This window comes from Mediterraneibacter hominis (assembly GCF_014287475.1).
GTDB classification, from domain to species: domain Bacteria; phylum Bacillota; class Clostridia; order Lachnospirales; family Lachnospiraceae; genus Mediterraneibacter; species Mediterraneibacter hominis.
On sequence record NZ_JACOPF010000004.1, the window covers coordinates 115,344 to 173,014 of the forward strand.

Sequence of the window (57,671 nt, forward strand, 5' to 3'; positions counted from 1 at the left end):
AACGCCCGGCACAAAAAAATTCACCGCCAGATACTGCCCTGATCCTGCATACACCATCACGCTCATCAGTACTGCCCACAAAGCTGAATAGCCTTTTTCCGCATACATAACGCCAAACGCAATCCCAATAAACAAATATCCTGTCAACACTGGAATTGTATAAGGAAATGCCCTTCGAAATGCCTTTTTATATCCTCTCATTCTCCTGCCCCTTTCCCCTGGCACATGCTTTTTTCCTTGTTTAAGGAGTCTCTCTTTTACAGGCATAAAAAATACACGTCTGGGCGGGATCGAACCGCCGCACATGCCTCCGGAGGGCATTGCTCTATCCACTGAGCTACAGACGTATAAATTCAGGCCCCGCCGAAATACGATTTTCTATCTTCTTTCCAACGGAGTAACCTTAATTATCCTAGCATAATTCCAGCAGATTGTAAAGAGCAACCTTTTAGCTTTTTCTTTGTACGCTCGTAAATGTATGCGTGATTGCTTAATACTTCTTCATCCAAAACCTGTGTTTCATTAATTTCTTTTACCATTCTGTTCATTTCTTCTGGAACCAGGCCTTTAGATACAGGTACAATTATCACTTCATGTATGCTGCTTGGCAATATGTAATAATCCTCCTGCAAAATATCTCCTACCATCTCCAGTATTTGGGGATATATAATGCACGCAGCTCCCAGATTTCTTATCGTATTTGACAGTACATACATCGAATCATATTCTATATATCCACCCTGCAGCAGGTTCTTCTCCTCTCTGTCTCCCATACAAATTTCATCCGCCGTATCCGTTTCCAGGATGCTGCGCATAGTATAAAACTGCGCTGGAAGCAGCTGCATTACATTCCTCTGTGCATCTTTCCATATACGCTCCATGTTTACATTCCATCTGGTAAGATGCTCATTATATATGAGCATTGTTGCACTGCCGTCCCTGGTAACTCCTAAGAGCACATAAAATACAAGCGACAAATCCAATATGTCAATATGAGGTACTAGCGACAAAAGTTCTCTATTTTTTTCTGTGTTAATCAGTTTAAATACAACTTTTCTTCCTATGCTCGCATAGTTTTCAATCTCCTTTGGATTCCAAGGCTTTTTACATTTTACTTTTTCATAAAAGTTTACTATCTCTATAATAATTTCCTTCAAGGGTTTCCCTGTTCTATACGCTTCATAAAATTCCTCCAGATAAATTGTCGGAGAAATGTTTATTCCCGATGTCTCTATAATAATCCCCTGTTTTTCTTTTCCATTATTTTTTACCGCTTTATAAATGCTTGCTTTTGCCCCTCCTCTTAGTTCTCTATTCATTTCTTCCTTCACTACGCGCACAAACTCCTGATATAGCATACTACTCCTTTCTATTTTGCGCGTTCATCTTTCCATGAGAAAACCGGCACGATCTGTGCCATCTGATAAATATGATATGTATTTATTGAATTGAATCTATTTGGGTAACTTTGATTATAGAAGAATATGACCCAAAACACAATCCCGTACCAGGCAATATTTTGTTGCTTTTATATCCTTTCTTAATATTATAAAAACGCCTTACAGACTTTCATCTATAAGACGTTCTTGTTCCTACTCCTACGTATGTTATACTCTGGACAAGTATTCTCCTGTACGCGTATCAATCTTCAGTATATCACCTGTCTCACAGAACAGCGGAACCATAACGGTTGCTCCTGTTTCCACTACAGCCGGCTTGGTAGCTCCCTGTGCTGTATCTCCTTTAAATCCTGGCTCCGTCTCTGTAATTGCCAGTTCTACAAACAATGGCGGTTCTACAGAGATTACATTTCCATTATGCGAACAAATTTTTACTGTTTCATTTTCCTTTACGAATTTCAGTGCATCTCCTACTACTTCTGAGTTCAGTGCAATCTGATCATAGGTCTCAACGTCCATGAAATTATACAGATCACCATCACTATATAAATACTGCATATCTTTTCTATCAATATGCGCTTTCGGGAATTTTTCTGTTGGTCTGAATGTCTTCTCAACAACTCCGCCACTGATAATATTTTTTAATTTTGTTCTAACAAATGCTGCACCTTTGCCAGGTTTTACATGCTGGAATTCCAAAATCTGATAAATATTTCCGTCTATCTCAACGGTTACACCATTCTTAAATTCTCCTGCTGCAATCATTCGTAATCCTCCTTCAACCACGTATTATACGTGTTTTCCTAATATCGACTGTTTATAATTTTATAATAGTTTGCTTCTTTTTTCAAGCCTTTTTTATCTCCTAAGCATTCTTCTTATTATAAAAATGCAACACTAATTTTTCAAGATACCTTTTTAAAACAATCTGTATCTCTTCCTTGGGATGAATTGGTTTTACCAGAATATTACGGATTCCCGCACGTTTCGCTCCCCATACATCGGTAAACAGTTGATCCCCGATAAATACTGTATTCGTCTGATCTGTTCCCATTATTCTCATCGCCTTTATATAATTCTTTACAGAAGGCTTGTGCGCATTGTAAATATAATTTGTTCCAATATCCTGGTTAAACAGCTTCACACGTGCCTCCTGATTATTCGATATCAGACAAGAGGAAAACCCTATCTGTTCCAAGCGCTTAAATAATACCTTGGCACGTTTGTCTGCAGGAGCCCCATGTGGAACCAGCGTATTGTCTATATCGAATATAACCCCTCTTACACCCTCTTCATACAATTTTTCAAATGGGATGACATATGTAGACTCCATATATGCATCCGGAAAAAAACGTTCAAACATTATTTTCCATTCAACTCCATCAATTTTGTAATTAACTCTTCACATATCTGCAATACTGTTTTATGATCTGTCTGAATTACCACATCTGCGGCCGCCTCATATTTTTCCCGCCGTTTTTCCATCATCTCTGCAATGACTTCTACATTATTGCGTCCATCCAGTATTGGACGGTCATCACAGTCTTTCACCCGTTCATACACCGTCTGAGGGCTTGCTGTGAGTAAAACTACACGCCCGTTTTTCTTCATCTCTTTTACATTCTCTTCCTTAAGAGCAGCCCCTCCGCCGCAGGAAATAACGCAATTATTTGTATTCTGCAGTTCTTTTAAAAGCTTTGTCTCCAAGCTGCGAAAATATTCTTCTCCATAAGTCGCAAATATATCCGAAATACTCATTTCTTCGCGCTCTTCTATTACCTGATCCATCTCTATGAGACGCATAGCAAACATCGTACTTAAATAATCGGATATGGTAGACTTCCCTGCTCCCATAAAACCAATTAATACAATGTTATAATGAAATAGCTTGCGTGCCTGGATCCTCTTGCTATTGCGCATAATTCTTTTAAAGACATCCTGTATCTCTTCCTGATATTTGTTTCCTGCAAGCTTTTCTTTTCTTCGCTTCTCCTGCTTTTCTTCCTGTGCCGGCTGTAGGACGGGCATCCCGTATGTTTCTTTATATGCCATAATTTTTTCAATCACAGCATTTCTTTCCATCAGAGCATCTATAATCTTGTCATCGCATATCGCAAGCTGCTCCCGGTACATCTCCAAATCGTTCATTTTCCTCTTCCTTTTCTATCACAGCAAATAAAAATATGCCTATTTCAAGCCATATTCGCCAGTGCTTCATAATCTAACATATTATAACAACTTTCCCGCGCGATAGCAAGAAAATATTCGACCGCTATTTTGCCTCCTCTTCTGACCTTTCCATAGCAGCTTTTACATCCCCTTTAAATAGTTCCCACTCCTTCTCATTTTCCACAAAATACTTGGGACAATCTTTTCCAGTCACATCATAGTGCCGAATCACTTCATTTTCTGTAAGTCCGAATTTCTCACACAGCCATGCCGTAAGCTGCACCAATGAACGATACGTCTTTTTTGTGAATTTTCCACTCTTGTCTGGATGGCAGCATTCAATAGACACCGTATCATAATTTCTTTCATTTGATGCATATGCCACCTCCCATGTAGGAACGCACTGGATAATCTCTCCTTCCAACCCGATTACAAAATTGCTGCTTACAGAAGTTTCTCCGCTATCCTTCAGTCCATTAAAGTAATCTCTATTCTCCTGTGCTGTTGACCCGGGATTTGCCGTATAGTGAATTACGATTCCCGTTATTCCATTCGTCTCTATGCCTGGCCTGGAATATTCATTGACCTCTAAAAGCTGCACGTCAATCTCTGGTTTTGACGCATCTACTCTGATGCCGGTATTCTCCCCATTCCTCTTGCACACACAAGAATAGAACAGAAAAACTATGGTCAGAATAAAAAGTATGGCAAATCCTATTTTAATATACAGACGCTTTTTTTCTGCTCTTCCTTTATATCTTTTTCTATTGTATTTTTTTCTCTTCATTTGTACGCTCCGCAGTCACTTAATCTCCCCTTATTTTAGCATACTTTACTGCCCGCAATTTATAAGAATTTCTTAAAATCACTTTGCTTTTACGAGGCGTATGATATGGTAAATCAACGAACCAAACACAACCACCAAAAAGACAGGGAGAAAAAAGCCTGGAAGATTTTTCCCATTGACAGAATAAATCGTAAGAAAGGAAAAGACACCTGCCATCTCAAGCTTCACTGTCCCCAATAAATCTTTTAAAATGCGATATACTCTTTCCTTATTTTCCTCCGTCACTTCTACCCCCGTATTCCAAATTTGAGGGAATTGTTCTATTACGGATATTCCAATATACAGCACCCATCCTACCAGCAGCAGCACAAACAAGGAGCCCTTTCCTGTCATACTATCTATTTCTCCGGCGGCATTATAATGTCCCGGTATTTCCTGCGGAATCTTTCCCCATTTAGCAAACAGAAAAAATGTTGTCCCCGCCAGACACACAATACTTAAAATATTTATCGCCTTGTCAAATTTACTCTTCGTCGGCTTCATCAATTATTCCTCCGTTGCTTCTGTTCAAATATACTTTACTTTATACCACAATTTTGCCTCAATTCCAAATCTGTTTTCATATGTGAGCTGTAGTAATTCAAATTTTCTTTATTCTGCCAACCTCATTTACGTAATACAGATCTCGTCAATATTATTTAATCGTATTTAATGTATGTATCAGTTCTTGTACTTCGATGAAAAATCGGGACAAATGGAAACCATCCGCTACCGCATGATGGATATTCATAGTTAAAGGCATGATATATTTCCCTTGTTCCATTTCATACTTCCCCCAAGTAATAACAGGAGCAAGAAAAACACCTTCATCAAATACATGAACATCAAAATGTTTGTATTTTATCCACGGAATGCAGGTAACATCGAAGGAATTTAAAGGTTGATTTTCTACAAAAGCACGTTTCAATTTATTTTTTTCTTTATCAGCCATAAAACGGCTGTGAAATTCAAATAAATCATCAGAAAACACCGTGACAAGTTTTGTAAAATTTTCATCTTCCTTGTGAAAATCAACATAAGATGGGGAAACAAAGTCCCATTTAATCAAGTTTTTCTCTTTATCCCAACTATATTTAAATTCATCATGTGCATTAACAATTTTTGATACAATCCATATCATAGTGGGATAAAATTTCAAACCATTATTTCTTGTAAATTCAATCAATTTTGTAACGTCAACGTCCACTGTCAGGCTCATAACAATACGCATATCGTCAATATAGTTTTTAAATAAATTTCCCCTGCTCCATTCGCTTAAATCAACTCTTATATAATTTTGTTTCATTCCCATCCTCCTTTACACTTGAAAATTTTATGTACTCCTCTAAAAATGTGATTTTCTGCATTTTGATTAAAAGGAGACACTCTGTAAACGTATATCGTTCACAGAATCTCTCCTTTTATAATCTTTCTTATCCTTTTATTCTACTCGTCTACGCTATAATTCGGAGCCTCTTTTGTAATGTGTATATCATGCGGATGGCTTTCTTTCAGTGATGCTGCTGAAATCTTTATAAAGCTTCCATTCTCTTTGAGTTCTTCAATGGTATGTGCTCCGCAATAGCCCATACCAGAACGAATCCCTCCCATAAGCTGGAACACCGTATCTTCTACAGTTCCTTTATATGCCACACGGCCTTCTACACCTTCTGGCACTAATTTCTTTGCATTCTCCTGGAAATAACGGTCTTTGCTTCCATTCTCCATTGCAGCAATGGAGCCCATTCCGCGGTATACTTTATACTTTCTTCCCTGGAAAAGTTCAAACGTTCCCGGACTTTCATCACAACCCGCGAAAATACTTCCCATCATGCAGACATTTGCCCCTGCGGCAATCGCCTTTGTCATGTCTCCTGAATATTTGATGCCCCCGTCTGCAATAATCGGTACTCCATATTCCTTCGCTGCTTCATAGCAAGTCATAACCGCTGTAATCTGTGGTACACCGATCCCTGCCACTACTCGGGTTGTACAAATAGAGCCAGGTCCGATTCCAACCTTCACTGCATCTGCTCCCGCCTCAATCAGCGCCCTCGTCGCTTCTCCTGTCGCCACATTTCCTGCGATCACCTGTAAATCTGGATATTTCTCTTTCACCATATGAACTGCGCGCAGTACATTTGCAGAATGTCCATGTGCAGAATCCATAACAACAACGTCCACCTTTGCCTTTACCAGCTCTCCTACACGTTCCAGGCAATTCGCAGTAATGCCAATCGCGGCACCACAGAACAAGCGCCCCTGAGAGTCTTTGGCGGACAGAGGATATTTTATTTGCTTCTCAATATCCTTTATAGTAATCAATCCTTTTAAATTTCCTTCTGCATCTACGATTGGAAGCTTTTCTTTCCTTGCCTTAGCCAGGATTTTTTTCGCCTCATCCAGAGTGATTCCTTCAGGCGCTGTAATCAGTCCTTCTGATGTCATAGATTCTTTGATTTTTTTAGAAAAATCTTCCTCAAATTTTAAATCGCGGTTTGTAATAATTCCGACTAGCTTTCTTCCTTCTGTAATCGGAACTCCAGAAATTCTGAATTTTGCCATTAAGTTGTTCGCATCTTCTAATGTATGTTCCGGAGAAAGGAAAAATGGGTCCGTAATAACACCGTTTTCCGAACGTTTTACTTTATCTACTTCTTCTGCCTGCTGCTCTATACTCATATTTTTATGGATAATCCCAATTCCTCCCTGCCGTGCCATCGCGATTGCCATGCGGTGCTCTGTAACTGTATCCATGCCGGCACTCATCATCGGGATATTTAATCTTATTTTTTTTGTCAGGTTCGTAGATAAATCTACCTCGTTTGGAATTACTTCTGAGTATGCCGGTACCAGGAGCACATCATCAAATGTAATACCTTCTCCGATAATTTTTCCCATGTTTTCAATTCCTCTCTTTCTCATATATGTATAGCGTCAGTGTACAAGGGGCAACACGCCTCAAACCGCGTAATTTCGGCGATTTTCAGCGTTATCCTCAATCGGCGTACGTCCAGTACGCCTCAATCGTCTGCCTTGAAAAGCGCCGAAATTTCTGCGGTTGAGGTCTGAGAGTCGTGAAGAGACAAATTTAAGCCTCTTTTAGGCACTTGAACGACGCGTACAAAGACGTACGCGGAGTGAAAGCAACGACAAAGCGGCTTAAATTTGTCCTTCATCGACCGTATTGCCCCTTGTACACTGACGCTACCAACGGTTATCTGATATGGTACAAAAATTCAAGGTAATTGTCAATAGATTGTACAGCCGTATCTGGATTTGATATTGATAATTTTTAAATTCTATTATGAAGCTCTGCTTATAGAACTCCAAGACAGACATCATCGACCAGATCTCTTTCATTCGGGAAAATCATTTTTTAACAGAACAAAGTTTCCTAAACAAGAACAAAGTGGGCAAGCCCACTTCAACTCTCCTGCCCCTCAGTCTTGAGGGGCTTGTCCACTTTGCATGCCGCCGCAATACCGCAAAGCGGTAAAATTTCCTTATTGCGGCGTGCGCAGTCTCCGCTGCCGCTTCGGTCGGTGCTAAACGCGTGCCACTGGCACGCAGCACCCCGCCCGGAGAGCTTTTTGTATAATAGGAAATTTATCGAATTTTCCTATTATATAAAAAGAGAAGCCCATCGGACTTCTCTTTCTGCTTCCTATCTTTTGCAAGAATATATTACATCATTCCCATTCCGCCTGCACCGCCAGCCGGCATAGCAGGTGTCTCTTCTTTAATATTAGAAACTACAGATTCTGTTGTCAACAGTGTAGACGCAACGCTTGTCGCATTCTGCAGTGCGCTTCTTGTAACCTTAGCAGGATCCAGGATTCCTTCTTTTACCATATCTACATATTCTTCTTTATATGCGTCGAATCCCATTCCCGGCTCTTCCTCTCTAACCTTGTTGATAATTACAGAGCCTTCCAGTCCTGCATTTGTAACAATGTGATACAGAGGAGCTTCCAGAGCTTTCAGAATGATATTTGCTCCTGTCTTTTCATCTCCTTCAAGTTCTTCTGCCAGCTTTGCAACTTCTTTTGCCGCATGGATATAAGCAGAACCGCCTCCTGCAATAATTCCTTCTTCCACTGCTGCTCTTGTCGCATTCAATGCGTCTTCCATACGCAGCTTTGCCTCTTTCATCTCTGTCTCAGTAGCCGCACCTACGCGGATAACCGCAACGCCGCCAGCCAGTTTCGCAAGTCTTTCCTGCAATTTTTCTTTATCAAAATCAGAAGTTGTCTCTTCGATTGCTTTTTTAATCTGTGCAACGCGATCTTCAATTGCCTGCTTGTCACCACATCCGTCTACAATTACGGTATTTTCTTTCTGTACCTTTACGGATTTTGCACGTCCAAGCTGATCCATTGTCGTCTCTTTCAAATCCAGTCCAAGCTCTTCTGAAATTACCTGTCCGCCTGTCAGGATTGCAATATCCTGCAGCATTTCTTTTCTTCTGTCTCCGTATCCAGGAGCTTTTACAGCTACTACGTTGAATGTTCCACGCAATTTATTTACGATCAGTGTAGTCAGTGCTTCTCCTTCGATATCCTCTGCAATAATCAGAAGTTTTGCACCAGATTGTACAACCTGCTCTAACAGTGGAAGCAGATCCTGGATGCTTGTAATCTTCTTATCTGTAATCAGGATATATGGATCTTCTAAGTTTGCTTCCATTTTTTCCATGTCTGTCGCCATATATGCGGAAATATATCCGCGATCGAACTGCATACCTTCTACCAGATCCAGCTCTGTATGCATTGTCTTAGACTCTTCAATTGTGATAACTCCATCGTTGGAAACCTTTTCCATCGCATCTGCTACCATCTGCCCTACAGAATCATCACCAGAAGAAACTGCCGCAACTCTTGCAATCTGTTCTTTATCTTTTACTTTGCTGCTCATTGCTGCGATTGCATCTACTGCTTTGTCAGTCGCTTTCTTCATACCTTTGCGCAGTACAATCGGATTGGCGCCTGCTGCCAGATTTTTCATTCCTTCATTCACCATAGCCTGTGCCAGCACAGTCGCTGTTGTTGTACCGTCTCCGGCTACATCATTTGTCTTAGAAGCAACTTCTCTGATTAATTGTGCTCCCATATTTTCAAAACCATCTTCCAGTTCAATTTCCTTTGCAATTGTTACACCGTCATTTGTGATAAGCGGTGCTCCAAAAGATTTGTCCAGTACAACATTTCTTCCTTTTGGTCCCAATGTTACTCTAACTGTATCTGCCAGCTGATTTACACCCTTTTCTAACGCTGCTCTGGCTTCAGCTCCATATTTAATTTCCTTTGCCATTTCTAAGCATCTCCTTTTTCCTATATTTTTTGATTATAATGTTTATTCATTTATTCTACAATTGCGAGAATATCATTCTGTTTTACAATGATATATTCTTCTCCTTCAAGCTCTACTTCTGTCCCTGCATATTTGGAATAAATTACTTTATCCCCTTCTTTTACCTGCATTTTCACTTCTTTTCCATCTATAATTCCACCAGGTCCAACCGCAATAACTTCTGCTTCCTGTGGCTTTTCTTTCGCCTGGCCAGGTAAAACAATGCCTGATTTTGTTGTTTCTTCTGCTTCTAACTGTTTTAACACAATTTTGTCACCCAATGGTACTAACTTCATGGTAATTCCTCCTTAATTTTAGCTTTATAACTTTTTATTAGCACTCATTTATCTCGAGTGCTAACCCCATGAATATAAAATAGCACTCTGCCGACTATTTGTCAACAGAGTTTCTAAATTTTATAATTAGTTTATATTCCATCAACTTATTCCTGTTTCCCGTACATTATAGAATCCGTTTTCAATCCTGAATTTTAGTATATTCCTGTCTTCAGACTGATACCTTTCTTTTATTACGCCTGTACAGTAAAGTAATTCTGTCCTTGTCGAAATATAACATCTGTATTTTGCATCTAATGAAATCTTGGTCAAATCTTTTTCCTTGAGCTCCAACATTACTTCATCTTCTTCCAAATCATACCGTAAAACTCTGCACTGGTGAGTTACCTCATCAAATATCCCGTCCGCCGATATGACTTTCTCCATCTTTAAATCCACCGGATTACCTTCGTACATCCTCGCTCCTCCTTCTGTCAGATAAGGGGCATCAGCTTACTGACACCCCTTCCTTCTCTTTATTACAAACGTTCTTTTTTAATTCTTTCTAATTCTGTAAATACATAATCATTGAGGACTTTTATATATGTTCCTTTCATCCCTGAGGACCGGGATTCTATCACCCCTGCACTCTCGAATTTACGCAGTGCATTGACAATTACAGAACGAGTAATTCCTACGCGGTCAGCAACCTTACTTGCAACCAAAATCCCTTCTGTTCCATCTAATTCTTCAAAAATGTGTATAATCGCTTCCAATTCAGAGAACGACAGGGTACTGATTGCAGACTGGACAATATGCTCTTTTCTCGTCTCCTCAGCACTTTCCTCGTTGACAGAGCGCAGCATCTCGAGTCCTACAACAGCAGTCCCATACTCACTTAAAATAATATCATCTATCGAATACATGTCTGTCTGCTTGTAAATAAACAGCGTTCCAAGACGCTCTCCGGCAATATCGATCGGAGTGACAATCGCCTGATATCCGGCAGATGCATCCGGGGAGAAGCCTAGTGTTTCCAGATTTACATTTTCCTTTGTGGAAAGGATGTTAAGCAGCCGTTCGTTGAGCATACTGTCTATATGCGCGCCGACCGTCTCTGTAATTAATTCGTGGATTCCGTCCACTGTGCTGCACTTGCTGACACCGAGTATCTTTCCTTTCTTACTCACTACAAGTACATTGGAATCCAAAATCTCTGTAAGGACAGCACATATATCATTAAATACGACCTTACTGGAATTATTGTTGTGCAGTAACTTATTAATTTTTCTCGTCTTATCTAATAACTGTACGCTCATCATTTCCTCCAAACTAATTGTATATACAAATCTCATCAATTCACCAGATAATTTTATGCTATCATATAGTTTCTGAATTTTCAACACAATTCATCAACTCTTTTTCAAATTTCGGACATATCCACATTTCTCATCTGAACAAACTAATTTATTTCCTTTTTCTACCATGTATTTCCCACATTCCGGGCACTTCTCTTTGGACGGCTTCTGCCATGACATGAATTCACATTCCGGGTTATTCTCGCAGCCAAAATATTTTCTTCCTTTCTTTGTCTTGCGGATAACCACTTCTTTCCCGCACACTGGGCACGGCACTCCGATTTTTTCGAGATATGGCTTTGTATTACGACATTCTGGAAAGCCGGGACATGCCAGGAATTTACCGTGAGGACCATATTTAATTACCATATTTCTTCCACATTCCTCACAGATAACGTTCGTCACTTCATCTTCAATTTTTACACTTTCCAACTCTTTTTCTGCCGTATTTACCGCTTCATTTAAATCTGGATAGAAATTGCGTATGACTTCTTTCCATGCCACCTTGCCTTCTTCCACCATGTCCAAAAGCCCTTCCATATTTGCCGTAAAGTTTACATCCACAATGCTCGGGAAGGAATGCTTCATAATGTTGTTTACAACTTCGCCAATTTCTGTAATATACAGATTCTTCGCTTCTTTTATGATATACCGTCTTCCCAAAATTGTAGAAATTGTCGGCGCATACGTACTCGGCCGTCCAATTCCAAGCTCCTCTAATGTTTTTACAAGCGTCGCCTCGGTATAATGTGCCGGCGGCTGTGTAAAATGCTGCCTGGAATCAAAGCTTTCTTTTTTAAGAAGCGAGTCTTCTTTTAATCCCCCTACCAACACATTGCTCTCTTCTTTTTCCTCGTCAGCTTCTGTATAAACCAGACGGAATCCCTGAAAGACAATTTTGGAAGTCGCCACTGTAAATATATATTTTCCGGCTCCGATTCGTACCGATGTTGTTTCATAACGCGCTGGCTGCATTCTGCTGGCCGCAAACCGCTTCCATATCAGCTGATACAGCCGAAGCTGATCTCTTGTAAGAGAATCTTTCAGGGAAGCCGGTGTCCTTGCAATATCTGTAGGACGAATTGCCTCATGGGCATCCTGAATCTTTTTCTCTATTTTTTTTGCTGACGTCTGTTCCGTTACATATTCTTTTCCATAGGTCTCTGCGATATATTCTCTTGCCGCTGCGTCTGCCTCTTCTGAAATTCTCGTAGAGTCTGTACGCAGGTACGTAATCACACCGACTGTTCCATTTCCTTTGATGTCGATTCCCTCATATAACTGCTGGGCAATCCGCATTGTCTTTTGCGTTCCAAAATTCAGTACCTTCGCTGCCTCCTGCTGCAATGTACTTGTGGTAAACGGAAGAGGTGCTTTTCTGATCCTTTCCCCTCTTTTAATATTTTTCACAGCAAATTTTTCTTTTTCTAACTGTGCAAGTATTTTATCCAGCTCTCCCTTCGAGCCGATCGTGATTTTCTCTTTTTCTGTCCCATAGAACTTTGCCGTCAGCGGACGTTTCTCTCCCTCTATCTTTAGAATTGCATCCAGGCTCCAATACTCTTCCGGTATAAAGGCATTGATTTCCTCCTCCCTGTCTGCAATCAGACGAAGCGCCACAGACTGAACTCTTCCGGCGCTTAAGCCTCTTTTTACCTTTGCCCAAAGCAGCGGGCTTATCCGGTATCCTACCATCCTGTCTAATACACGACGCGCCTGCTGTGCATCTACCAGATTCATATCAATGTCTCGCGGATGTTTCAAGGATGCTTTCACTGCATTTTTTGTAATTTCATTAAATGTAATTCTGCGCATTTTCTTGGAGTCTAACTTTAAAGCTGCCGCTAAATGCCACGAAATAGCCTCCCCTTCTCGATCAGGGTCAGTCGCCAGATATACTTTGTCTGCCTTCTTCGCTTCTTTCCTTAATTTTGCCAGAATATCTCCCTTTCCTCTTATCGTAATATACTTCGGTTCATAGTCCTGCTCCACATCCACACCCAACTGACTTTTTGGCAGATCGCGAACATGTCCCTGAGAAGCATCCACCGTGTAGCTTCCCCCTAAAAATTTTTTAATTGTTTTCACCTTCGCCGGCGACTCCACGATTACAAGATAATGTGCCATAAAACAATTTTCCTCCATCGGCAATTATGTCTACTTGATTTTTATATAATAATTCTTAGATATTTCTCTGATTAACCCCTGTAACTCCAAAGATACTAACCTCTGTAAAAGTTCTTCGCTCTCCAGTCTGGTTTCTTCCAGCAACTGACTGATACTCTTGGGATACAAACCGACACAACTATACACCATATTTTCGGGACTTTCAAGCATTTTTTTATTTTTGTCTGATTTTTTATTGCCTGCTACCACTTGAATCCCTATCTCTTCCAACAATATTTCCGGTGATAGTAAAACCCCTGCTCCCTGCCTGATAAGCTGGTTACACCCTTCGCTTAACCCACTGTTTACAGGACCTGGAAGAGCATAGATATCTCTGCCTTGTTCCAACGCCATATATGCAGTAATCAAGGAACCACTTCGCTTCCGTGCCTCTATCACAAGTACTGTGTCTGACATTCCACTGATGATCCGGTTACGCATAGGAAAATGAATGGACAGGGGTGGTGTACCCGGAGGCTGTTCCGACAAAATCCCGCCTCCCTGTTCCAGAATATCCACATACAGCCCCATATGTTCTTTCGGATAACAGACATCTACGCCTGACCCAAGCACAGCAAATGTTTTTCCCTTCCCCAGCAGTGCGCCTCTCTGTCCCATTCCGTCGATTCCCCTCGCAAGCCCGCTTATAATTTCTACTCCGTATTCAGCCAGCATTTTTCCAAATTCCAGGGCGTATTTCTCACCATATGGTGTACACCTCCTGGCCCCTACGATTGCCGCATGCTTCTTCGTTTCATCCGGCAGGCTCCCTTTCACATACAATGCATATGGAAAATCTGCTATTTCTTTCAATTTCGAAGGGTACGCATCCATAAAACAGGTTATAAAGTGAATCCCTTTTTCTTCCAGCTTTTCATAGGCAATTTTTATATCTTTCTCTTTTTGTGCCTGCATAATTGTATTTCGTTCCTTCTCATTTAAGAACGTCAGTTTTCTCATTTCTGTTTCTTCTATATAATAAACTCTCTCTGCGGATTTCATGTGTGTATGAAGAAGATATTTTTTCTGATTCGGCAAATGCCGGATGCGTGCCAGCCAAAATTCATATTCCTTTTTTGTCTCTGTCATTTTCATCACCTTCCCCAATATTTTTTATCCAGTGTCCTATAGCCTATTGCCTCTCTTAAATGTTTCGCATGGATATTCTCACTTTCATCCATGTCAGCGATCGTACGCGCAACTTTTAATATCTTGTGATAAGAGCGTGCTGTCAGCTTCATCGTCTCAAATGCCTGCTGTAAAATATTCTTTCCCTCATTGTCAAGGAGACAGAACGTCTCTGTCTCTTTAATTCCCATCATGCTATTTGTATAGATTTCCATACCACTTTCTAAAAATCTGTTTTTTTGTATCCTCCTTGTCCTTACAATTCTCTCTCTGATGTCTGCTGAACTTTCTGTTTTCTTTTTTGTTGTCAGTTCTTCATACGTCACTCTGGGAGCCTCCACACAAATATCTATGCGATCCAAAAAAGGCTGGCTGATTTTTCTAAGATAATTCTGAATCTGTACCGGAGAACACACACATCTCTCCATATCTGGATAGCAGCCGCAGGGGCATGGATTCATAGCAGCTACTAAAATAAAATTTGCCGGGAACGTATAATTGCCATGTACCCGATTAATCTCGATTTTCTTTTCCTCCAGCGGCTGTCTGAGCACTTCCAGTACTGTTTTCCGAAACTCCGGCAGTTCATCCAGAAACAAAACTCCGCTGTGCGCAAGACTGATTTCTCCCGGCGACGGAACCAGGCCGCCTCCTGTAAGAGCTGCTTTCGTCGCTGTATGGTGCACACTGCGAAACGGCCGCTTTTCGATCAATGGCCGTTTCGTGTCCACAAGTCCGGCTATACTGTATATTTTTGTCACCTCCATACTTTCTTCGAGTGACATGGGCGGAAGTATCGTCGCCATTCTCTTTGCCGTCATAGATTTCCCACTGCCGGGCGGCCCAACCAGCAGGAAATTATGGCCGCCTGATACGGCAATCTCTGCCGCGCGCTCCACTGCCTCCTGTCCCTGCATATCCGCAAAATCCAATGTTTCTTTCATTTGGTGCTTTTTTCTGTTTCCTCCGCTGCATAGAGATGTGCTGAATATACTTTCTCCATTTAGATACATGCATACCTCTTTTAAGCTTTCTGCACCGATAATTTCTATCCCGCCTGCCAGGGAGCCTTCCGCTGCATTTTCTTTCGGCATAATGCAGGTTTTCACCTGCATTTCTTTCGCTTCTATTACAATTGGCAGAATGCCCGGCACTTTCAATAGTCTCCCATCCAGCCCCAGCTCTCCGATAAAAAGCTTATCCTTTATTGTCTTCTTCGGTATTTTTCCAAGAGCAGTTAAGATTGCCACCGCAATGGGCAGATCAAAGGATGCTCCTTTCTTCTTAATAGTTGCAGGTGAAAGGTTTACAACGGTTCTCTTAGGAGGATATTCCAGCCCCGTATTCTTGATTGCGGTTCGTACCCGTTCAGCCGCTTCTTTTACTTCCGACGAAAGATATCCCACCATGTGAAATACCGGAAGACCATTGCTGATATCCGCTTCTACACAAATAAATTCTACTCCAATCCCACGAACTGCCGCCGTAAAAACTGTACTTGTACTCATAGACTGCTCCTCTTAGCAGAAAACCTGACACATCAAAACACCACAAAATAAAAAACATGAAAAACTGAAAATTGACCGAATCGGTCAGATACCTTGTAAAAAGGCAAGACTGCCGGAAAGGATTCTCTCCGGAAATGTATACCCAAAAGGGCATACCGTAATACATTCCCTTCGGGAGGGCGGGCTTCGCCCTATAAGGTATGTATATGATAGCTTATGCAGCCAGAAGCTGTCAAGTAAATGCTCTGATTTTGTCCTTCTTTTCGTTGGAAAAGCACAAATTCTGCCACTTCCTCATAAACTATATCAAATGCGCTTAGAGGTGCTTCTCTTGAAATCATTTCCCAATCCCCTCACTCCTTCCGAAGAAAAATATTACATCCAGAAATATACAGAAGGAGACCTTCAGGCAAAGCACATCTTAATCGAACGAAACTTGCGCCTCGTCGCACATGTCATAAAAAAATACCAGTATCTGGATGAAGACCCTGAAGATCTCATCTCTATCGGAACGATTGGTCTTATCAAAGCTGTGGTCACCTTCAATCCCGACAAAGGAAACCGTCTCGCTGCTTACGCCTCCCGCTGTGTGGAAAATGAAATTTTAATGTATCTGCGGGCAAAAAAGAAAACAAACAAAGAAATCTCCCTCTATGAACCTATAGGCACTGACCGAGAAGGGAATGAAATTAAACTATATGATATTATTGAGACCGGAGAATTTGATGTCCCTGAAAAAGTCTATCTCAAAGAAAATATCCAAAAGCTCTATGAGAAGGTAGAAAGTGAATTGTCAAATAGAGAAAAGCTTGTGTTAAAAATGAGATATGGTCTCTACAACGGAGAAGAATATACACAGCGGGAAATTGCCAGACAACTTGGCATTTCCCGTTCCTACGTTTCCAGAATCGAAAAAAGCGCAATCGAAAAACTCAGAAAATTCTTCACATAAAACAGAATCCTTCCAGTTATAAAAACAGAGTCCTACTTTTGTGTTCAATATATACAAAAAGGTTTATATATACTGCATAACACAAAAAGGAACTCTGTTTTTTCTGTCACTATTCTCTTTCAAGAGCCACTGCTGTTTTCGATACAGACAGGCTTTATTTCTCGGCTCTTCTTAAAATATCATACTTTTCTGCTTCCCCGTCTAATTCTACGAACAGCGTCTGTTTCGGATGGGGAGCGCTGTTTTGTTCTTCTCCGTCCACATTTATAATCCTCTTTACTGTCGTTTCTATGTTTCTCCCGTCAGGCTTCATAATTTCTATTTTTTCTCCGACAGAAAATTTGTTGCGCTGTTCAATCCGGACGCGGCCCTCTCTTATTTCTTCTACAATCCCCAGATACGTATATTCTTTTACATACGTATTGCTGTCATAAATCTGTGTATTTTCATCCGGCTTTCCAAAGAAAAAGCCTGTTGTAAACTGGCGGTACGTACAGTTTGAGATCTGTTCTAAATACCAGGGCATATTTTGCTCATACAGCTTTGGATCCCTCTGGTAATCGTCGATCGCCTTCCGGTATGTCCTCGCCACCGTCGCTACATACAAGGCTGTTTTCATCCTTCCTTCCACCTTCAGACTGTCAATGCCTGCACCAAGCAGTTCCGGAATATATTCTATCATACACAAATCTTTTGAATTAAAAATATACGTTCCCCGTTCATTTTCATAAACCGGCATGTATTCTCCCGGCCGCGTCTCCTCTACAACAGCATACTTCCAGCGGCACGGATGCGTGCAGGCGCCGCGGTTTGCATCTCTGCCAGTAAAATAATTACTCAAAAGACAGCGTCCGGAGTAGGATATGCACATCGCCCCATGTACAAATGCTTCTATCTCCAGATCCTCCGAGATATTTTCTCTCAATTCCTTTATCTCTTTTAATGACAGCTCCCGCGCCGCAACGACACGGCTTGCACCTTGTTTATGCCAGAACTGATATGTCCCGTAATTCGTATTATTTGCCTGTGTACTGACATGCCGTTCGATTTCAGGACAGACTTCTTTTGCAATCTCAAAAACGCCTGGATCCGCGATAATCAAACCATCTGGCTTTATCGCCTTTAACTCTTCAAAATATGCTTTTACTCCGGGCAAATCCTCATTGTGGGCCAAAATATTTGCTGTCACATATACCTTCACGTCATGTGCATGTGCAAAAGCAATTCCCTCCTGCATCTCTTGCATCGTGAAATTCTTTGCCTTTGCCCGAAGTCCAAATGCCTCCCCTCCGATATACACTGCATCTGCTCCAAATACTACCGCGGTCTTCAGCACTTCTAAACTGCTCGCGGGAATCAGTAATTCAGGATGTCTGCTCATACTTTTTTTCCTTTCTCTTTGATGTAACATCTCTTTAACAGAAGTAGGGCTTTTACTCAACCTATCCTGCCGGAATTTTTCACACTGACTGCCACACCGTCTCCTAGTGGAAGGATCGACGTAACCAGTTCTTTTGTATGTTTCAGTTCGTACAGATATTCTCTCATTCTGGCATGAATCGTACGGTTTCGGCGTTCTACCGCAAATCTGGACTCGATAACTTCCCCGTCCTGCATAACATTATCCGATACCAAAACCCCGCCCTTGTCAAGAAGGCGAAGTACCTCTGGAAGATAATGAATGTACTGCCCCTTAGCCGCATCCATAAAAATAAAATCATACGACCCGTTTAACTCCTTTAAAACCTGGGCAGCATCTCCCTCTATTAAAACAATATGTTCTTCCTTTCCGGCCCGCCGGAAATTTTCCCTTGCCAGAGGAATCCGTTTTTCATAGTTTTCAATCGTCGTTATCCGACAGTCTGCCGGAACACATTCACTCATCAGCAACGCAGAAAATCCTACCGCTGTCCCAACCTCTAAAATGTTCTCTGGTTCTTTCAGTGCCAGAAGCATTTTAAGGAAGCTCTGCATCTCCTTCCTTACGATTGGCACGTGAGACGCCAGAGCTTCCTTTTCTATTTTTTCTAATATTTCGCTATTCTGCGTTTCGAAAGAATTGATGAATGTAACGATACGTTCATCTACTATCATCTCTTACACATCCACATCCATAATAATCGGAATAACCATTGGTTTTCTCTTTGTCTTTTTCCAGATAAAGTCATTCATAGTATCCCGAATCACCAGTTTAATTTTATTCCAGTCTGTATTTCGTCCGGAAAGACATTTGTCCAGGGCATCTGATACGACATTTCTTGCCTCTTCCATAAGACCTTCTGACTCTCTTACATAGACAAAGCCTCTGGACACAATATCCGGTCCGGCCAAAAGACGATTCGTCCTGCGCTCCAGTGTCAGCACTACGATCATGATGCCGTCCTCCGCAAGGTGCTGTCTGTCACGCAGTACAATATTTCCTACATCTCCAACTCCAAGTCCGTCTACAAGAATTGCACCCGTATGCACCTTATCTACGACCTTCGCCTCTTCCTCACTGACCTCCAAAACATCTCCTGACTGTATAATAAACGTATTCTCTTTCGGAATTCCAAGTGACTTTGCAATCTCTGCATTTGCCTTTAAATGTCTGTATTCTCCATGCACCGGTATCGCATACTTAGGTTTTACAAGGGAATAAATCAATTTCAGCTCCTCCTGGCATGCATGCCCGGAGACATGCGCATCCTGGAAAATGACCTCCGCGCCTTTTGCTGACAGTTCATTGATCACGCGAGATACAGACTTTTCATTCCCTGGAATCGGATTGGAGCTAAAAATAATGGTGTCATTCGGCTGAATTGTCACCTTGCGGTGTACATCTGCCGCCATACGCGACAATGCTGCCATAGATTCTCCCTGGCTTCCCGTTGTGATAAGCACCATCTTCTCCGGCGGGTAATTCTTCATCTGATCGATCTCAATCAGTGTATTGTCCGGCACATTTAAGTACCCTAATTCTGACGCCGTAGAAATAATATTCACCATGCTGCGCCCTTCCACAACAACCTTCCGTCCATATTTATATGCGGAGTTAATAATCTGCTGTACACGATCTACATTGGATGCAAAAGTAGCAATAATCAGGCGTGTATTCTGATGCTCCGCAAAAATGTGGTCAAACGTAATCCCCACTGTCCTCTCGGACTGTGTAAATCCCTTGCGCTCCGCATTCGTACTGTCAGACATCAGCGCCAGCACACCCTTCTTGCCAAGCTCCGCGAAACGCTGTAAATCGATTGCGTCTCCAAATACCGGAGTATAGTCCACCTTAAAGTCTCCCGTATGCACTACAATGCCGGCAGGAGAATAAATTGCCAGAGCAGACGCATCCTGTATGCTGTGATTTGTCTTGATAAACTCAATCCTGAATTTCCCCAGATTAATCGACTGCCCGTGACGTACCACCTTACGCTTTGTCCCTCTTACCAGATTATGTTCTTTTAGTTTATTCTCAATAATTCCCATTGTCAGCTTTGTCGTATAAATCGGCAGATTGATCTCTTTTAATACATAAGGCAGCGCTCCTATATGGTCCTCATGTCCGTGAGTAATCACAAACCCTTTTACTTTCTCCGCATTATCCTTTAAATAGGTGACATCTGGTATTACCAAATCAATCCCCAGCATATCATCCTCCGGAAACGCAAGCCCGCAGTCTACCACAATGATGCTATCCTCAAATTCAAATGCCGTAATATTCATACCTATCTGCTCAAGACCGCCCAATGGTATAATACGCAATTTCCCTTTATTTTCTTTTTTCAAAAATTCAACACCTCCATCAGTTTTATGTAATCCCTTACATTTTCATAAAAAGGAGTGTCCATACTTTCTTGCACACGAAAAAAAACAGCAGTTTATGTAAGCTGCTCATAAGCTTCGGCGTACAGAAGGATTATTTTTCCTTTTTCAAACACTCTTTACACTGTCCGTAAAACTTCAGCTCATGGTCCAGTACATGAAATCCGGTTGCCTCTTCAATGTGACTCTCCAACTCATCTAGGAGGTCGTCTCCAAAAGGAATTACCTTCTTGCATGTCCGGCATATTAGATGATGGTGATTATGTTTCATCTCTCCTTCGAAGAGATGACCAATCTCATAACGCACACACCCATCATCCAGATTAATCCGATCCACCAGCTGCATATCCCACAGAAGCTGCAAAGCGCGGTAAACTGTTGCCAGTCCAATCTCCGGATAGTTTTCTGACACCAGCTCATAAATATCTTCCGCAGTCATATGTCTGCCACTGTTTTCTGCCAGCACTGACAAAACGAGCAGCCTCTGATGTGTTACCTTCAGTCCTTTTTCTTTTAATTTCGCTTTCAGCAGTTCCTGCACCTTTTTTTGTTCCATCAGTGATACTCCATTTTATGCTGTAAGTAAATCTATTGTAAATATCCAAAAAGGATTTTACATTTCAATGTTTACGTCTTCTAACAGCTCCTCAAAAACTTTGGATACTGCCAGAAGCTCTGTATCTTCTTCCACAATCTCATAGACGCTTTCCGCCGTCCTGCCTTCCGTTACTTCCTTTAAAATCAGACATTCGGCGTCGTCCTTTTGTGAATCCGTTACGAGTATGTAGACAAAGCCTCCTATTTTCGTCTGTTCCAGCACGAAAAATTCAGCCTCTCCACTTCCATCTGCGAACGCAAACTTAATTTTTTCCATTTAAGAGCCCCTTATCTGGTTTTCACTTCTGCCCTATCTATAATTCCTTGTTTTTCATGTACAAAGAATCTAAGTATCCCTGCAGAATGAATACCGCCGCAATCTTATCAATATATTTTTTACGATTTTCCCGCCTTACTTTACTCTCCATCAACACACGCTCTGCTGCTACTGTAGTCAGTCTCTCATCCCATAGTTCAACTTCCAAACCTGTCCTGCGCAAGAGCATATCACGAAATTCCATTGTCTTTTCTGCGCGTTCTCCGATATCATTATTCATGTGTTTTGGAAAACCAAGCACAATCTTCTCTACCCCGTATTCTTTCACCAGTTCTTCTATACGTGCCAGAGTACGGCGCAGCTTGTTCTCCTCTTTCCGTTCGATTGTCTCTACTCCCTGGGCAGTCAGACTAAGTCCGTCACTTACTGCGACTCCTACTGTCTTTGTGCCATAATCCAGTCCCATAATTCTCATATCCGATTATTCCCAAGAATGGTGCTCAATATACGCTTTTAATAATTCTTCTACCAGTTCATCCCTCTCTACTTTCATAATGAGGCTTCGCGCTCCATTATAACTGGTAATGTAAGTCGGGTCACCCGACATAATATATCCTACGATCTGGTTTACCGGATTATACCCCTTCTCTTTGAGCGCCTTGAACACAATTTCCAGTATATCTTTTGCTGAAATCTGCGGCCCTGGCTCTACCTGAAAAAACTGGGTATTGCTTAAATCGCTCATGTTTTCTCCTCCTTTTCATCTGCAAATCATTCTGACCGAAATGCCAAATATCCTATTTACAATTCTAATATAACCCTTTTTAAAATTCAATGAATAATTTGCAAATCGTTGTCAATTTGAACTTTTATGATACAATTTTTCAAATTTCTGTCGTCTTCTAGTGCAATTTTCATATATTCCTTTGTATGTCCCGTCCAGACTTTTTTTCCATTATATACTGCCTGCTCTTCAATCAGCACTTCTGCTTCCCTGCCCTTGTATTCTTGGATATACTTTCTCCGGTTTTCTTCTCCTAAAGCTATCAGGACACTGCTCCTTTCAGCCTTTATGTGTTCCGGCACCTGGTTGTCCATTTCTGCCGCTTTCGTCCCTTCCCGCCTGGAATATTTAAAAATGTGGGTTTCATAAAATCCGACTTTTTCAATAAATTTCTTTGTTGTTTCAAACTCTTCTTCTGTCTCCTGCGGAAATCCAACGATAACGTCCGTAGTCAACGCGGGATTCTGAAAATGCTTTCTTAGAATATTACATTTTTCGTAGTATTCTGCGCTTGTATATCTGCGGTTCATCCGCTTTAATGTCGCGTCACAGCCGCTTTGCATAGACAGGTGAAAATGCGGACAGATTTTAGGAAGCTTAGACAGTGCCTCTGCAAATTCTTCCGTCACAATCCGCGGTTCTAAAGAGCCGAGCCGGATTCGTTTGATTCCGTCTATCTCATGCACCGATAGAATCAGGGAAAGAAGATCTTCTTTTTTTTCTTTAAAATCGATCCCATAAGAGCTTAAATGAATCCCCGTCAACACGATTTCCTGATAACCGTTTCGCGAAAGTGTTTCTACTTCTCTTAACACATCTTCCTTGTCTCTGCTGCGCACTCTGCCTCTGGCATAGGGAATAATACAATAGGAGCAAAACTGATTACAGCCGTCTTGAACCTTAATATAAGCGCGGGTGTGCTCCTGGGGATTCGTAAGATACATTCTTTCATATTCCTGTGTATGCTGTATATCAGCCAACTCCTCTATTCCCGCACCTGTTCCTGTCTCTTGTTTTTCAAAAAATTCTTCGAGAACTGAAACCAAATCTTTTTTTCTGTTATTCCCAAGTACAATATCAATACAGGAATCCTTTTCGTCTTTCTTGTCCTGCGCCTGCACATAACACCCCGCTGCCACCACAACCGCATTTGGGTTCATTTTTCTGGCTCGGTGAAGCATCTGGCGCGATTTTCTGTCTGCTATATTTGTGACCGTACAGGTATTAATGACGTAAACGTCTGCCCCCTCCTGGAACGGAACGATTTCATATCCCGCCTTTTCCAGCATCTCCTGCATGGCTTCCGTTTCATAAGCGTTTACTTTACATCCTAAATTATGCAATGCTGCTTTTTTCATTGTTTATTTTCCTTCTTTGTTTCTTGACTTTTAAATGGCTATCCCGTAGAATATATGTAAGGTTCATAAGAACCAGCAGTATGTATATCAAGGAGGGATGGTAACATGAAAACTGTACAGATTTCTTTAAATTCTATCGACAAAGTAAAGTCATTCGTCAACGAGATTACAAAGTATGACAACGACTTTGATTTAGTATCCGGAAGATATGTAATAGATGCCAAATCAATCATGGGTATTTTCAGCCTGGATCTTTCTAAGCCGATTGATTTAAATATCCATGCAGATGGAGATTTAGACAATATTATGAAAGCTCTGGAACCTTACATCATTAAATAAGAAAGCCAAAAGCTGTCTCCTCTGTGAGACAGCTTTTAACTGTCTTTCGTATTATTTCACCAGTATGATTTCCGCAGTTTCAACTGCCTCTCTAAAAAGACTTGCCATCTTCTCGTTTAAGTTTTCTTCTGATTTCTCTATTCGTTCTAAATTTGGCTTTGTCACCGGATGCTTTGCCACAAAAATCGTACAGCAGTCCTCATAAGGCTGAATGGACGTCTCATACGTGTCTATCTTCTCTGAAATTTCTACAATTTCTTTCTTGTCAAATCCGATTAAAGGGCGGTACACCGGCATGGTACATACCGCATTTGTCACAGCCAGACTTTGCATTGTCTGACTTGCTACCTGTCCGATACTCTCTCCCGTTACCAGCCCCAGACATCCGTCCTTTTTTGCAAAATACTCTGCTATCTTCATCATATACCGCCGCATAATAATCGTCAGCTCTTCATGCGGGCACTGCTCATAAATGTATAGCTGTATATCTGTAAAATTCACCACATGCAGCTTTATCGGGCCGGCATATTTTGAGACAATTCCGGCAAGATCCACCACTTTTTCTTTTGCCCGTTCACTTGTGTACGGCGGTGCATGAAAATAAACTGCTTCCAGCTCCACTCCACGTTTCGCCACCATATAGCCGGCAACCGGACTGTCAATCCCGCCGGAAAGCAAAAGCATTGCACTTCCATTTGTTCCCACCGGCATTCCGCCCGGCCCCGGAATAATCTCTGAATACAGATAGATCTCTTCTCTGATTTCTACATTCAGACGAATATCTGGATGATGCACATCTACCTTCATCTCTGGGAAAGCATCTAAAATCGCGCCGCCCAGCTCGCAGTTTATCTCCATAGAGTTCATTGGATACTGTTTCTTTGCTCTTCGTGCCTCCACCTTGAACGTTTTCTTTTTATCCGGATACATTTCTTCAATAAAATGAATCACATCCTTTTGAAGCTCTTCAAATCCTTTATCCTCTATACGCACAACGGGACAAATTCCCACAATTCCAAATACACTTTTTAAACGCTCTACCGTCTCTTCATAATCATATCTGCCCTCACAGTCTACATAGACTCTCCCATGACACTTGTGGACAAAAAATTTCCCGTCCACTTCTTTTAAGGCAAATTTAATCTGGCGCATCAAAGCATCCTCAAATAAATATCTGTTTTTTCCTTTGATTCCTATCTCACCGTATTTTATTAAAAATGAATGAAATTCCATTTCGCTCTCCTTTGAAAACCTACCTTCACAAAACGCTCCTTTATCTTATTTAGTGTCGTATATATTTCCGAAGCACTGGTATACAATTATATAGTGTTTCCAGTGTATAGTCAATTTCTTCTTTTGTTGTAAACTCTGACATGCTGAACCGAAGGGTTGCGTCCAGGTACTCTCTTGCTGCTCCGATCCCCTTAAGCACTCCGCTGACTGATGGGTGATTGGAAGAACAGGCAGAACCAGACGAAACATAGATCCCTTTTTCCTCCAATGCATGGAGGAGCACTTCGCTTCGGATCCCCGCTACTCCTAAACTGATAATATGAGGTGCACTATTCTCGTCTGTCAGTCCGTGTACTGTTGTATCTTTTATTTTAGAAATTCCTTTAAGAAAATATTCTTTTAACTCTCTCATCAGAGCTACCTTCATATCCAAATCCTGGTATATCATCCAGGAGGCAAGTCCCAGCCCCGCGATTCCAGGAACATTTTCTGTACCGGAACGAATATTTTTCTGTTGTTCTCCTCCAAATACAATAGGCTGTATCTTTACCTTCTCGTTAATATAGAGAAACCCGATTCCTTTTGGCCCGTGTATCTTATGGCCGCTTGCCGTCAGAAGATCAATTCCTGTTCGTTTTGGATAAATGTGATATTTTCCAAACCCCTGCACAGCATCCGAATGAAAAAGAATCTTTGGATTATACTGCTTTACAATTTTCGCCGCCTCTTCGATAGGCTGTACAGAACCCACCTCATTGTTTACATACATGATGGAAACCAGTATCGTCTCTTCACACAGCTCCTCTTTTAATACATCCAGCTTAATTTTCCCATTTTCATCTACTGGCAGATACGTGACGCGAAACCCTTCTTCTTCCAGGTAATGCATTGTATTTAAGATCGCGGGATGCTCAATAGAAGAAGTAATCAAATGATTTCCTGATCTTCTGTTCGCCCGAGCACAGCCAATCAACGCGAGATTATCACTCTCTGTACCACCGGAGGTGAAGAAAATCTCCTTCGGTGCAGCCTTCAAAATTTTGGCAATTCTTTCTTTTGCCTCTTTCACATAATGCTCTGCCTCTATTCCTTTTTTATGCATGGAGGATGGATTCCCATAATCCTGGCACATCACTTTATATACCAGCTCTCCTACTTCCGGATAGCATCTGGTTGTAGCAGAGTTATCTAAATAAACTTCCATGATATTGCTTCCTTTACTTTTTCTTACTATTAAATTATGACATCATCCTTCCAGATGATACATCAATATGGACAATACCGCAAGCCCTGCCGTCTCCGTGCGCAGAATACGCCTGCCCAGGGTTATCACAGATGCGCCTGCCTCCTCTGCCTGTTCTATCTCCCATTTTTCAAATCCGCCCTCCGGACCTATGAAGATTCCTACAGACTGTTCCGGCTGGATTCTTGAGAAGATTTCTTTTGTCTTTTCCATTCCTTCTGCCAGTTCGTAAGGAATCACAAGCATGTCCAACTCCTTTGCACAGGCAAGCGCTTCTTCCCATGATAAAACCTCTCTTACTTCTGGTATCCTGCCTCTGCCCGATTGCTCTGCTGCCCCCTTCGCGATCAGATTCCACCTTTCTTCCTTTCGCCGGCTTTTTTTCTCATCCAGTTTGACAACGCTTCGTTTTGTCTGTACGGGAATGATCTGATATGCCCCCAATTCTACCGCTTTTTGCACAATCATCTCCATCTTGTCTCCCTTGGGAAGCCCTTGAAAGAGATACAGCTTTGCCGGCAGCTCTGTATCGTTTTCCTGTTTTTTTAATATGTCTAAAACCGCCTGGTCCGTCTCGAATTTTTCCAGACAGCACAGATAGGTATTTCCTGCACTGTCGCTGATCGTTACATCCTCTCCGGCTTTCATGCGCAGGACATTTTTCATATGCCTGACGTCTCCGCCCTCGATATACACTTTATTCTCCCTGACGCAGGAAGGCTCTACAAAAAAATGATGCATAATAACTCCTTTAACTTTTTCTTGCAGTGACGCAGACCCATTCTCCCTGGTATGTCACATCCAGCACTTCCAGCCCTGCTTTTTTTACCGCCTCTACAACTGTCTGCTCTTTGTCGTCTATAATTCCGCTTGTAATGTAAATGCCGCCCGGCTTTAACTGATGCACCACTACCGGAGTCAGCTGCGTCAACACATCTGCGAGAATATTCGCCACTACTATATCATAGCACTCGTAGCCTGCCTTATCTTGGATTTCCTTATCATCAATGATATTTCCTATCATAACTTCATACTGATTTTTCGAAATTCCGTTTTCTTTCATATTTTCATATGTTGCTTCAATCGCACAGGGATCCAGATCTGTTCCTACACTGTAGGCAGCCCCGAATTTAAGCGCCAGCATTCCGAGGATTCCGCTTCCGCAGCCTACATCCAGAATTTTTGTCTGCTCCTTTACGTACTTTCGGATCTGTCGGATGCACAGCTGTGTTGTCTCATGCATGCCTGTTCCAAACGCCGTGCCCGGATCGATGTGAATCACCAGTTTGTCGTTATCTTCCGGCTTTACTTTTTCCCAGGACGGAATAATCAATATATCATCCACATAAAACTGGTGAAAATATTGTTTCCAATTATTCACCCAGTCTACATCCTCTGTCTGGGACTCCTCAATCGTCAGTTCTCCTGCATCTACATACGTTCTGATTTCTTCCAGCTCTCTTGTGACTTGTGCAAGAACCGTTTCCTTTTCTTCTCCCTCCTCCAGATAAAAGCTTAAATATGCAACTCCGTCATCTTCCTGGGACTCTGGCAAAATGTCCACAAACATCTGCTCCTTGTCTGACTGGCTAAGCGGTATTTTATCTTCGATTTCCACTCCTTGAATCCCCAAATCCATCAACATGCTGCTGACTATATCCTCTGCCTCTGTGGTTGTCTTTAACCGGAATTTATTCCATCTCATTTTTCTTCCTCCTGAAACCATACATTCAAATCTACCGCCCCTTCAATCCCCGGCACACTTCCCGACTCGGAATACTGCCATACAGAAAAATCATAGGGGCATTGGGGCGTATTTTCATAATCTGCATACCATATATCGTACCCGGTCAGCTCCTCCATGTAAAGTGTAAACGCCATCCATTTCATATTGGCATAAATCATTGTCTCATATCCTGCTTCCTCGATTCTATCGCAGAATATAATACAGTTATCCGTAAATTGTTCTCTGGTATTCTCGTCTGTACGCGCCGTATCTCCTTTTATTTCTTCTGTATCAAATACAACTGGCAGTTCTAGTTTGCGCCCTTCCAAAGTCTGGAGCACAAACTCTGCTTCTTCCTTTGCCTCTTTATCAGAGACAGCCTGCGAAAAGAAGTACACGCCTGTTTTTAATCCGGCAGCCTGCGCTCCCTTTATGTTCTGCTCGAACCTTTCATCTAAAACCAACCTTCCTTCAGCTCCGTATCCGCGGTATCCCAGACGGATAATCGCAAATTCTATGCCGCTTTCTTTTACGACATTCCAGTCGATCTCCCCTTGAAATTCTGACACGTCGATTCCGATTGCAGAAGAAACGCCCTCCTCTCTTTCCTCATAGTATTTATAGCCATTCTCCTCTTTTAAATACCGGTAATCATAGGTACACTTCGGTACATCTGCAAGCAGCGCAGCCTCGTATTTCTGTCCATATACATCCACAAATGTATAGACCTGGTTTTCTCTGTCTGGCTGCTTTTCTTTCTCCACAGCCTGCTCCGCCAATGTTTCCTTTCCTTTTTCCTGGCAAGAAGGAATCAAAGCCATGCACAAACATATACCGCACAAAAAATAAATTTTCCTTTTCATTCTCCTCTTTTCCTGACATATATGGTATCCCCTGCTTCCATCCTGCCTCCGCAAAGCACTTTTGCAAAAATCCCTTCTCTTGGCATAATGCAGTCTCCCATTTTCTGATAAATTTCACACCCATGATGACATTCTTTTCCAATCTGCGTTATCTCAAGCACTACATCATTACAGACCAAACATGTCCCTACCGGCAGTGTTCTAAGATCTATCCCCTGGACAATCAGATTTTCTCCAAATGCCCCCTCTGATACATCTGCTCCCTTTTTTCTGAATTCTTCTATCTTTTCATGGGACAAAAGGCTCACCTGCCTGTGCCACTTTCCGGCGTGAGCATCTCCTTCAATTCCATAATCTTCAATAAATACCGCGCTTTTTATCTCTTTTTTCTGCGTCCCTTTCTTAGCACTAATACAGATGGCCAGCACTTTTCCTATCTTATCCTCCAATTTCAGACATTCCCTTCCTTTCAATATTTTCTTCTTTCTTTGCGGATGCATTTTTTCCAGTCTCTGTAAACTGATGGCAATACGGCTTTTTGGACACTGCTTTTCTAAATGCGTCTCTTACTTCCTCCTTAGAGGCGCCTGTCCGAAGAAGGGGTTTTAAATCCACTCCGGTGTCGTACTGCAGACAGGTCTTTAAATACCCTGCTGCCGTCAATCTAATCCGATTACAGCTCGTACAGAAGGAATGTGACATCGCACTGATAAAACCAATTTCTCCGTTTCTTTCCTCAAACTGGTAATATACGGCAGGGCCATTTCCAAAACACCTCTCTGCAATTCTGCTTCTCCCATATTCTTTTTCTAAAATCTTACGTATTTCCTCCTGGCTTCTTCCCTTATATTTTTTTCCAAGTCCGACCGGCATCATCTCAATGAAACGCACACGTATACCCTGCTCATACGCAAACTGTGCCAGCTTTAAATACTGTGCTTCCTTCACCTCCATAAGAGGAACACAGTTTATTTTCACTGTAAGTCCAGGGCAGGAGCACGCTCTTTTCATCCCTTCTATGACCTGTTTTAGATTGCCGCAGCGGGTAATCTTTTCATATTCTGTTTCGTCTAGTGTGTCGAGACTTATGTTGACTGCATCTAATCCGTTTTTTGCCAGCTCTTCAATCTGATGGGACAAAAGCACTCCGTTCGTTGTCATTGTCACCTGCTCAATACCCGGCACCGCTTTTAACATCCCTATAAGCGCGGCAATCCCTTTCCTTACAAGCGGTTCCCCTCCGGTGATCTTAATCCTGCTGATGCCTTCCTCTGCCCCTATCCTGACGATCTGCACAATCTCATCAAAGGTAAGAATTTCCCTATGTGCTGTCTGTGCGATCCCCTCTTGCGGCATACAGTACACACAACGCAGATTACAGCGATCTGTGACCGAAACACGCATGTATGTGATCTCTCTGCCATACCCGTCTTTAAGCATCCTTTCCACATTCTCCTTCACTGCCTGACAAAATGCCAATTCCATGGCTCAAGGCAGGCAGAATATACTCCAGATTTTCCCGGACTGCCTTTGGGCTTCCTGGAAGATTGATAATCAGTGTCCTCTTTCGTATTACAGATACGCCGCGGCTTAGCATCGCCCGAGGGGTAATCTGAAGAGATGCAAAGCGCATCGCCTCTGCAATCCCAGGGACATTCCGATCCGCTATAGCTAAGGTTGCCTCTGGTGTCCTGTCCTTCATTGAAAATCCTGTACCACCTGTTGTAAGAATCAAATCCACACTATATGCATCACACAGTCTGCACAGGCACTTTTCTATTTCTTCTTGTTCATCTGGAAGCAGTATCTGCTCTGTCACTTTATACTCTTTTGCCTCCAGCATTTCCTTTATCAGCGGCCCGCTTCTGTCTTCTCTTTTCCCTGCATATCCTTTATCGCTCAAGGTAATAACCGCCGCTTTCCATCTTTTTTCCATTCTCTGCCTTCCCTTTCCTACATGATATCCAGTTCTCTTTTCTCTTCGCGTCTATTGATAATCTCTCCACTCTTTCCGCCGGATTTTCTCACCATGTAAATCTCTGTGATTTCCATAGTCTTATCCAACGCTTTACACATGTCATAAATCGTCAGCAGAGCGACGCTTACCCCTGTCAGCGCTTCCATTTCCACCCCTGTCTTTTCTTCTGCCTTCACAGTACAGGTACAGTATACCGCGCACTCCTGATGTTCCAGCTCAAACTGTATCTTACAGTTCGTAAGAGGAAGAATATGACACATCGGAATCAGTTCTGATGTCTTTTTTGCTCCCATAATTCCGGCAGTTGCCGCCACAGAAAGGACATCCCCTTTGCCGATAGTTCCCGCCTGAATCGCTGTAAAGACTTCACGGCTTACAAGAATTTTCCCCTGCGCCTGTGCCTCTCTTTGCGTTACAGTCTTTTCCGTCACATCAACCATAACTGCCCGTCCCTTCTCATCAAAATGTGTCAGTCCCACTTTTTTCTCCTTTTCCTGTTCTGATTCATTAATCTATCTGCTTCTTTTTCCAATACAAGCTTATGAGAGGTGTCTGCAGCACCTCATACCATCCATACAGGCATGGAACATTCTGTAAATGGATGATAGCGTCAGTAAACACTGACGCTATCTCTTATTATAGAGGAAACGATTTGTAAAGTAAACATTCTCCTCCTTATTACTTCTTACGCGACTTCCGTCGTCTTTTCAAACTGAGAATTATACAGCTCTGCATAGAAGCCTTTCTTTGCAATCAGCTCCTCATGCGTTCCCTGCTCTACAATGTCCCCCTCTTTCATAACAAGAATCAAATCTGCATCCCGAATGGTGGACAGCCTATGTGCTATGACAAAGCTTGTTCTGCCTTTCATCAGATTATCCATCGCCTTTTGAATCAGTACCTCTGTCCTCGTATCAACAGAGCTGGTCGCCTCGTCTAAGATAAGAATCTTCGGGTCTGCAAGAATCGCTCTGGCGATTGTCAAAAGCTGCTTCTGTCCCTGAGACACATTGCTTGCCTCTTCATTTAACTCCATATCATATCCGCCTGGAAGCGTCTGTACAAACCGATGGACATGCGCTGCCTTTGCCGCCTGGATAATCTCTTCCTCCGTCGCGCCCAGCTTTCCATACCGGATATTGTCCCGTATAGTACCGTGAAACAGCCATGTATCCTGAAGTACCATTCCAAACATCTCTCTAAGCTCATTTCTGTTAAAGTCCCGTATGTCATGTCCGTCCACTTTAATTGCTCCGCTGTTTACATCATAAAACCGCATCAGCAGCTTAATCATCGTTGTCTTTCCTGCGCCAGTCGGCCCTACAATTGCTATTTTCTGTCCTTCTTTTATCTTTGCCGAAAAGTCGTTGATAATAATTTTCTCTGGATTATATCCAAAGTGCACATGCTCAAACTCCACATTTCCTTTCAGCCCTTCTACACTGACCGGATTCGGCACCGTCTGCTCCTCTTCTTTTTCTTCCAGAAATTCAAATACTCTCTCGGAGGCCGCTGTTGTCATCTGTAGCATGTTTGATACCTGTGCAATCTGCTGGATAGGCTGTGTAAAATTCCTTACATACTGTATAAAGGACTGAATATCCCCAACCTCTATCGTCTTCTTAATCGTCAGGTATCCGCCTAAAATCGCAACAGCCACATACCCCAGATTTCCGATAAACTGCATAATCGGCATCATCATTCCGGAGAAGAACTGTGATTTCCATGCAGAATTATAAAGCTTTCCGTTTGTATCATTAAATGTGCGTATTACATCCTCTTCTTTATTAAATGCCTTTATGATATTGTGCCCGCTGTATATCTCCTCTACCTGTCCGTTTACATTTCCAAGATATGCCTGCTGATCTCGGAAATATCTCTGGGAATGTTTCATAACAAATGACAAAAGCCCTGCGGAAATCGGAAGTATCAGCAATGCCACCACCGTCATCAAAGGACTGATAGACAGCATCATTACAAGTACCCCGATCATGGTAGTCACCGAAGTGATAAGTTGTGTCGCACTCTGGTTTAAGCTCTGTCCCAGTGTATCAATATCGTTTGTCACGCGGGAAAGAACTTCTCCTACCGGTTTCGTATCAAAATAATTCATCGGCATACGGTTGATCTTTTCCGAAATTTCCTTTCGCAGACGATATGTTGTCTTCTGGGAAACTCCCGTCATAATAATTCCCTGGATAAAGGTACAAAGAGCGCTGATCACATACAGCCCCAAGGTCATTAAAAGAATCTGCCCGATCTTTCCAAAATCCATGCCGCTTCCGCCGGACACCTTACTGACAAGGCCGTTAAAAATCTCTGTAGTTGCCTTACCGAGTATCTTCGGACCTACAATATTAAATATCGTTCCACACACAGCAAAAATAAGAACGAATAACATCTGTATTTTATATATACTCATATATTTTATCAGCTTTTTCAATGTGCCTTTGAAGTCTTTTGCCTTTTCTCCTGGCATACCGCCTCGCATTTTTCCTGGTCCCATACCTTTACTCATGACTGTCCGCCTCCTTTCCTTCCATTCCTGCCTTCAGTTCTTCTTCTGAAAGCTGTGAAGCCGCTATCTGCCTATATACTTCGCAGTTTTTCAGCAATTCCTGGTGGGTTCCCATTCCTGCGACTTTCCCTTCATCCAGAACAAGAATTTGTTCTGCATTTAAAATGGTACTGATACGCTGTGCGACAAGGATTACCGTACTTCCGGCCGTTTTCTGTTTCAGCGCCCTTCTAAGTGCTACATCTGTTTTATAGTCCAGAGCTGAAAAGCTGTCGTCAAAAATAAAAACCTCCGGATGCTTCGCAACCGCCCGCGCGATAGAAAGCCGCTGCTTCTGACCGCCGGAAACATTTCCTCCCCCCTGGGAAATTGGGCTTTCATATTTGTCCGGCTTTTCTTCTATAAATTCCACCGCCTGGGCAATCTGCGCCGCCTCTTCCATCTCTTCCCTGTTTCCATCTGGATTTCCAAACAGAATGTTAGATGCGATATCACCGGAGAACAGTACGCCTTTTTGCGGTACATATCCAAGCCGTTCTCTTAGTTCATGCTGCTTTACCATACGGATATCCTCTCCGTCCAGACGAATCGTTCCTTCTGTCACATCATAAAATCTGGGAATCAAATTAACCAGCGTCGATTTTCCGCTTCCGGTACTTCCGATAATCGCCGTCGTCTCGCCTGGTTTCGCCGTAAATGTAATATCATGCAGCACTTCCTCATCTGCTCCCGGATAGCAGAAGGATACATGTTCAAATTCCAGAACTCCCTTTTTCTTTCCGGAAAATGCTTTCGGCTGTTTTGGATCATGGATGACTGTCTTACTTGTCAGCACCTCTTCTACACGATCCGCTGCCACCGCTGCCCTCGGCAGCATAATGGAGAGCATACACAGCATTAAGAATCCCATAATAATCTGCATCGTATATTGGATAAATGCCATCATATCTCCAACCTGCATCTGCCCTTCATTGATGCCATGTGAACCTGCCCACATAATTAAAACAGAAATTCCATTCATAATCAGCATCATAACCGGCATCATAAATGTCATGGCACGGTTTACAAACAGATTTGTTTTCGTCAGATCTATATTCGCCGCGTCAAACCGCTTTTCTTCATGTTTCTGTGTACTGAATGCCCGTATAACCGGAAGTCCTGTAAGAATCTCCCTCGTCACAAGATTCAGCTTATCTACAAGGCTTTGCAGCATTTTAAATTTGGGCATTGCGACAATAAATAAAACCAAAATAACCACCGCAATCAATACAACGGCAAGAGCGATAATCCATGACATGGACACATTTGTCTGAAACACCTGGTAAATTCCCCCTATTGCGAGGATTGGGGCGTAGAGCACAATACGCAGCAGCATGACTGTAAGAAGCTGGATCTGCTGTATATCATTGGTGCTTCTTGTAATCAACGACGCCGTAGAAAAATGATCAAATTCATTATTAGAGAATCCGACTACCTTCTGAAATACCTTACTTCTCAAATCCCGCCCCGTAGAGGCTCCTACCCGCGATGCCATAAATCCTACCAGAACACTCGCCGCCATTCCAAGGAATGCAAGTGCAATCATTTTTCCGCCTGTGGCAAGCAGATAATGGATCTGCATGGAATCTGTATCCATCCCTAACTCTTCATAGGCCGTCTTTGCAAAGCTGATTGCCGCCTGCTCTAAAATCGTATCCGGAATATCCTCCATCTGCTTAGCAGCTTCTTCAACAAACGCCTCTCTCTGTTCGGCAGGCATCACTTTCAGCATGTCAAAAATATCCATTTCTTCCGGCAATATTCCCTGTGCAGAATTTGCCGTCATCTGCTCTTCTAATTCTTTTGTCATGTCACTGTTGGATTCAAGTCCTGTCACCATCATCATAGGAAGCGCCATCACATCCGAAAGCTCCTCTTTCTTTTCTTCGTCTTCCTTCACAGCATCTTTGAGTACATATGCTTCTACATCATAAGAGACCTCGTCTTTCTCATAGGAATTGACAATTCTCTCCTGAGCTTTTTCTGAAACAAACAGAAGTATTTTTTCCATGTCCTCTGCTCCAACTGCTACAGGAACTTTATCCTCTATTCCGCCCTGCTGGATTCCCACATTTACAATGTCGGAAGTATATGCGGGAAGCGACAAGTCGCAATACGCCTGAAGTATCAGAACAGCTATAATTACCAGCATTGCCTTCCAGTATGTACCTGCATACTTAAACAAATTTTTCATGATTATTGATCCTTTCTGCCTCCATTTTCAGTTGCGAATCCATTAGTCCGTCCACCGGCCAAATTTTTCTTCCTCTGTTTTCAGATTCTCACATATCTGAAACATCATCCTTCTCATCAGAAGCTTCTCTTCCACACTCATTCCCTGAAATATCAGCTCATCTAACTGCTGTGAAACCCTCTTTACATCCTCAATACAAGATTTCCCTTTTTCCGCCAGCTCCAGACGCATAATTCTCTGATCCTTTTCGTCCGCTTTTCTGCTGATATATCCTGCTTTCTCCATCTTCTGTATTGCTGAAGTAATAGAGGGGGGGGTAACATCCATGCGCTTCGCCAGTTCCTTCTGTGAAAGAGAGCCGCTCTGATGCAGCGAAAACAAAATGCCTGCATGGGTTTTGTTTAAATCATACTTTCCAAACATTTCCTTTGCCTTCTGTTCACATCTGTGCATCAATATTCCAATCAGCCCGATAGTCGGTATATGATTCATATCACACCTCATACCGTTCACCTCCCAAACAATCAATTAATTAGATAACTAAATATTATATTAGTATTATCATACAAAAAAGTCAAGTTATTGATAATAAATTCACATTTATTTCATAATTATAAACAAATTTTAATTAAACATCTAACTATTTTTAAGCATCTATACGCTTCTTCACACAACGTTCTATTAAAATACATCTTTATATGAATATAAATTGTGGGGAAAATTCAAAGACCCCGCTGCAAGCAACGGGGTATCAAATTTTACGCATCCCAAGGGGCGGGGTATTTTACCCTCGCGGCGGTCGCCAAATGTGCTTGCAAGCACACCCGCACGGCTCGTCGCCCGCGGAAATAAAAGAAATCAGCCTTGGGCTGCTCCTTTGCCCAGAAGTAAAAAATACTTCTGCCTAAAAGTGCACAGCAGCACAAAGCCGATTTTTCATTGAAATACTACTTGCAATAAATACATGTACCTGTGAATTACAGATGCAGGCTTCTTACCTTATCTCTTACAGGAAGTACAAAGGTTGGAGATACAGAAAGTTCATCCACTCCCATTTTCAAAAATGTCTCTGTCAGCTCTATATCTGCACCGAGCTCTCCACAGATTCCTACCCATGCACCACCTTTGTGTCCATTCTCGATCGTTTTCTGAATCATACGCAGCACTGCCGGATGATGCGGATCATAGAATGTGTCCAAATTTGGATTTTGTCTGTCAATTGCCAGTGTGTACTGAGTCAAATCATTCGTACCTATACTAAAGAAATCCACTTCTTCCGCCAGTTCTTCACTAATCATTACAGAAGCAGGCGTCTCAATCATAACACCGATTTCAATATCCTTATACGCAATCCCATCTGTTCTTAATTCTGCCTTTACCTCTTCCAGAATAGCTTTTGCGCGTTTTACTTCTTCCACAGAAATAATCATCGGGAACATTACAGAAATATTTCCAAATGCACTCGCCCTTAAAATCGCGCGCAGCTGTGTCTTAAATATTTCTTCTCTTGTAAGGCATATGCGGATTGCCCTATATCCAAGAGCCGGATTTTCTTCTTTCTCTAAATTGAAGTATCCCACCTGTTTGTCCGCCCCAATATCCAGTGTACGAATAATTACCTTTTTCCCTGCCATATTTTCTGCCACTGTCTTATATGCAAGGAACTGTTCATTCTCTGTCGGATAATCTTCTGACTCCAGATATAAAAACTCGCTGCGGAACAGACCAATTCCTTCTGCGTCATTCATCAGTGCAGCCGCTGTATCAGAGACACTTCCTATATTCGCATAAAGATGGATCTTTCTTCCATCCTTAGTCACAGTCTCTTTTCCCTTCATTTCCTTGAGAAGCTCCTGTTTTTTCAGTTCCTCCTGCTGAACTGCCTTCGCCTGGTTTAAGTATGCTTCGTCTGGATCTATTGTCACAGTCCCCTCATATCCATCTATCACCGCCATTTTTCCGTTCCACTCTTTTTGAATGTCTACTTCAATCAGCGCTGGTATATTCATTGTTCTGGCTAAAATGGCTGTATGAGAGTTCGCAGACCCATATCTTGTGACAAATCCGAGCAGCTTCGACTTGTCCATTTGCACCGTTTCACTTGGAGCCAGATCGTCTGCCACCAAAATAACCGGCTCTTCCATCTCTGCCATATTCTGTCCGTTACCACTAAGTACATTAACAATCCGTTCTGAAATATCCTTTACATCTGCGGCCCTTGCTTTCATATATTCATCATCCATAGCTGCAAACATAGCTGCAAAATTGTCCCCTGTAACAGCCGTCGCATATTCTGCACAGGTTTCCTGTGTCCGGATAATATTGTATACGGATTCCAAGTAATCCCCATCATCCAACATCATCATATGCACTTCAAAAATCGCCGCCTCTGTTTCCCCCACCTCGCGCTGTGCCTTTTCAAACAAATGCTGAAGCTGTTCTTTTGCTTTCTCACGCGCATTGTCAAAACGGGCTGCTTCTGCCTCTACATCTTCTACCTTTTCTCTTTTCACAGCAGTCTGATTCTTTTCATAATAAAAAATCTTACCGATTGCCATCTTCTTAAAAATTGATTTGCCTTTATACTGTTCCATAATCTTTTCCTCCCTTCAGGCTGTAAACTTTGTCGTTGATTGTCTGCATTCAATCCATCCCAAACGGCTTTTTCCTCTGTCCGCCGCTTTCATATTAAACCAATGCTGCCTCCTTTCTCTCTTTAACAAATAGGAATTTTCCTGTTTGATCTCTCTTTTATACAATTCGTATATCCCCGATTCTGATTTCTTCTCCACAGATACACTTTTCATATGAATCAACACAAACCATTTCTTCTCTTTGCCCAGGCACAGAATATCTGATATAACACGCAGTGTACATTCCAGCCTTTTTTGCCCCGCTTATGTCTTTTTGCGGGTTATCCCCAACAAATAAACATTCATTCGGCCTCACTCCTGCCTTTTCTATACAAAGTTCAAACAGCTTTTGTCCTGGTTTGTCTTGTCCAACCTCCTCACTCGTTATAAAACAATCGAAATAAGCAGCAAGTCCTATCTTTTCCACTTTTTTATTTTGGATATAGGATGTCATATCTGAGCCTATCCCTGTATAAATATTCTTTTTCTTCAACAGTATCAGAAGTTTTTCTATTCCTGGCTCTGCGCAAGCATTTTTCAATATATCCTCCCAATATATCTTATACATTTCATTTGCATAAGGATATACCGGCTTTTTTAATATCTCCAAGGTGTTTTGAAAACGTATCTGCCGGTTGTGAAAAGATGGATGGGAGAATCCAATCCTGCCGCCTATTCTCTCCTGTGCCTTTAAGATTGCTTCTCTTAAAGCCTCCGGTGATATTCCGAGCTGCTCCTCTATATAGTTCTCTACTTTTCGCATCGCATGGCTGCTGCACTTTGTAAACGCAAACAATGTGTCGTCTACATCGAAAAACACTGCTTTTATCATACTCTTCTTTTCCTTTATTCATACATCGCATCCATATAACACGGACTATATTTATTCTATCATATTTTTTTCTTCCTTTGTACAGAAATTTCTGAATATGAATGTAACAGTTCAGCCATACAGTGTGCGGGAAGCATAAAACATGCAAGCATGTTTTTGCGACCGTACATCTGTATGAGCTTAAGCGCCCATCAATGAGTAAAACGGCGGCGGCAGCCACGATAAGCACGCAGTGCGGTTTTACGAATGGCGCGGGCTGAACTGCTACATATGAATCTATCGAGCACATGTAATTTATTCCCTCCGAGATAACGGGAAGATAAACGGAACAAAGCGGACAAGCCCACTTCAACTCCGCTGTCCTTCACTCTTGAGGGGCTTATACACTTTGCGCGCCGCCGCAATACCGCAAAGCGGTAAAATTTCCTTATTGCGGCGTGCGCATACTGCCCGAAGGGTTTTTATATCATAGGTCAGTCCGAAGGACCTTCCTATGATATAAAAAACATCAACGCCGCCTCTAAATCCTTAAACGGCATTGATGCTTCATCGTTTTAAAATTTTCCCAAAATTCCTCCCGGGGCCAGAAGCGTAAACGGAAATATTGGTATGTTACGTACTACTCCGTAGAGTAATACCGCAATCAAAATAATCACCAGCAGCCGTACAGATATTTTGGAATCTATGTGGTTTTTGCCCGTTATCATCCAATCCGCACACCTGGCTGCAAGGTACAGCCCTAAAAATGGCAGCAAGAGGATCAAAAAAGGATTATAAGCAAACGCCTCATAAAGCCTTCCGTGAAGCAGAGCATAGCATGCCCTTCCGGCTCCACATCCCGGGCAGTATATTCCTGTCAGAGTATGTATCACACACGGAACCGGATAAATCCTTGGATTATGATAAAACAGATAGATGCATCCCGCAAGGAATACTGCGGCAATCGCTAAGACTGCCAGTACCCGGACCCGCCTGGATTTTCTAAACCTCTCTTTCATCGCAGTCACTGTTCCTCTCCCGCCCTGCATTTTCCCCTGAAATTCTGCCATATAATTTTTCATCCTATTGCATTATTTTAGTAATAGTACACTGTGCTTACACCAATCATTACAATATAAATAATGAGTAAAATCCACATCAAAACGCCTACAGCCGCAGATACAATAATCCAGATCTTTGCTTTCTTTGCGGAATCCTTCGCTTCTGCCATGTTTCCTGCTGTTACCGCGCTGTTGATTTTAGCCGCAAATACGATCGCAACAATACCAAATGGTGTACAACATAAAATTGTGCTAAGAATAGACAATACCAGATACGGTACCCAATTCACCGGCGGCTCCTGACTGTATCCCGGCTGCACCGGCGGTATATCATAAACCGGCGGTGGAGTCTGCTGTGTAGGAGGCGCCTGATACATATCATTTGGCTGGACCGGTTCTTGATAATAACCTGGATTTGGCTGCGGTGTTTCCTCAGACTGTACATTCGGCTGCTGTGCTTCTTCCGGTTGTGCATCCATCTGCTGTGTCTCCTCCGATACCGGATTTTCTGCCGGTGCCTCTGTCTGGACAGGTTTTGCCTGCTGTGCACCGCAGTATGGACAGAATTTTGTGTCGTCCGGTATCTCCTTATAACAATTAATACAATTCATAACTTCTACCTCGCTCTCTCGTTTTTTAGAATTATATGTTTTTATCAATAATACCATTCTATCAAGAAAATGGTTACAAGGGAACCTCCATTTTGTGAAAATTCTTTTATATTTCTTTTTACTTCCAGCATTGTGTATTTTTTATTCCCAGCTTCTCAGCTTTAAAAACCGGGTCTTTACCTTCTCTTTTTTGCTTCTCATAATCTTTGAGTACCAGTAGTGCCTTCCTTCCAAGTATCAGAATCGCAACAATATTCACCGACGCCATACAGCCCATTGTTATATCCGCAAAATTCCATACCACAGAAAAATCTGCCTGCGCTCCTAGAAACACTGCCAGAAGGCAAGTGCACCGAAATAGAAAAAGCGCTTTCTTATTATTTTTAATAAACAGTAAATTTGCTTCTGTATAATAATAGTTACCGACCAGGCTGCTGAATGCAAAAGCAAAAATAGAAATCGTAATAAAATGAATCCCCCAGCTTCCCACATTTGCAGAAATTGCTTTCTGCACAAACGGAATTCCATCCAGAACGCCTGGCACTCCCTCTATTCCAGAAAGCAAAAGCATCATCGCCGTTGCCGAACAAATCAAAAGCGTATCAATAAACACCGATAATACCTGCACCATACCTTGTTTGGCAGGGTGGCTGACAGAGGCGGCCGCAGCCGCATTCGGCGCGCTTCCCATACCTGCTTCATTGGAAAACAGCCCTCTTTTTATTCCAATCACGACTGCACTTCCCGCCATACCTCCCAAAATTGCCTGCACATCAAACGCCTGTGAAAGTATCATGCCAATTACCTTAGGCAAAGCCGAGAGGTTCATACAAATTGTAAACAGTCCTATCAATAAATAAATGCCCGCCATTATCGGTACCATAACGGATGTAATAAACCCGATTCTATGTACACCTCCGAAAATTACAAAAGCGGTAGCCAGCGCTAAAAGAATACCTACAATCACTGGATATATCGATTCACTGTAGTTTGGAATATAATATTCCAGTGCAGACGACATGTTGAAAGACTGCAGTCCGTTAAATCCATAGGCAAAGCAGATAATCATAAGAATAGAAAATACAATACCAAGCCAGCGTTTTCCAAGTCCCTGTTCCATATAGTACGCCGGACCGCCTCTGTAGTCCGCGCCATCTTTTACTTTATAGACCTGTGCCAGTGTGCTTTCGATAAATGCAGATGCACCTCCTATCACTGCCATCAGCCACATCCAAAACACCGCCCCTGCGCCTCCGGCTGCAATTGCCGTTGCGATTCCCGCGATATTTCCTGTCCCCACACGAGATGCCGTAGATATCATTAACGCCTGAAAAGAAGAAACTTGTTTCTTTCCATCTTCTTCTTTTCCTTTCTCTTTCAATATATGAATTGCTTCTCTTATCATTCTTACCTGTACAAATTTTGTACGTATAGTAAAATAAAGCCCTGTCCCTATAAGCAGAAACAAAAGCAGATAGGTATACATAAAGTCATTGATTGTTCCTAAAATCTCATTTAACATTGCTACTTTCCTCACTTCCTCCCAGTCTTATTTTTTCCACCGCTTCTGCAGCATCTTCTTTCAGAGCATAAAACAAATAGTTCCTCTCCACAGTATTTTTTCCCAGATATTCCTCTCTTATCTCTTTTTCTGCCAGTCTTATTTCTTCCTTAAGTCCTTCTGCTGACATTCTCTGCGCTCCTTGTCCCAGAATAATTACCTGTTCTAAGGCATCTGAGGTAGCGACCGTAACATCTTGGTGTCTTCCCATGCGCCGCACCGTTTTCTCAATGTACTGATCCGCTGTCTCCGCTTCTTTCGTATAAACTACATGGATATTATGATACTTTATTGTCTCTCCCTTATTTCCTTCCACTTTATAAGCATCAAATACAAGAATCAATGTGCACTTCCTATAGGCTTGGTAATTGCACAAAATATCCATCAGTTTATTACGCGCTGCCTCCATACTAATTTCTGAAAGTTCTTTTAAATCCTTCCATGCGAAAATAATATTATAACCGTCAACCAAAAGATATTCTTCTCTATTTTTCTCTTTTTTGCGAGACTTCTTTCTTCCTTCGCCTTCCTGTTTTTCCTGTGCCCGAACAGTGACAGGGGTGGCAGTATAGTTTCTTTTTATCGGATCTGGTGTTTTTACATAAATTGCATCCAGTTCCTCCTGTGTCAGTTCAATTCTGGAAACCGGCGGCGGACAAAATGTTCGTCTTTGTGCTTCGCTCTCTTCTTTCTTTGCAGTATAACAGCTCCCAATGTGCGCATATTCCTCCACCTGATACCAGGGAACTACAAATCCGGCACCATGGGAACAAAATACCGAACCTGTCGGATTTTCTGTATCTGCTTCTGCATCATATCCTATGCCTTCTATTACTTCTTCCTGGTTCTGGCAGGCTCTGTATCCCTTCGGTTCACAGAACAAGCGTCCTTTTCCCTTTGTATAAGAGATAAATTCTCTCTGATACCCCCGCATCTGGGATACCGGAGCACTTCCAGTAAGGATGACAGACTCCCCTAATGTCAGCGGGGGAACAAAGTCTCCTTTCATCTTCTGGATATCCGTCATAGCTCTTCCAACCATTTCTGCCGGAAGCTCCATTTTAAACTCATAGTATGGTTCTAACAGTATACTTTCTGCTTTTTTTAATCCCTGGCGTACCGCCCGGTAAGTCGCCTGCCTGAAATCCCCGCCTTCTGTATGCTTTTGATGGGCTCGTCCCGCAAGCAGAGTAATTTTTATATCTGTAATCCCGGCTCCAGCCAGTACTCCTTTATGTTCTTTTTCCTCTAAATGTGTCAAAATCAGCCTCTGCCAGTTTCTGTCCAGCACATCCCCGCTGCAGACAGACGCAAATTGCAGACCGCTTCCTCGCTCCCCCGGCTCTAATAAGAGGTGAACTTCCGCATAGTGCCGGAGAGGTTCAAAATGTCCAACTCCTTCTACAGGAAATTTTATTGTTTCTTTATACACAATATTCCCTTCTACAAATTCCACCCATACCCCAAACCGTTCTCGAATAATATGTCTTAGAACTTCTGTCTGTACTTCTCCCATCAACTGCGCATGAATTTCTCCCACTGCCTCTTCCCATACAATATGAAGCGCAGGCTCTTCCTCCTCCAATGACCTTAAGTTCTCCAGCATTTTATGTATATCACATGCATCCGGAAGATCGATACGGTAGGTCAGTACAGGTTCCAATACAGGCAAGTCTGATTCTGGTTCTGCGCCAATCCCTTCCCCCGGATATGTGTCTGAAAGTCCTGTCACTGTACACACGCGCCCTGCTGCCGCCGCAGGAACTGCCGTATATTTTTCTCCGGAATAGATACGGATTTCATTGATTTTTTCCTCAGAATTTCCAATGCTGTCCCTGACCTTTAGCTCTCCGCCGGTTACTTTTAAATAGGTCAGCCGGTTTCCCTGGGAATCTCTCCCGATTTTATATACCTTTGCCCCAAATTCTTCAGGGTACTTTAATGACTCTGTAAAATCCGCAATCCCATTTAAAAGCTCATCGACCCCGTCCATATAAAGCGCAGAGCCAAAATAACAGGGGAACACATTTCTCTCTTTTACTGCTTTTTGAATCAGTTTCTTGTCTATTTTCCCAGATTCCAGATAAGACTCCATCATTTCTTCACCGCATAGCGCAAGGTTCTCCATAGCCATTTCGTCTAAATAGCTGAAGTCAATACAGTTTTCTCCAAACTGTCTTTCCAGCTCTGCCATAATTTCCCTTCGTTCTGTTCCCTCTTGATCCATCTTATTTACAAAAAGAAAAGTGGGGATGTTATATCTTTTCAAGAGCTTCCACAAGGTCATCGTATGTCCCTGCACACCATCTGAGCCGCTAATCACAAGCACCGCATAGTCCAGCACCTGCAGCGTTCGTTCCATTTCCGCCGAAAAATCTACATGGCCAGGTGTATCCAAAAGCGTAATCTCCATACCTTTCCATTCAAATACTGCCTGTTTTGAAAATATAGTAATTCCCCGTTCCCTCTCTAACTCATAGGTATCCAAAAATGCATCCTTGTGATCTACACGTCCGGCCTGGCGGATTTTTCCGCTCAAAAATAAAAAGCTCTCTGACAGAGTCGTTTTTCCTGCATCGACATGGGCAAGAATTCCCAGACAGACGTGCTTTTGAGACTTTTTCACTTCTCTGTTTTTCTTATTCTCGGATGTATTTTCCATGAAAATACTCCTTTCTAATCTAAAATTACATATTTATAATCATATCATAAAACGGAAGGTTCCGTCGATAATAAATAATACCAATGCATGAATCGAAAGAATCTGTTATAATTTAAAAGAAACGCTTTAAAAACATAAAAAAGTAAGGAGACAACATATGGATTATAAAATCAGTGGATATAAACCTGCACAATTATTTCACTTTTTTGAAGAAATCAGTGCAATTCCAAGAGGTTCAGGCAATGAGATGCAAATCAGCAATTATCTTGTAAGCTTTGCTGAAGAAAGAAATTTATGGTATCATCAGGACTCCAGCTACAATGTCATCATTAAAAAAGAGGGGAGCAAAAATGCCGAATCTCTTCCATCTGTCATGCTTCAAGGCCACATTGACATGGTGTGCGAAAAACATAACAGTATAGACCATGATTTCACACAGGACGGTCTGGAGCTTTTCATAAGAGATGGGGTTCTATTCGCAAACGGTACCACGCTGGGGGCAGATAACGGAGTTGCTGTGGCACTTATGCTGATGGTATTAGATGACAAGGATATTGTCCATCCGCCGTTAGAATGTGTATTTACCACAGCAGAAGAAGTAGGACTCTTAGGCGCAAAGGCGCTCGACAAGTCCCTTCTTACAGCACGTACAATGATTAATCTGGATTCCGAAGAAGAAGGAATCGCTACAGTAAGCTGTGCCGGCGGTGTCCGAATCGAATTGACCAAGGAAGTAAAACGGCAGTCTGTGTCTGGTACACTGCTCCATATAAGTATAAAAGGACTCTTAGGCGGACACTCTGGAAGTGATATTCATAAAGAGCGCCACAATGCAAATCTTCTTATGGCACGAATGTGCTGCCGCCTGATGGAAGAAACAAACGGACAGCTCGTCCGTTTCATAGGAGGAAACAAGGATAATGCCATTCCTCGGGAATGTGAGGCAGCGCTTGTTTATACAAATGCGGAAGAAGCACATAAGGCAGAAGAAACTGCCCGTCAGCTTATCTGTCAGTTCCAGGAAGAAATCTTATCAGATGAACCGGACTTTTCCAGCACACTCACAGCCGAAAAAAACTGCCTTGTCTCTGCTTTAGATAACAAGGATTCCCGTTCCTTCCTTCTGGCTATGTATCTGGCCCCAAACGGAGTACAGAAACGAAATCTGAAAATGAATGGCTTTGTTGTCGCTTCTTCGAATCTAGGTGTCGTCAAAACACAAGACGATAAACTAACCATTGTATTTTCACCTCGTTCTTCTGTTCCCTCTTTATTAGAGGAGCTAAAAGCACACTTTGAGATTCTCGCAGAAACCTTCGGTTTTAACACAGAATTTATTGGAGAATATCCCGGATGGAATTACAACGAAAATTCTGCCATCCGAAAAGTTTTCCAGGAAAGCTATAAAGAGCTCTTCAAAAAACCTTTAAAAATAGAAGCTATCCACGCTGGATTGGAATGTGGATTATTCTGTAATGCAATTCCCGATCTGGATGCCATTGCAGTAGGCCCAACGATTCTTGATTGCCATACACCGCAGGAACACCTTCCTCTCGATTCCTTTGAACGTTTCTACCAATTTTTAAAGGATGTTTTAAGAAGGCTTGCAGCTAAATCTCACTCTCCTAACTGATGACTGCTTACTTCCTGAGGCGATACCACACCTTCCCGTTATCCTCTTCTTCCATAATGATTCTCTGTCGTATCATATAAGGAAGAATGGAGTCCAAAAATGCCTTTGTATCTGTAACCTTTATTTTTTCTTTACTGAAGGGCTGGCCTGCGGTCAGTCCTTCTACTGCCTTTTCCAGCTCCTGTACAGACATCCTTCCGTTTTTTTGTAATACTTTTTTCACCTTCGCCACTCCCCTGGCACAAAGTAAATTCGAAAGCTCCTGCTGCTGCCGCATAGAACGCCACAGTCCCCACGCATAAATGATAGCTGCCGCAACAGCAAATAGTAAAATATATGGAATATACTGCAGCATTATTTTTTTTCTTCCTCTCTCCAAACAATCAGATGGTTATCTTTTAAAATCTCTATAAATTTAATCAGCCGCGCCAACGAATTTTCCATCTTTGGAAATTTTTTCTCAAGCTCCTGTGAAAGCTCATGCACATCTTTTCTGCCATCTATCAATACCCAAACAAAGCTGCCGTATTCATCCAATGCAATCTCGCTTACCCGCGGACGGTGAAAAAATCGCTGGGCAATTTTATGATAAAACCCTTTCCACTCAATTAATACCGTTACTTTCCCACTGTCATCAATGCGGTATTCTATCTCCGGATTTTTCGCCGGCACAAAGTCCAAATAATTCTTTTCTTCTTTTTTCCTCATTTTTTACCTCCCGGCAATATAACGCAAAAAGCCTGGCTTAGTAATTTTCATATAGAAAGAAACAGCCTGCTTAGAACAGGCTGCATCTCACACAGATTTTCTAGAAACCCAATACTATTTTTCTTTCTTTACACACAGCATATACAGTCCTGCCAGAAGCACAAAGAAAATAATCAAGCTTCCAGCCTGAGGAAGCGCAAACGGCAGCACAAGCTTATCATCCAGTTCCAGAACAGCAAGCACCGCTAATACAATTCCAATGATTCCCTCTCCTGCAATCAGTCCGGATGTAAACAGCACGCCCTTCTCTGTACGCTTTTTCTTCTCTTCTTCACTTCCTTTGCGGCGCTCTACCAAATAACGCACAACACCGCCTGCCATAATTCCTGCGCTTAAGCTAAATGGAAGATACATGCCTACCGCAAATGGAAGCACTGGAATCTTCACAATTTCTACCGCAATAGCAACGCAAACACCCATCAGAATCAATGCCCACGGAAGCTCCGCATTCATAATCCCTTCTACCAGCATTTTCATCATAGTTGCCTGCGGCGCGGGAATTTGGTCAGAGCCATACTTCCATGCCTCATTTAAAAGATACAAAACAAAGCCAATTGTGACAGAAGAAGCCAATACGCCTACCATTTCCCCTATCTGCTGCTTCTTCGGCGTCGCACCAACAATAAAACCAGTCTTTAAGTCCTGAGAACAGTCTCCTGCTATTGCCGCAATTACACAAATAATACCGCCGATCGCAATTGCCCCTACCATACCTGTTGTCCCATCTGTTCCCGTTGCTTTTAAAAGTAAGGTAGCAATAATCAATGTAGCAATTGCCATACCAGAAACCGGATTATTTGAAGAACCAATTAGTCCTACCATACGGGAAGAAACGGTTGCGAAGAAAAAGCCAAACACAACTACGACAAGCGCGCCTATCGGACTTACCGGAAACGCCGGAACAAGCCATATCGCAACCGCAATTATAAGAACAATCGCCAGCAGAACCGGCATAGAAATATCCTGCTCTGTCCGCAGAGCGTTTGACTTTACACGCCGATTAGACATACTTGCCATCGCCTGTTTAAAAGTACGGATAATCAGCGGAAAACTTTTTACAAGGCTGATGATACCGCCCGCAGCGACTGCTCCCGCACCAATATACTTAATATAGTTATCCCACAGTTCAGCCGGCGCCAGTGTACTGATCGGGTCCGCTGCCGGAAATATCGTCGCCCCAGCTCCAAATAATGCCATCATTGGCATAAGAACAAACCAGCTTAATGTGCCTCCGGCAAGCATATAGCTTGAAATTTTGGGCCCGCAGATGTATCCTACTCCGGCAAGGGCAGGAAGCACCTGAATTCCGATATGAGAACCTGTATATCCCTTGAAATCATATCCAATCTCACTTTGAAATACCTTCAACCCGTCTGCGACAAACTTATACGCCGCAGAAATTCCCAGACCGGCAAATACAGTTCCTGCCTTACTTCCTCCCTCTTCACCTGCCAGAAGGACTTCCGCACAGGCAGTTCCCTCCGGAAACGGAAGTGTGCCATGTTCTTCTACAATTAATGCCTGTCGAAGCGGCACCATAAAGCAGACTCCGAGAATCCCTCCTACAAAGGCAACCAGAAAAATTGTCACAATACTCGGAGCATCTATTTTTCCTTCCTCTGCCCACAAAAACAGAGCCGGTAAAGTAAAAATAGCGCCGGCTGCCACAGATTCTCCCGCAGATCCAATCGTCTGTACCATGTTGTTCTCTAGAATAGACTCCCTGCGAAGAATTACACGTACAATTCCCATAGAAATAACCGCCGCTGGAATAGAGGCTGAAATTGTCATGCCGACGCGCAGTCCTAAATAGGCATTTGCCGCGCCAAACACAACCGCCAGGAGAATACCAATCAAAATAGAAGTGATTGTAAATTCAGGAACAACACGCTCTGCCGGAATATATGGCTTAAATTCCGTCTTATTTTTTTGCATAAATACTTTCCATTCCTTTCCTTTTATCAATTTTCCTTAAATTTTATCAATTTTTAATAAGTCTTGAAAAATTATATCATTTTATGTCAATAAAAGAAAGAAAAAAATTACTTTTGTAAAATTCTTATAAAATTATCCTCTGCCATCTATGAAACTTTATGAATCACCCCCAACATAAAGAAAACGACTCTTGCAAAGAAGATTGTATTTTTTCTTGAATGAATCACAGAGGTTCCTGAAATTTATCTATGTTCCAAAACTTGAGCATAAAACAACAGCCAGTGAGTGCATTTTATGAGTATAAGAATTATCTTGTAACGACAAAAAAACTTCCACTTTAAAAAATGGAAGTTTTTTAGTGCCATCTATTTTCAGATTTTGTGGCATCTCAATAAAAAATCGGAGTGACGTGATTCGAACACGCGACCTCTACGTCCCGAACGTAGCGCTCTACCAAGCTGAGCCACACTCCGAAATCTTATTCACTTTTCTCTTAAAGTGAAATTAAGAATCTGCTCTGTGCAGATTCTTAACTACGGATAGAGGACTCGAACCTCTACTAACAGAGTCAGAGTCTGCTGTGCTGCCATTACACCAATCCGCAACACTGATGTCTCGTCCTTGTCAGACGCAACAACGTTATTATAGCAGACTCTCTGGAAAAATCAAGTAGTTTTTTTAATTTCTTTAAACTATTTTTGCCATCTGCATTTTTCTGAATATTCTGACTTTTACTCTTTCCACTCTCCGTCAAATACAACTTCCGCCGGTCCGGTCATATACACCTTATTTTTCTCTCTGTCCCACTGCACAAGCAAGTCTCCTCCGAGCAGCTTTACGCATACTGTATCCTCTGTCCTACCGTTTAATATACATGCCACAGCAACTGCACAGGCGCCTGTTCCACAGGCCAGCGTTTCACCGGAGCCTCTTTCCCATACACGCATCTTTACCGTCTTTTCGTCCAGTACCTCGACAAATTCTGTATTCACTCGGTTCGGAAACCTTTCATGCTCTTCAAAAGAAGGGCCTATCTTCTCGATTTCCATACTGTCTATTCCATCCCAGAAGATCACCGCGTGCGGATTTCCCATAGATATACAGGTCATTTTATACTCCGCCCCGCCTGCAATGATAGAAGCGTCAATCACATTTTCTCCTTCTGCTTTAACCGGAATCAGTTCCGGCTCTAAAATAGGGCTTCCCATGTCTACCTTCACAAGGACAGCCTTTCCATTCTCCACTGTCAAATCTAAATATTTTATTCCTCCTAATGTCTCAACTGAAATCTGCTTTTTATCTGTCAATCCATAATCATATACATACTTTGCCACACAGCGGATTCCATTTCCACACATTTCTCCTCTGGATCCATCTGCATTGTACATTTTCATCTCAAAATCTGCTTTGTCGGAAGGACAGATAAGAATCAGACCGTCTGAGCCCACTCCAAAATGGCGGTCACTGATTTTCTTTGCCAGTTCTGAGGGATTCTCTATTTTTTCCTGAAAACAGTTCACATATACATAGTCATTGCCTATCCCCTGCATTTTAGTAAATTTCATCTTTTCTTTCCTTTCGCTTGTCCGCTATAATATATTTCTTAATCTATGTTCTATATGCAGTAAAAGCTCTGTTTTTACTCCGTGCTGCCTTCCATTAACTTCCGCACATCTTCTCTTTGCGGCATTGCTTTTATTGCCCCTTTTCTGGTCGTTACTAAAGCAGCGGCGGCGTTTGCAAATGCCAACATCTCTTTAAGCTGCTGTTCTGTCAGATTTTCAAAATTATGTTCCAGGATATAATTCAGACAACTTCCGCAGAATGTGTCGCCGGCGCCTGTGGTCTCGATTGTCTGCACAGAAAATCCCTTTCTCTCGACGCGCATCCCCTTATAATATGCTCGACTGCCTTCTTTTCCCATCGTTAAAAAAATCAGCGGTATCTTATATCTCTCCTGCAAATATGCGATTCCTTCATCGTAATCTTCTTTTCCAGACACAAATTGGATTTCATTATCTGAAATCTTCAGAATATCACAGAATTCAAATCCATATTCCATCTGTTCTTTTGCAAGTGCAAGTGAACTCCAAAGTGGAGGACGCAGATTCGGATCAAAAGAAATCAGTGCCCCGCTGCCTTTTGCAATATCTAATGCTTTCTTTGTAGCTTCCCGTACTCCTTCATGTGTCATAGAAAGCGTACCAAAGTGGAATATCTTTGTCTCTTTCAAAAATGCCGCATCGACTTCATCTTCCTTAAGCATCATATCCGCGCCCGGGTTCCTATAAAAGGAAAACTCTCTGTCGCCGTCTGGAAAGGTATGTACAAACGCAAGTGTAGTATTTACCTTTTCCTCTTCCAGAAGATGAGAGGTATCAATTTTCACTTCATCCAATGTATTTCTAAGAAGCTTTCCAAACTGATCTTTACCCACTTTTCCGAAAAACGCTGTCCGCTTCCCCATTTTATTCAGAAGCGCAAGCACATTGCAGGGAGCTCCTCCCGGGCAGGCTTCGAACAATGCATTTCCCTGCCCACTCTGTCCATTCATTGTAAAGTCAATCAGCAGCTCCCCCATTGCGATAACGTCGTATTTCTTTGCCATATCATAAACCTCCTCTGTCTTTTTCCTTCTCTCCAATATTCCACTTTGATGTATAAGAAACTGTCTCTTTCATACTACAGGCTTAATTGAAATACACCAGCTCTTCAATCGGCTCTGCGTCTTCAATATGTTCCGCCTCCAGAACAGGGCCTTTGCCGTGATATACTGACACGTTCGCAAACCCTACCTTCGCCCGAATCTTTACCCACTGCCCAGGCTTTAGTTTCGGCGCGTAAGCGCTTTTACACACATATCCCAAAAAGGTTGTATCATCCGCACAGCAGGTCATTGCCATTCTCCCGGGAAGAAATACTTTTGAAGGAAACGTACGCGGTTTTAGTACCTTTGCTGTAAATTCAATTACTTTTTTATTATACCTGTCCGGATTTTCCATCATGTCCACATACCAGATTCCATAATCTTCTCTGCGGATTTCAATAACCGGCGCATCCAGATTGTAAGGAACGTCTCCTTCAAATATATTTTCAATCTCTCCTTCTTCCCCTTCAAATATTACTTCCGCCTGCGGGCTTACTACTTTTACACTTCTCCTGTATCCTGCCAGCGGCTTTATATCTGTACAGCGGTTAAATAAGACCAGCTCTGCTCCTCTGACCATTTCTACAAACAATGGCTTCAGATTCGTAAGGTACATCTGAAAGGTGCTCGCATCCACAGTCGTAATCTTCTGTTCTATCTCCCAGCCTTCAGGAAGAGACAGACTTTCAAAGTCACTGACTTTCCACAAGCCGTTATACTCTATAATCACACGCTGCGGCCGATACTTTTCTTTCATCCTGGAGAGCCATTCTTCTGTCAGTTCTTCCTGTTCTTCTACCCGTTCTATGACGACCCCGTATTTGAGCATTTCACCCGAATTATATTCTTCTTCCCCATCTTCGCACAGAATAAGAAGTGTTTTCCCATCAATCTGAAAATACTCCTGCTGTAAGGTAAATTTTAAGAACTGAGTTTTTCCGCTGTCCAAAAATCCTGTCATCAGATATACCAATGCTTCTGGTTCTTTCATCTGTTTTCTCTCCTCTCAAACAACCATTATACAAGCCCAAATACTTTCTCCAGCTTTTCCTCGTTCAATTTAGATCCGATTACACAGATCCTTCCCGTATATTCCGGCGCACCGTTTCGGACTTCATGCTCCTGCGGTACCATATCAAAGTAAATCCATTCCCCGTCTTTTCCTGCAACCATTCCTTTTGCACGCAGTACGGTACCAAATCCCGTATCCTGTTCTAATTTCTTTAATATACTTTCGATCTCATCCTTTGTATAAGCATGGATCGTCTCTCTTCCCCAGCTTGTAAAAACTTCATCTGCATGATGATGTTCATGTCCACAGCCACATTCTGCATCATGGTGATGATGATGTTCATGCTCTTCATGTCCATGGTGATGGTGATGCTCATGCTCCTCGTGCTCGTGATGGTGATGCTCGTGTTCTCCATGCTCGTGATGATGATGTTCCCCGCACACCGGGCATATCACTTCCGAAAGCAGCTCTTCTTCTAAGGATTTGCCTGCCTCCATCACCTCAAGAAGCTTACTGCCGGACAGTTCATCAATCGGCGTTGTGATAATCGGAGCCTTTTTGTTTAGTTCGCGCAGCAATGCGACGCTCTCTTCTATTTTATCCGGTTTTGCCTTGTCTGTACGGCTTAAAATAACAGCCCCTGCATAGGCGATCTGATTGCTGAAAAATTCCCCAAAATTCTTCCGGTAAATTTTGCACTTTGTCACATCCACAACCGTAGTAAAACTGTTTAACTGCGCATCGATACTTTCCTGTACATCCCGCACTGCCTTGATAACATCTGACAGCTTCCCTACACCGGACGGCTCAATCAGAATTCTCTCTGGGTGGTACGTGTCCACCACCTCTTTTAAAGATTTTCCAAAGTCTCCTACAAGAGAACAGCAGATACATCCAGAATTCATCTCCCTGATTTCGATACCGGAATCCTTTAAAAACCCACCGTCAATTCCGATTTCTCCGAATTCGTTTTCTATCAGAACTACCTGTTCCCCTGTAAATGCCTCCTTCAGCATTTTTTTAATAAATGTCGTCTTTCCGGCTCCTAAAAATCCAGAAATAATATCAATCTTTGTCATATAAACCGTCTCCTTCTTTTAAATCTAATTCTACCGGACAGTGATCTGACCCCATCACATCTGTCAATATCTTCGCGTCTTCCAGTCTGTCTTTTAAGCTCTCTGACACACAAAAATAATCAATCCGCCACCCCGCATTTTTCGCGCGCGCGCTGAACCGATATGACCACCATGAATAGATTCCTTCCTGATCTGGATAAAAATATCTATATGTGTCAATAAATCCTGCCTCCAAAAGCTCTGTGAACTTCTGCCGTTCCTCATCCGTAAATCCCGCATTTTTCCGGTTTGTCTTTGGATTTTTCAAGTCAATCTCTTTGTGTGCCACATTCATATCCCCAGTCACAATCACAGGTTTTTCTTCTTCCAAATGCTTTAAATAAGCCCGAAAGTCCTCTTCCCACTTCATCCGGTAATCAAGCCGTTTCAGCTCATTTTGAGAATTTGGTGTATATACTGTCACAAAATAAAAATCCGCAAATTCACAGGTTATAACTCTGCCCTCCTGGTCATGCTCTTCTATCCCGATTCCATAGGTTACTGACATGGGCTCTTTCTTCGTAAAAACCGCGGTTCCTGAATATCCCTTTCTCACCGCATAATTCCAATACTGATGATACCCTTTTAAATCAAGACTTAACTGCCCTTCCTGCATTTTTGTCTCCTGGATACAGAAAATATCTGCATCCGCCTTTTCAAAAAACTCTAAGAATCCTTTCTGTACACACGCACGGATTCCATTTACATTCCACGAAATAAGTTTCATATTCGCCTCCTTCGTTCTGTCTGATAATACACAAGGACAGATATTCCCATACCTGCCCCTTTTAATAATATACTTCTTTTAAAAACAGGCCCTTTGCCGGAGCTGTAAAACCTGCCTTCTCTCTTCTGCCGGTTTCAAGTGCACTGTATATGTCTTCCATTGAAAGCTTACCCGTACCAGCATCAAGCAAAGTTCCTGTCAGAATCCGCACCATATGATATAAAAATCCATTTCCGCGATACTCAATCCGAACTTCGCCGCCTTGTCCGGCTATCATTATATCATAAATTGTCCGTCTTGTGGACTTTTCCTCTTTTTTATCTGTAAATGCCCCAAAATCATGTGTCCCTGTCAGAATTTCCGCCGCTTTTTTCATACTGGTCTGGTTCAGGTACTTTGGGTAATGAAACGAATACCGCCGGCCAAACACCCCTTGCTTCTCTTTCGTATCAATGTGGTACTCATAACACTTGCCGGAAGCGCTGTAACGTGCGTGGAACCCATTTTTCATAAGTTCTGCGCGAAGGATCCGAATATCTTCGGGAAGTTTAAGATTGAGAGACTCCTGAAACTTTGTTTCTGATACCTTGCCGCTTAAACAGATGGACACCGTCTGTCCTTTTGCATGTACGCCTGCGTCCGTACGTCCGGAGCCGTTTACTTCCACCGGATAGCCCGCTGTTTTTTCTATTGCTTTTTCCAGTATTCCCTGAATTGTATTATCGGTACTCTGCTGCTTCTGCCATCCCTGATACCGGGTGCCATCATAGCTTACCGTCAGTTTATAGGTTCTCATACTCGGTCACTTTCCTGTCTTTTAAGAATAACACCCGGCTGCAGAGCATACTTATTACATCCAAATCATGGGAAACAAACAGATACGCTATCCGTTCTTTTTCCTGCAGCTCTCTTAACAGCCGGATCATCTGTGCCTGTACAGTCACATCCAATGCAGAAAGCGGCTCATCGGCAAGGATAAGCTTTGTCCCCGTAAGCAGTGCAAGAGCAATACTGATGCGTTGTCTCTGCCCTCCACTCAATTCTCTTGGATATTTATCGTAAAATTCCTCTGGAAGATGCACCTTGCTTAACATTTCTTCTACTGCCTCACGTCGTTGTGTCTTTATATATTTCCTTTCCAGCTTCAATGGTTCTTCCAGAATCCAGCCCACTTTTTTTCTTGGATTGAGCGATTTATAGGGATCTTGAAAAATCATCTGCGGACGTTTTGTATAGTGCAGAATCTCGCCGTCATACTCCTTTAAAAGTCCAAGCGCACATTTACACAGCGTTGATTTTCCACTCCCACTCTCTCCTGCCAGACCTACAATTTCACCCTCGTAAACCGAAAAGGAGATATCCTCTAAGACCTGCTTTTTCTTCCGTCCCTCCCGATAATAAACATTCACGTGTTTTAACTCCATGACCTTATTCTCCATGAACTCCACCTGCCTTTTCTTTAAACAGCCCATAATAGGCACTGTTCGTCTGCCTTGGAGGAATCGCCTCAACCAGTTCTTTTGTATACCTTGTTTTTGGCCTGGCAAAAAGACCTTCCGCCGTCCCCTCTTCCAAAATCTCGCCGTCTTTCATAACAAGCACTCGGCTGCACAATTCCTTGACTACCCGCAAATTATGGGAAATAAATAAAATTCCCATTCCATACTTTCTGTTCAGCTTCTTTAAGAGCTTTAAAATTTCTTCCTGTGTATATACGTCCAGGGCTGTCGTCGGTTCGTCTGCAATCAGAAGCTTTGGACGGCATATCACTGCCGCCGCAATCATTGCCCTCTGACGCATTCCTCCGGAAAGTTCATGCGGATATTTCTTGTAAACTGTCTCCACATTCTCCAATTCTACGTCTTTTAACGCCTCCAGTGCTTTCTCTTTTCTCTCCTTGCGCGTCATTTTTTCATGTAACAGGAGCGCCTCTTCCACCTGCCTTCCAATCTGCATTGTCGGATTAAGCGCTGTCATTGGCTCCTGAAAAATCATGCTGATTTCCTTTCCCTGGAGCTTGCGCATTTGCTGTCCTGTCATAGAAAGCAGCTCTTTTTCTTCTATCTCTATTCTTCCGCTTTCTAAAACCGCATTTTTCTTTAAAATTCCTGCGATTGCCAGGGCTGTCATTGTCTTTCCGGAACCGGATTCTCCGACAATTCCCAGAATCTCCCCTTTCTCCATAGAAAATGAGATTCCCTTTACAGCCTGCTCCATGCTCCCCCTGTCGTCAAACCATATAGACAGATTCTCTACTTTCAGCATTATCTTCCACCTCCAAATCTGTCCAGAATCCCTTCTCCTAACATTCCCACACCCAGAACCAGAAGTACCAGAAAAACACCTGGAAAAATTGCGCACCATGGGCCTCCCGCCAGATAGGTCTGCGCCTCTGACAACATTCT

Annotated in this window: 57 protein-coding genes and 3 tRNA genes (2 of these 60 cut by a window edge); 3 read left to right on the forward strand and 57 right to left on the reverse strand. The window is 42.4% G+C overall.

The genetic code is table 11. From position 1 onward, the window contains the following. From H8S37_RS15030 to H8S37_RS15110, 17 genes are all read right to left on the reverse strand, one after another. Positions 1–201, reverse strand: partial view of an AzlC family ABC transporter permease gene (locus tag H8S37_RS15030; protein ID WP_186876890.1) — the start only. It extends 504 nt beyond the left edge of the window; 201 of the gene's 705 nt are visible here — the first part of the coding sequence; it begins with the start codon at positions 199–201; its stop codon lies off the left edge, out of view. Positions 202–275: 74 nt separating this feature from the next. Then, a tRNA-Arg gene (locus tag H8S37_RS15035) sits at positions 276–347 on the reverse strand. A gap of 60 nt (positions 348–407) precedes the next feature. Further along, the gene (locus H8S37_RS15040; protein ID WP_186876891.1) at positions 408–1,358 is read right to left on the reverse strand and encodes a DUF5688 family protein; all 951 of its coding nucleotides are present in this window, start codon (positions 1,356–1,358) and stop codon (positions 408–410) included. Positions 1,359–1,607: 249 nt separating this feature from the next. Next, positions 1,608–2,165, reverse strand: a complete 558-nt coding sequence (efp, locus tag H8S37_RS15045) for an elongation factor P (RefSeq protein ID WP_186876892.1) — start codon at positions 2,163–2,165, stop codon at positions 1,608–1,610. A gap of 100 nt (positions 2,166–2,265) precedes the next feature. Beyond that, positions 2,266–2,763 (reverse strand): YqeG family HAD IIIA-type phosphatase, encoded by a 498-nt coding sequence (locus tag H8S37_RS15050; RefSeq protein WP_186876893.1) that lies wholly within the window; start codon positions 2,761–2,763, stop codon positions 2,266–2,268. After that, positions 2,763–3,548, reverse strand: a complete 786-nt coding sequence (locus tag H8S37_RS15055) for a shikimate kinase (protein WP_186876894.1) — start codon at positions 3,546–3,548, stop codon at positions 2,763–2,765. The genes H8S37_RS15050 and H8S37_RS15055 overlap by 1 nt, the downstream gene beginning before the upstream one ends. 124 nt (positions 3,549–3,672) lie before the next feature. Further along, positions 3,673–4,356 carry a peptidoglycan recognition protein family protein gene (locus H8S37_RS15060; protein WP_186876895.1) on the reverse strand — a complete coding sequence of 228 codons (684 nt, stop codon included), beginning with the start codon at positions 4,354–4,356 and terminating at the stop codon, positions 3,673–3,675. 78 nt (positions 4,357–4,434) lie between these two features. Then, positions 4,435–4,899 carry a DUF1648 domain-containing protein gene (locus tag H8S37_RS15065; protein ID WP_186876896.1) on the reverse strand — a complete coding sequence of 155 codons (465 nt, stop codon included), beginning with the start codon at positions 4,897–4,899 and terminating at the stop codon, positions 4,435–4,437. Positions 4,900–5,050: 151 nt separating this feature from the next. Further along, on the reverse strand, positions 5,051–5,701 hold the full coding sequence (locus H8S37_RS15070; protein ID WP_186876897.1) for a CatA-like O-acetyltransferase: 651 nt from the start codon (positions 5,699–5,701) through the stop codon (positions 5,051–5,053). Positions 5,702–5,841: 140 nt separating this feature from the next. Further along, positions 5,842–7,296 carry an IMP dehydrogenase gene (gene guaB / locus H8S37_RS15075; protein ID WP_186876898.1) on the reverse strand — a complete coding sequence of 485 codons (1,455 nt, stop codon included), beginning with the start codon at positions 7,294–7,296 and terminating at the stop codon, positions 5,842–5,844. A 786-nt stretch (positions 7,297–8,082) separates the two neighbouring features. Further along, positions 8,083–9,708, reverse strand: a complete 1,626-nt coding sequence (gene groL, locus H8S37_RS15080) for a chaperonin GroEL (RefSeq protein WP_186876899.1) — start codon at positions 9,706–9,708, stop codon at positions 8,083–8,085. 50 nt (positions 9,709–9,758) lie between these two features. After that, positions 9,759–10,043 carry a co-chaperone GroES gene (gene groES, locus H8S37_RS15085; protein WP_186876900.1) on the reverse strand — a complete coding sequence of 95 codons (285 nt, stop codon included), beginning with the start codon at positions 10,041–10,043 and terminating at the stop codon, positions 9,759–9,761. Between the two features lie 141 nt (positions 10,044–10,184). After that, complete coding sequence (locus tag H8S37_RS15090) at positions 10,185–10,499, reverse strand: hypothetical protein (RefSeq protein WP_186876901.1); 315 nt, start codon at positions 10,497–10,499, stop codon at positions 10,185–10,187. A gap of 62 nt (positions 10,500–10,561) precedes the next feature. Next, complete coding sequence (codY, locus tag H8S37_RS15095) at positions 10,562–11,341, reverse strand: GTP-sensing pleiotropic transcriptional regulator CodY (protein ID WP_186877038.1); 780 nt, start codon at positions 11,339–11,341, stop codon at positions 10,562–10,564. Positions 11,342–11,434: 93 nt separating this feature from the next. Then, complete coding sequence (gene topA, locus H8S37_RS15100; RefSeq protein WP_186876902.1) at positions 11,435–13,507, reverse strand: type I DNA topoisomerase; 2,073 nt, start codon at positions 13,505–13,507, stop codon at positions 11,435–11,437. A gap of 30 nt (positions 13,508–13,537) precedes the next feature. Continuing rightward, entirely contained in the window at positions 13,538–14,635 is a 1,098-nt protein-coding gene (dprA, locus tag H8S37_RS15105; RefSeq protein WP_186876903.1) for a DNA-processing protein DprA, read from the reverse strand. Positions 14,636–14,640: 5 nt separating this feature from the next. Continuing rightward, positions 14,641–16,182, reverse strand: coding sequence for a YifB family Mg chelatase-like AAA ATPase (locus tag H8S37_RS15110; RefSeq protein ID WP_186876904.1), 1,542 nt, complete (start codon positions 16,180–16,182; stop codon positions 14,641–14,643). 331 nt (positions 16,183–16,513) lie between these two features. On the opposite strand from H8S37_RS15110, the gene sigK reads away from it, so the two are divergent. Then, a complete protein-coding gene (sigK, locus tag H8S37_RS15115; protein WP_186876905.1) occupies positions 16,514–17,134 on the forward strand; it encodes an RNA polymerase sporulation sigma factor SigK in 621 nt (206 codons plus the stop codon). A 154-nt stretch (positions 17,135–17,288) separates the two neighbouring features. On the opposite strand, the gene H8S37_RS15120 is transcribed toward sigK, so the two are convergent. The 8 genes from H8S37_RS15120 to mtaB form a co-directional block, all read right to left on the reverse strand. Further along, entirely contained in the window at positions 17,289–18,515 is a 1,227-nt protein-coding gene (locus H8S37_RS15120; protein WP_186876906.1) for a peptidase U32 family protein, read from the reverse strand. 56 nt (positions 18,516–18,571) lie between these two features. Then, complete coding sequence (locus H8S37_RS15125) at positions 18,572–19,228, reverse strand: O-methyltransferase (protein ID WP_186876907.1); 657 nt, start codon at positions 19,226–19,228, stop codon at positions 18,572–18,574. A gap of 3 nt (positions 19,229–19,231) precedes the next feature. Next, a complete protein-coding gene (locus tag H8S37_RS15130) occupies positions 19,232–20,902 on the reverse strand; it encodes a ribonuclease J (RefSeq protein ID WP_186876908.1) in 1,671 nt (556 codons plus the stop codon). Between the two features lie 130 nt (positions 20,903–21,032). Next, on the reverse strand, positions 21,033–21,494 hold the full coding sequence (locus H8S37_RS15135) for a Fur family transcriptional regulator (protein ID WP_186876909.1): 462 nt from the start codon (positions 21,492–21,494) through the stop codon (positions 21,033–21,035). 57 nt (positions 21,495–21,551) lie between these two features. Continuing rightward, positions 21,552–21,812: a DUF1292 domain-containing protein gene (locus H8S37_RS15140; RefSeq protein ID WP_186876910.1), complete on the reverse strand. Its 261-nt coding sequence runs from the start codon at positions 21,810–21,812 to the stop codon at positions 21,552–21,554. 37 nt (positions 21,813–21,849) lie between these two features. Next, positions 21,850–22,287, reverse strand: coding sequence for a Holliday junction resolvase RuvX (ruvX, locus tag H8S37_RS15145; RefSeq protein WP_186876911.1), 438 nt, complete (start codon positions 22,285–22,287; stop codon positions 21,850–21,852). Positions 22,288–22,293: 6 nt separating this feature from the next. Further along, the gene (locus tag H8S37_RS15150) at positions 22,294–22,557 is read right to left on the reverse strand and encodes an IreB family regulatory phosphoprotein (RefSeq protein ID WP_186876912.1); all 264 of its coding nucleotides are present in this window, start codon (positions 22,555–22,557) and stop codon (positions 22,294–22,296) included. An 86-nt stretch (positions 22,558–22,643) separates the two neighbouring features. Then, complete coding sequence (gene mtaB / locus H8S37_RS15155; protein ID WP_186876913.1) at positions 22,644–23,954, reverse strand: tRNA (N(6)-L-threonylcarbamoyladenosine(37)-C(2))-methylthiotransferase MtaB; 1,311 nt, start codon at positions 23,952–23,954, stop codon at positions 22,644–22,646. 105 nt (positions 23,955–24,059) lie between these two features. Between mtaB and H8S37_RS15160 the strand changes: the two genes are divergently transcribed. Further along, complete coding sequence (locus H8S37_RS15160; RefSeq protein ID WP_059068210.1) at positions 24,060–24,293, forward strand: HPr family phosphocarrier protein; 234 nt, start codon at positions 24,060–24,062, stop codon at positions 24,291–24,293. 51 nt (positions 24,294–24,344) lie between these two features. On the opposite strand, the gene thiI is transcribed toward H8S37_RS15160, so the two are convergent. The 18 genes from thiI to H8S37_RS15250 form a co-directional block, all read right to left on the reverse strand. After that, on the reverse strand, positions 24,345–25,526 hold the full coding sequence (gene thiI, locus H8S37_RS15165; RefSeq protein WP_186876914.1) for a tRNA uracil 4-sulfurtransferase ThiI: 1,182 nt from the start codon (positions 25,524–25,526) through the stop codon (positions 24,345–24,347). Between the two features lie 49 nt (positions 25,527–25,575). Then, positions 25,576–26,730 (reverse strand): cysteine desulfurase family protein, encoded by a 1,155-nt coding sequence (locus H8S37_RS15170; RefSeq protein ID WP_186876915.1) that lies wholly within the window; start codon positions 26,728–26,730, stop codon positions 25,576–25,578. Between the two features lie 42 nt (positions 26,731–26,772). Next, on the reverse strand, positions 26,773–27,510 hold the full coding sequence (locus H8S37_RS15175; RefSeq protein WP_186876916.1) for a 16S rRNA (uracil(1498)-N(3))-methyltransferase: 738 nt from the start codon (positions 27,508–27,510) through the stop codon (positions 26,773–26,775). A gap of 10 nt (positions 27,511–27,520) precedes the next feature. After that, positions 27,521–28,474, reverse strand: coding sequence for a 50S ribosomal protein L11 methyltransferase (gene prmA, locus H8S37_RS15180; protein WP_186876917.1), 954 nt, complete (start codon positions 28,472–28,474; stop codon positions 27,521–27,523). Then, positions 28,471–29,358 (reverse strand): glycoside hydrolase family 25 protein, encoded by an 888-nt coding sequence (locus H8S37_RS15185; protein WP_186876918.1) that lies wholly within the window; start codon positions 29,356–29,358, stop codon positions 28,471–28,473. Before H8S37_RS15185 ends, prmA begins: the two co-directional genes overlap by 4 nt. Then, on the reverse strand, positions 29,355–29,795 hold the full coding sequence (locus H8S37_RS15190) for an MOSC domain-containing protein (protein WP_186877039.1): 441 nt from the start codon (positions 29,793–29,795) through the stop codon (positions 29,355–29,357). The genes H8S37_RS15185 and H8S37_RS15190 overlap by 4 nt, the downstream gene beginning before the upstream one ends. 1 nt (position 29,796) lies before the next feature. Then, on the reverse strand, positions 29,797–30,798 hold the full coding sequence (gene moaA, locus H8S37_RS15195) for a GTP 3',8-cyclase MoaA (RefSeq protein ID WP_186876919.1): 1,002 nt from the start codon (positions 30,796–30,798) through the stop codon (positions 29,797–29,799). Then, complete coding sequence (locus H8S37_RS15200; protein WP_186876920.1) at positions 30,791–31,294, reverse strand: MogA/MoaB family molybdenum cofactor biosynthesis protein; 504 nt, start codon at positions 31,292–31,294, stop codon at positions 30,791–30,793. Before H8S37_RS15200 ends, moaA begins: the two co-directional genes overlap by 8 nt. 17 nt (positions 31,295–31,311) lie before the next feature. Then, positions 31,312–31,815, reverse strand: coding sequence for a cyclic pyranopterin monophosphate synthase MoaC (moaC, locus tag H8S37_RS15205; protein ID WP_186876921.1), 504 nt, complete (start codon positions 31,813–31,815; stop codon positions 31,312–31,314). Positions 31,816–32,021: 206 nt separating this feature from the next. Beyond that, positions 32,022–33,854: an ABC transporter ATP-binding protein gene (locus tag H8S37_RS15210; protein ID WP_186876922.1), complete on the reverse strand. Its 1,833-nt coding sequence runs from the start codon at positions 33,852–33,854 to the stop codon at positions 32,022–32,024. Then, complete coding sequence (locus H8S37_RS15215; protein ID WP_186876923.1) at positions 33,847–36,087, reverse strand: ABC transporter ATP-binding protein; 2,241 nt, start codon at positions 36,085–36,087, stop codon at positions 33,847–33,849. Before H8S37_RS15215 ends, H8S37_RS15210 begins: the two co-directional genes overlap by 8 nt. Positions 36,088–36,129: 42 nt before the next feature. Continuing rightward, on the reverse strand, positions 36,130–36,591 hold the full coding sequence (locus H8S37_RS15220; RefSeq protein ID WP_186876924.1) for a MarR family winged helix-turn-helix transcriptional regulator: 462 nt from the start codon (positions 36,589–36,591) through the stop codon (positions 36,130–36,132). 473 nt (positions 36,592–37,064) lie between these two features. Next, on the reverse strand, positions 37,065–38,681 hold the full coding sequence (ptsP, locus tag H8S37_RS15225) for a phosphoenolpyruvate--protein phosphotransferase (protein ID WP_186876925.1): 1,617 nt from the start codon (positions 38,679–38,681) through the stop codon (positions 37,065–37,067). Positions 38,682–38,838: 157 nt separating this feature from the next. Then, a complete protein-coding gene (locus H8S37_RS15230) occupies positions 38,839–39,552 on the reverse strand; it encodes an HAD-IA family hydrolase (RefSeq protein WP_186876926.1) in 714 nt (237 codons plus the stop codon). Positions 39,553–40,106: 554 nt separating this feature from the next. Then, the gene (locus H8S37_RS15235; RefSeq protein WP_243207217.1) at positions 40,107–40,601 is read right to left on the reverse strand and encodes a DUF2752 domain-containing protein; all 495 of its coding nucleotides are present in this window, start codon (positions 40,599–40,601) and stop codon (positions 40,107–40,109) included. Between the two features lie 26 nt (positions 40,602–40,627). Next, a complete protein-coding gene (locus H8S37_RS15240) occupies positions 40,628–41,203 on the reverse strand; it encodes a CD225/dispanin family protein (protein WP_186876927.1) in 576 nt (191 codons plus the stop codon). A 118-nt stretch (positions 41,204–41,321) separates the two neighbouring features. Continuing rightward, on the reverse strand, positions 41,322–42,725 hold the full coding sequence (locus H8S37_RS15245; RefSeq protein WP_186876928.1) for an alanine/glycine:cation symporter family protein: 1,404 nt from the start codon (positions 42,723–42,725) through the stop codon (positions 41,322–41,324). Beyond that, positions 42,715–45,426 (reverse strand): translation factor GTPase family protein, encoded by a 2,712-nt coding sequence (locus H8S37_RS15250; protein WP_186876929.1) that lies wholly within the window; start codon positions 45,424–45,426, stop codon positions 42,715–42,717. The genes H8S37_RS15245 and H8S37_RS15250 overlap by 11 nt, the downstream gene beginning before the upstream one ends. A gap of 157 nt (positions 45,427–45,583) precedes the next feature. On the opposite strand from H8S37_RS15250, the gene H8S37_RS15255 reads away from it, so the two are divergent. Then, positions 45,584–47,059 (forward strand): aminoacyl-histidine dipeptidase, encoded by a 1,476-nt coding sequence (locus H8S37_RS15255; protein WP_186876930.1) that lies wholly within the window; start codon positions 45,584–45,586, stop codon positions 47,057–47,059. Positions 47,060–47,066: 7 nt separating this feature from the next. Here H8S37_RS15255 and H8S37_RS15260 read toward each other — a convergent pair whose 3' ends face one another. The 14 genes from H8S37_RS15260 to H8S37_RS15325 form a co-directional block, all read right to left on the reverse strand. Then, on the reverse strand, positions 47,067–47,414 hold the full coding sequence (locus H8S37_RS15260) for a hypothetical protein (protein ID WP_186876931.1): 348 nt from the start codon (positions 47,412–47,414) through the stop codon (positions 47,067–47,069). After that, positions 47,414–47,767, reverse strand: a complete 354-nt coding sequence (locus tag H8S37_RS15265; RefSeq protein WP_186876932.1) for a PqqD family protein — start codon at positions 47,765–47,767, stop codon at positions 47,414–47,416. The genes H8S37_RS15260 and H8S37_RS15265 overlap by 1 nt, the downstream gene beginning before the upstream one ends. A gap of 114 nt (positions 47,768–47,881) precedes the next feature. Next, a complete protein-coding gene (locus H8S37_RS15270) occupies positions 47,882–49,762 on the reverse strand; it encodes an OPT family oligopeptide transporter (RefSeq protein ID WP_186876933.1) in 1,881 nt (626 codons plus the stop codon). Between the two features lie 399 nt (positions 49,763–50,161). Continuing rightward, positions 50,162–50,235, reverse strand: a tRNA-Pro gene (locus H8S37_RS15275). Positions 50,236–50,295: 60 nt separating this feature from the next. After that, positions 50,296–50,366: transfer RNA gene (locus tag H8S37_RS15280), tRNA-Gln, on the reverse strand. Between the two features lie 127 nt (positions 50,367–50,493). Further along, complete coding sequence (gene dapF, locus H8S37_RS15285; RefSeq protein ID WP_186876934.1) at positions 50,494–51,327, reverse strand: diaminopimelate epimerase; 834 nt, start codon at positions 51,325–51,327, stop codon at positions 50,494–50,496. Positions 51,328–51,401: 74 nt separating this feature from the next. After that, the gene (locus tag H8S37_RS15290) at positions 51,402–52,370 is read right to left on the reverse strand and encodes a carbohydrate kinase family protein (RefSeq protein ID WP_186876935.1); all 969 of its coding nucleotides are present in this window, start codon (positions 52,368–52,370) and stop codon (positions 51,402–51,404) included. Between the two features lie 82 nt (positions 52,371–52,452). Further along, the gene (locus H8S37_RS15295) at positions 52,453–53,400 is read right to left on the reverse strand and encodes a TIGR03943 family putative permease subunit (RefSeq protein WP_186876936.1); all 948 of its coding nucleotides are present in this window, start codon (positions 53,398–53,400) and stop codon (positions 52,453–52,455) included. 26 nt (positions 53,401–53,426) lie between these two features. After that, positions 53,427–54,500 (reverse strand): GTP-binding protein, encoded by a 1,074-nt coding sequence (locus H8S37_RS15300; RefSeq protein ID WP_186876937.1) that lies wholly within the window; start codon positions 54,498–54,500, stop codon positions 53,427–53,429. Further along, the gene (locus H8S37_RS15305) at positions 54,487–55,266 is read right to left on the reverse strand and encodes an exodeoxyribonuclease III (protein WP_186876938.1); all 780 of its coding nucleotides are present in this window, start codon (positions 55,264–55,266) and stop codon (positions 54,487–54,489) included. Before H8S37_RS15305 ends, H8S37_RS15300 begins: the two co-directional genes overlap by 14 nt. Positions 55,267–55,327: 61 nt before the next feature. Further along, entirely contained in the window at positions 55,328–56,062 is a 735-nt protein-coding gene (gene truA / locus H8S37_RS15310) for a tRNA pseudouridine(38-40) synthase TruA (protein WP_186876939.1), read from the reverse strand. Next, positions 56,049–56,690: an ABC transporter ATP-binding protein gene (locus H8S37_RS15315; RefSeq protein ID WP_243207218.1), complete on the reverse strand. Its 642-nt coding sequence runs from the start codon at positions 56,688–56,690 to the stop codon at positions 56,049–56,051. The genes truA and H8S37_RS15315 overlap by 14 nt, the downstream gene beginning before the upstream one ends. 4 nt (positions 56,691–56,694) lie before the next feature. Then, on the reverse strand, positions 56,695–57,531 hold the full coding sequence (locus H8S37_RS15320; protein ID WP_186876941.1) for an ABC transporter ATP-binding protein: 837 nt from the start codon (positions 57,529–57,531) through the stop codon (positions 56,695–56,697). Beyond that, positions 57,531–57,671, reverse strand: partial view of an ABC transporter permease gene (locus H8S37_RS15325; protein WP_186876942.1) — the 3' end only. 678 nt of this gene lie beyond the right edge of the window; only the last 141 of its 819 coding nucleotides appear in the window; the start codon falls outside the window, past its right edge; the stop codon is at positions 57,531–57,533. The genes H8S37_RS15320 and H8S37_RS15325 overlap by 1 nt, the downstream gene beginning before the upstream one ends.

Excerpts from the sequence above, each read along its gene's own strand:
- H8S37_RS15040 (WP_186876891.1), bottom strand. The coding sequence starts at position 1,358 with ATGCTATATCAGGAGTTTGTGCGCGTAGTGAAGGAAGAAATGAATAGA.
- efp (WP_186876892.1), bottom strand. The coding sequence starts at position 2,165 with ATGATTGCAGCAGGAGAATTTAAGAATGGTGTAACCGTTGAGATAGAC.
- H8S37_RS15050 (WP_186876893.1), bottom strand. The coding sequence starts at position 2,763 with ATGTTTGAACGTTTTTTTCCGGATGCATATATGGAGTCTACATATGTC.
- H8S37_RS15055 (WP_186876894.1), bottom strand. The coding sequence starts at position 3,548 with ATGAACGATTTGGAGATGTACCGGGAGCAGCTTGCGATATGCGATGAC.
- H8S37_RS15060 (WP_186876895.1), bottom strand. The coding sequence starts at position 4,356 with ATGAAGAGAAAAAAATACAATAGAAAAAGATATAAAGGAAGAGCAGAA.
- H8S37_RS15065 (WP_186876896.1), bottom strand. The coding sequence starts at position 4,899 with ATGAAGCCGACGAAGAGTAAATTTGACAAGGCGATAAATATTTTAAGT.
- H8S37_RS15070 (WP_186876897.1), bottom strand. The coding sequence starts at position 5,701 with ATGAAACAAAATTATATAAGAGTTGATTTAAGCGAATGGAGCAGGGGA.
- guaB (WP_186876898.1), bottom strand. The coding sequence starts at position 7,296 with ATGGGAAAAATTATCGGAGAAGGTATTACATTTGATGATGTGCTCCTG.
- groL (WP_186876899.1), bottom strand. The coding sequence starts at position 9,708 with ATGGCAAAGGAAATTAAATATGGAGCTGAAGCCAGAGCAGCGTTAGAA.
- groES (WP_186876900.1), bottom strand. The coding sequence starts at position 10,043 with ATGAAGTTAGTACCATTGGGTGACAAAATTGTGTTAAAACAGTTAGAA.
- H8S37_RS15090 (WP_186876901.1), bottom strand. The coding sequence starts at position 10,499 with ATGTACGAAGGTAATCCGGTGGATTTAAAGATGGAGAAAGTCATATCG.
- codY (WP_186877038.1), bottom strand. The coding sequence starts at position 11,341 with ATGAGCGTACAGTTATTAGATAAGACGAGAAAAATTAATAAGTTACTG.
- topA (WP_186876902.1), bottom strand. The coding sequence starts at position 13,507 with ATGGCACATTATCTTGTAATCGTGGAGTCGCCGGCGAAGGTGAAAACA.
- dprA (WP_186876903.1), bottom strand. The coding sequence starts at position 14,635 with ATGACAGAGACAAAAAAGGAATATGAATTTTGGCTGGCACGCATCCGG.
- H8S37_RS15110 (WP_186876904.1), bottom strand. The coding sequence starts at position 16,182 with ATGAGTACAAGTACAGTTTTTACGGCGGCAGTTCGTGGGATTGGAGTA.
- H8S37_RS15120 (WP_186876906.1), bottom strand. The coding sequence starts at position 18,515 with ATGAGCAGACATCCTGAATTACTGATTCCCGCGAGCAGTTTAGAAGTG.
- H8S37_RS15125 (WP_186876907.1), bottom strand. The coding sequence starts at position 19,228 with ATGATAGTAGATGAACGTATCGTTACATTCATCAATTCTTTCGAAACG.
- H8S37_RS15135 (WP_186876909.1), bottom strand. The coding sequence starts at position 21,494 with ATGGAACAAAAAAAGGTGCAGGAACTGCTGAAAGCGAAATTAAAAGAA.
- H8S37_RS15140 (WP_186876910.1), bottom strand. The coding sequence starts at position 21,812 with ATGGAAAAAATTAAGTTTGCGTTCGCAGATGGAAGTGGAGAGGCTGAA.
- ruvX (WP_186876911.1), bottom strand. The coding sequence starts at position 22,287 with ATGAGAATTATGGGACTGGATTATGGCACAAAGACAGTAGGAGTCGCA.
- H8S37_RS15150 (WP_186876912.1), bottom strand. The coding sequence starts at position 22,557 with ATGAGCGATTTAAGCAATACCCAGTTTTTTCAGGTAGAGCCAGGGCCG.
- mtaB (WP_186876913.1), bottom strand. The coding sequence starts at position 23,954 with ATGAAAAAAGCAGCATTGCATAATTTAGGATGTAAAGTAAACGCTTAT.
- H8S37_RS15160 (WP_059068210.1), top strand. The coding sequence starts at position 24,060 with ATGAAAACTGTACAGATTTCTTTAAATTCTATCGACAAAGTAAAGTCA.
- thiI (WP_186876914.1), bottom strand. The coding sequence starts at position 25,526 with ATGGAATTTCATTCATTTTTAATAAAATACGGTGAGATAGGAATCAAA.
- H8S37_RS15170 (WP_186876915.1), bottom strand. The coding sequence starts at position 26,730 with ATGGAAGTTTATTTAGATAACTCTGCTACAACCAGATGCTATCCGGAA.
- H8S37_RS15175 (WP_186876916.1), bottom strand. The coding sequence starts at position 27,510 with ATGCATCATTTTTTTGTAGAGCCTTCCTGCGTCAGGGAGAATAAAGTG.
- prmA (WP_186876917.1), bottom strand. The coding sequence starts at position 28,474 with ATGAGATGGAATAAATTCCGGTTAAAGACAACCACAGAGGCAGAGGAT.
- H8S37_RS15185 (WP_186876918.1), bottom strand. The coding sequence starts at position 29,358 with ATGAAAAGGAAAATTTATTTTTTGTGCGGTATATGTTTGTGCATGGCT.
- moaA (WP_186876919.1), bottom strand. The coding sequence starts at position 30,798 with ATGCTTAAAGACGGGTATGGCAGAGAGATCACATACATGCGTGTTTCG.
- H8S37_RS15200 (WP_186876920.1), bottom strand. The coding sequence starts at position 31,294 with ATGGAAAAAAGATGGAAAGCGGCGGTTATTACCTTGAGCGATAAAGGA.
- H8S37_RS15210 (WP_186876922.1), bottom strand. The coding sequence starts at position 33,854 with ATGAGTAAAGGTATGGGACCAGGAAAAATGCGAGGCGGTATGCCAGGA.
- H8S37_RS15215 (WP_186876923.1), bottom strand. The coding sequence starts at position 36,087 with ATGAAAAATTTGTTTAAGTATGCAGGTACATACTGGAAGGCAATGCTG.
- H8S37_RS15220 (WP_186876924.1), bottom strand. The coding sequence starts at position 36,591 with ATGAGGTGTGATATGAATCATATACCGACTATCGGGCTGATTGGAATA.
- ptsP (WP_186876925.1), bottom strand. The coding sequence starts at position 38,681 with ATGGAACAGTATAAAGGCAAATCAATTTTTAAGAAGATGGCAATCGGT.
- H8S37_RS15230 (WP_186876926.1), bottom strand. The coding sequence starts at position 39,552 with ATGATAAAAGCAGTGTTTTTCGATGTAGACGACACATTGTTTGCGTTT.
- H8S37_RS15235 (WP_243207217.1), bottom strand. The coding sequence starts at position 40,601 with ATGGCAGAATTTCAGGGGAAAATGCAGGGCGGGAGAGGAACAGTGACT.
- H8S37_RS15240 (WP_186876927.1), bottom strand. The coding sequence starts at position 41,203 with ATGAATTGTATTAATTGTTATAAGGAGATACCGGACGACACAAAATTC.
- H8S37_RS15245 (WP_186876928.1), bottom strand. The coding sequence starts at position 42,725 with ATGTTAAATGAGATTTTAGGAACAATCAATGACTTTATGTATACCTAT.
- H8S37_RS15250 (WP_186876929.1), bottom strand. The coding sequence starts at position 45,426 with ATGGAAAATACATCCGAGAATAAGAAAAACAGAGAAGTGAAAAAGTCT.
- H8S37_RS15255 (WP_186876930.1), top strand. The coding sequence starts at position 45,584 with ATGGATTATAAAATCAGTGGATATAAACCTGCACAATTATTTCACTTT.
- H8S37_RS15260 (WP_186876931.1), bottom strand. The coding sequence starts at position 47,414 with ATGCTGCAGTATATTCCATATATTTTACTATTTGCTGTTGCGGCAGCT.
- H8S37_RS15265 (WP_186876932.1), bottom strand. The coding sequence starts at position 47,767 with ATGAGGAAAAAAGAAGAAAAGAATTATTTGGACTTTGTGCCGGCGAAA.
- H8S37_RS15270 (WP_186876933.1), bottom strand. The coding sequence starts at position 49,762 with ATGCAAAAAAATAAGACGGAATTTAAGCCATATATTCCGGCAGAGCGT.
- dapF (WP_186876934.1), bottom strand. The coding sequence starts at position 51,327 with ATGAAATTTACTAAAATGCAGGGGATAGGCAATGACTATGTATATGTG.
- H8S37_RS15290 (WP_186876935.1), bottom strand. The coding sequence starts at position 52,370 with ATGGCAAAGAAATACGACGTTATCGCAATGGGGGAGCTGCTGATTGAC.
- H8S37_RS15295 (WP_186876936.1), bottom strand. The coding sequence starts at position 53,400 with ATGAAAGAACCAGAAGCATTGGTATATCTGATGACAGGATTTTTGGAC.
- H8S37_RS15300 (WP_186876937.1), bottom strand. The coding sequence starts at position 54,500 with ATGACAAAGATTGATATTATTTCTGGATTTTTAGGAGCCGGAAAGACG.
- H8S37_RS15305 (WP_186876938.1), bottom strand. The coding sequence starts at position 55,266 with ATGAAACTTATTTCGTGGAATGTAAATGGAATCCGTGCGTGTGTACAG.
- truA (WP_186876939.1), bottom strand. The coding sequence starts at position 56,062 with ATGAGAACCTATAAACTGACGGTAAGCTATGATGGCACCCGGTATCAG.
- H8S37_RS15315 (WP_243207218.1), bottom strand. The coding sequence starts at position 56,690 with ATGGAGTTAAAACACGTGAATGTTTATTATCGGGAGGGACGGAAGAAA.
- H8S37_RS15320 (WP_186876941.1), bottom strand. The coding sequence starts at position 57,531 with ATGCTGAAAGTAGAGAATCTGTCTATATGGTTTGACGACAGGGGGAGC.